Below are 57,671 nucleotides of genomic sequence, written 5' to 3'. Positions count from 1 at the left end.
CAGAATATGGCGATCACGAACGCAATTTTCAACTGTATCGACGGGGCCGATATGTAGAATTTAATCTTGTCTACGATCGCGGTACGATATTCGGGTTACAGACCAACGGACGCACGGAGTCGATTCTTATGTCTTTGCCACCTTTGGTAAGATGGGAATATGGTTATCAACCTCAACCTGGAACCCCAGAAGCCGAACTGTATGAAACGTTCTTGAAACCCCAAGATTGGGCTAACTGGACTGCTCCCAACTAACAGGTCTGAGTTAAACTACTGTCAGAAGCAGCAATCAATCATTGCTCTATCGAACATCCGAGGGGACGGTCAGTGATTCATATCGATCAAAAGGAACATACGACCCAAAATGGAACAAAAGTGATTGTCTTGGCTCCCAGTGGACGCTTAGATATCACTACGGCTTGGCAATTCCGCCTCAAGTTGCAAGAGTGCATCTCGAAACTCAGTCGTCATGTTGTCGTCAATCTTGGTCAAGTTAACTTTATTGATAGCTCTGGCTTGACGTCATTGGTGGCAGGGATGCGCGATGCGGATAAAGTTAAAGGCAGTTTCCGCATTTGCAATGTTCATCCAGAAGCTAAATTGGTGTTTGAAGTCACCATGATGGATTCTGTGTTTGAAATCTTTGAAACCGAAGAAGAGGCACTTGAGGAAGGTGTACGAGCTAGTTAGGATTAGGGATTAGGGACTAGGGAGAACAACTGCTGAATACAGTTTGTTAATAACTTTACTTCCCCATTCCCGACTCCCCACTGCCTAACTTTAGGGTTGAATTGAGAGTTCAGAGGCAAAGTCTTGAAGTTTGACAAATCGAAATGGGCCTAATAATGCTCCCCAAGTCGCTTGACCTGTTTGGGGGTTGATTCCTTTATCGTAGCTGAAGAAATCATTGGGCATTGCTTCAAAGCCTAAATCGATCTGAATGGTTTGATTTTGAGAGGTGAAGCAACAGCGAGTATTTTCGGGCAGATTGGCTTTAAAGTGATAAGTATTTGCCGAGAGTTGTTGATAAGTCACATCTAACCGACAACCCGGAAGAAATTCAAGCTGTTCGGGTGTAAGCTGTCTGAGTTTCTCTACATGACGACCTCCGCCTTGAACCGCCTTCATGTCTTTGAGCATATGATACTGGACGTGTAGACGTTCTGGACTCTCAGGAGACGAGTAGAGTTGCATAATTCGTTGACGATAAGGCTGATCGAGAGTTGAAGCGTTGGCTTGTTCCACAAACAGGGTAATACTATGGTTAAAAATAGGGGTTGGTAAGGGACGATGCCAAAGGCGGAGAGAAACATACCAAACGGGTTCAGCAGTGGCTTGTGCTTGATTGTCAAACTCACCTGCGAGATAACGGGCTAAGGCAATTAGTTCGGGTGAAAAACTCATTTTTCGATCTCAAGTTTTCAACTATCCTACTTTCTCACAAGGCAGAAGTCAGAAGTTAGAAGGCAAGATCTCCCTATCTCCTTACCGAGAAATAGGCATAATTTTTGAAAAAAACAATCGTCTAAAATTTTACCCTAATTGGGTTTGCCAATTCATTGCATAAGTTTGAATCTGTTCTGCTTGGTCAGTACCATTAATAATCTGACGCGCACTCCAAAAATCTACATGGTTATTTGAAATATAGTCATCCAGTTTTAGAGTCGTAAAAGCACCCCATTTCATGCCATGAATTAGAATAAAAAGTGCAAGATCTGGACGCATAACAAGATCAGGATTATTCACCAAATCTAGCCCTAGTATATCAGAATATTTCCGATAATTGTAATCCCACGTTAGCTGTACATAGCCTCGTCCGTAGTAGGGATAATATCGTAAAGTCTGGCGGTGATTTTCCCCTGCGGGTTCACCCAAATAAAAAGTACAGAAGAACGAAAATAGATTAGAGTTAATGAATAATATAAATTCTCAAAACTTGCTGAACCGACCTCATACAACCGTTATTCTCGCGATGAGTGCAGATGGTAAAATAGCGGATAAAAATCGCTCACCCGCTCGATTTGGTTCATCTACAGATACAACTCACCTGGAAACTCAAATTGCTGATGCGGATGGGGTGTTATTCGGGCGAGGAACTTTGGATACCTATGGTACAACGTTAAGTGTTTCTTCAGAAGAATTATTACAGCGACGTCAACAGCAAGGAAAATCTCCTCAACCGATTCAAATTGTCTGTTCAAGTTCGGGAAAAATCAATCCCAACTTACGATTTTTTCAACAGTCTGTACCTCGATGGTTACTAACAACTTTACCCGGAGTCGAATCGATTAAAAAAGAGAATTTTAATTTAACTAATTTGTCAGATCCATCTGCTCATTTTCAACAAATTTTAATCGCTAAAACACTTTCTGAACATTCTCACTCCATTGACTGGAACGATGCTTTTCAACAATTGATGCACATGGGACTCAAACGGTTAGCAGTTTTAGGGGGAGGTCAATTGGTGGGTTCATTAATTCAAATGGATTTAATCGATGAATTTTGGTTAACGGTTTGTCCTCTGATTATTGGTGGTGTTGATGCGCCTACTCCAGTGGAAGGAAAAGGATTTTTGGCTAATGTGTCTCCTCGTTTACAGTTATTAGAAGTTAAACAGGTAGAACAAGAAATTTTTCTACATTATCAAGTTGACCGAAGTAATAAAGCATAATTTAAGTTGATTTTTTGATCCGCTCAATCCATCAAAATTACACCGGATTAAAACCCGATAATTCCTGTTTATTGACCGACAATTTTCGGAAGTTTTTTATATCAAAAATTTTAGATTTATAGGATGAGCAATGCCCACCCTATAATAGAGTTATTAACTGATTAGACAGTCGTCAATACTTTTAACTCATCGAGGAAAGGATAGTCTGTATAACCCCGGTGATCACCTCCATAAAATGTCGAGCGATCATACTCATTTAACGGTGCATTTAAGGCAAATCTTTTCGGTAAATCAGGATTAGCAATAAACAAGCGACCATAAGCCACTAAATCTGCATCACCTTGTTCTAAAACGGCTTCTCCGCTTTCTCGAGTGTACCCTCCGGCTGTGATAATTGTACCTTGATAAATCGACCGAAAATGACGCGCACCTAATCCATTTCCGTCGTCTTCAACAGTAACATTTCCTTGAATTCTAGGTTCGACAATATGCAGATAAGCCAAGTTAAACCGATTTAATTCTGAGACAACATAATTAAACAAAGCCTCATAATCAGAATCAAATACTGTCCCAAATGTACTACTAGGTGATCACCTCACCCCAACTTTATCTGCATCCCAAATACTGGTGATGGCTTCTACAACTTCCATCAAAAAGCGCGCTCTATTTTTGATCGAACCGCCATATTGATCTGTACGTTGGTTGGAACCATCATGAAGAAACTGATCTAGTAAATAACCATTCGCACTGTGAATTTCTACCCCGTTAAATCCTGCTTCTAGAGCATTTTTTGCACCCTGACGATACTGTTCAACAATTGCCGGAATTTCTTCGGTTTCTAACGCTCTCGGTGTGACAAAAGGTTGCTCTCCTGAAAAGGTATTTGCCTTTCCTTCTGGTGCAATTGCACTCGGCGCTACAGGTAACTCTCCATTGGGTTGTAAAGAGGGATGAGAAATGCGACCGACGTGCCAGAGTTGTAAGAATATTCTGCCATTATTTTTATGTACTGCTTGAGTGATTTTTTTCCATCCTTGAATTTGTTCGGGTGAATGAATTCCAGGTGTATTAGGATAACCTAATCCTTGGGGTAAAATTTGAGTAGCTTCACTAATAATTAACCCCGCAGATGCTCGTTGAGTATAATAAACCTCATTCATTTCTTGAGGAATATTGCCTGCTTTTGCCCGCATCCGAGTTAAGGGTGCCATCACCATCCGGTTAGGGAGTTCATAAGCGCCGAGTTTAAACGGTTTTAACAAATTAAGATCAGTATTCATGGCTAATTTTTGGATAGGTTGATTACAATTTTTGGAATTTTTGAGGAAGTGAGGAAGGCTACAATCAGCCTTCCTTTAAATGAATTAACTCACAGAATTAGAAGTTGACACTTGTTCGAGTAATTCCTTCAGTTGATTTGATAAGACAGACTGATCGACAACACCAGACACTCGATAAACTTCTTCGCCTTGACTGAAAAATAATAGGGTGGGAATGGCTTCAATCCGATAGTCAGTGGGGAGTTCTTCGTAATTGTCAACGTTTAATTTACTGAATTTCACAACCCCATCAAATTCTGCGGCTAATCCTTCGATAATCGGATTCATTACCCGACAAGGGCCACACCACGGCGCCCAAAAGTCAACGACAACGGGTATTGTGCTTTTGAGAACTTCTTCTTCAAAGTTTTCATTGGTTAATGTGATGTATTTTGTTGGGTCTGACATGATTGGATTCCTCCTCAAGTTGTGTTTGGGGTATGGCGATACCTTTCCCCATCTGAGGGTGATTATACGGCTACAGGAAAATTTTTCAATGTAGCGAGAATTTCTTCTGGATCTAAACGCTGGGTATAATCCGCTTTGACAAACCCTTGAACAATGATTCCGTTTTGATCTATTACATAGGTTGCAGCAATGGGTAATTCAAAGGTTTTATTCCCATTATGAGCGGGTATATCAATCCCAAATTTTTGGTAAATGGGGCGTAATTCTTCCGGAAGGGTAAACACTAATCCAAATTTTCTGGCGACTTGATTTCCGACATCACTTAAGACTTCAAAGGTGAGTTCGTTCTTTTCTAGTGTTGATAGAGAATGGTCAGGGATTTGGGGAGAAATCGCTACTAACTTGGCATGAAATTGTTCGATTTCAGGCAAATATTTCTGTAGGGTTCGCAGTTCTAAATTACAATAGGGACACCATTCACCTCGATAAAAAGCAATTACAACTGGCCCGGATTTGAACAATTTTTTAAATTCGACTGTTTCGCCCACTGCATTTGGAAGTTGAAAATTTGGGGCTTGATCACCGACTTTTAACGCTTTTTCCACAAGACCCGATTTGACTAAATCTTCTGTTGCTTGATCCATGACTGCTTTGATATCTTCGGGATGATTCGCTCGCAGTTTGTTTTGTAGATTTTGCAGTTCTTGAGTCAAATTCATCGTTGACCTCCTTTTTTTGGAATGATTGTTCCAGTTATTTAAAAAAAATAGAGTTCTCGGCAGTTACTTTCCTGGAGAGAGCAACTTAGAAAACCAGTGAACTTGTTTTTTCATATTTTTAGAATAACAATTCTGGAACGAATAGTCAAGTATTTGGATCAAGTTTCCTCAATCCAAGACAGAGAGAAGGATTTGGACGATTTCTTCTAAGGCTTGGGGATCGGAATTCACTTTGGAGATCACTCGCAAGCCTTGTAAATTACACGTAAAATAACGCGCTAAGGCGGGTAGATTCTTCTCGGCTGAAATTTCGCCTTTTTCCTGCGCCCGTAATAAAGCCTTATAGAAAGCCTGTTCAATGCGTTGGAGGTTATTGGCAACTCGCTGGGCTGTATCCGGGTCATGGGGACAAAGTTCAACGGCGGTATTGGTGACAAAGCATCCCCGACGTTCGGTGTCTGCAACGATGCGATCGACTAAACTCTTAAAATGATCAATAATGGCTTGTTTTGAGGCATCTGGGGCTTCTAAACGGGCAATCGCAGAGCGTACAATGGTCTGATCATAGTGGGCGATCGCTTCGAGAAATAAAGATCGTTTATCCCCAAAGGTATCATACAGACTACCTCGATTGATTCCCATACTTTGAGTCAAATCCTGGACAGAGGTTCCTTCGTAGCCATAACGCCAAAACGTCTCCATTGCTTTTGCCAAAACTTCTCCGCGATTAAACTCCTTGTGCCTTGCCATGACTTGTATTTGGGATGAGACATAATCAGTTTATCATTTCTGGAATGATCGGTAAAATATTTAAGTTATAGCACTACGCGAATACATGATTGTCATTTCTAAATCCTAAAACCCCTTCCCAGTCTACTGTTCCCTGTTCCCTGTTCCCTGTTCCCTGTTCCCTAGCGCGTAGCGCTATAAAAACTAGAGCAAAAAATCTGTTATGAAAGATACAGAAATTAGACTTAGAAAATCTCAGGAGTTGCAATGATGAAAAAGATAGAAGCCCTAATTCGTCCCGTCCAGTTTGACTCGGTGGTGACAGCTTTAGTGGAAGTTGGAGTTGTGGGTATGAATGTCACGAATGTTCGGGGTTATGGTCGTCAGAAAGGTCAAACCGAATCTTATCGAGGAGTCAAACACGTTATTGAGTTTCATCCCAAAATAAAGCTAGAAATCGTCGTTGAAGATGAAGCTTGTGAGTTTGTTGTCGAAAAATTGGTAGAAGCCGCGCAAACGGGTCAAATTGGTGATGGTAAAATATTTATTCGGTCAATTGAACATATCATTCGTACTCGTACAGGTGAAACGGACTTAGAAGCGCTTTAATCAAGCATTAAGAGATTCAAGAAGCGAGATAAAGATAAACTATGCTAGAACTGTTGCTATTCGTGCAAGGTCGTTAGTGATGATATTAGTCTTGTTGAGAATTGTTGTTTTTGCATCAATCATGGTGTTGGGGTTGGGGAATGGGTTGACTGAGGCGCAATCCCTAACGCCTATTTTATTAGTTCAAACTGAGACGGAATCAGAATTTACCCTTCCTGAAACTGTTTATAATTTAACGAAGCAACCGGGGGTAAGTGGAACAAATTCTGTTAACTTTCAAACGGATTTAAGTTTAACTGAAGCGATAGATTTTTATCGTCAAAGTCTGACTGAACAGGGATTAAAAGAACGAGAAATAAATACTGCGATTACAGAGACGACTTTTAACCTCGTCTTTGAAGGGGTAGAAAATGGATTAGCTGTGGTTGTGCAGGGGGTTGATTTAGGTGAACTCACAAATGTTAATATTCGCTATGAAAAGTTGGATTAATCTACTTTTTATCGACAGTTATTTTATTTTATAATCTTGGAACTTGTTCATAAGCTTGATTAATTTCAATACTTTAGTCCGTTTTGAACAATCTTGGTGTTTATTGAAAATAAATTTAGATTTATGATAATCAAACCCTTGCATCGATGGAGAAAAAAGACGTTTAATGAGGTTCCGCTTCGCACCCTGTTGATTGTGCCTTTTGTCCTTCAAATCATTGGTGCAGTCGGAATTGTGAGTTATTTATCCTATCGCAGTGAACAGCAAGCCGTAGAAGAACTCACAAACCAACTAATGACAGAAATCGGCGATCGCATTACTCAAAATCTCGACTATTATTTACAGACACCGGATAATATTGCCCATATCAACGCCAAGTCAATTAATTTAGGTTGGTTAGACTGGCAGAATAAATCTAAGCTAGAAAGTTACTTTATCGAACAAATTAACACCTTTTCTGAGGTGGGTTCAATCTATATTGCAACCGAACAAAAAGACCTTTTCATCGTTGCGAAACCCGAACCGGATTCTTTAGTGATACGAGAGTGGAATCCCCGCACGAGAGATCTAGAAAACTACGTTGCTGATCTGCAAGGAAACCGCCTTTATTTAAGAAATAATCTTTCCGATTACGATCCTCATAATGATCCTCCCAGTAAGCCGTGGTATCCCAGAGCAAAAGCCGCAAAAAACGGAACTTGGCAAACAGTAACTTCCGGCGTAAAACAATCAAATTTAATCTTAGTCCTGGTTCGTTCTTTACCCTTTTATGATTCCCAAGATAATTTTCAAGGAGTTGTGGGTGCAACAGTTTTTTTAGATAAATTAGGTGAGTTTATGGGTCAATTAAAAATGGGAAAAACCGGACAAGCTTTTATTATTGATCGCGAAGGATATTTAATTGCAACCTCCACCGATGAATTGCCTTTTAATACAATAGATTTTACTCTTGAACCCGAAACAATTGACCCGGAAAAATTGCGACTTACTGTCGAAGATAGCCGCAACCCCGTAACTCAAACGGTGGGAAAATATGTAATAAATAATTTCGATAATTTAAAATTAATTAATGATCACGCTGTACAATTGAAAATAAAAGGAAGAAACCAATATTATTGTCTTCACGTTATCTCCTATTCATTAGATCAAAATTATAACTGGTTTATTGTGGTGGCGATTCCAAAATCTGACTTTATGGAAAGAATCTATACTAATACTTATCGAACAACATTATTGTGTTTTATTGCATTTTTAATGACTATTTTAGCTGCCATATTGACCGCAAAACAAATTGCGAAGCCCATCAGAAAATTAAATAGAGCCGTACAAGAATTTGGTCAAAATTATCTCAATTTTTATAGAGAAAACACCAGTATTAAAGAAGTTAATCAACTCGCTGATTCTTTTAGTCAGATGGCTGAAAAACTGAGCCGATCATTTCAAGACTTAAAACTAAGTGAACAGCGTTTTTCGATCTTGCTTGATAATATTCCCATTGGAGTGAGTGTATTTGATCAAAACGGACAACATATTCTAATCAACAAAGTGGGTGAACAAATTTTAGGTCAAGGAACTAATGCCATTTCACCCGAACAGCTATCAGAAGTTTATCAGGTTTATATTGCTGGAACCGATCAACTCTATCCTACCGAAAAATTACCTGGAATTCGAGCTTTAAAAGGAGAAAAAGTACAAGTTGACGATATGGAGGTTGAGGTTAACGGTTGTCGTATTCCTCTAGAGGTAACATCAATTCCAGTTGTCGATGAATGGGGAACAGTACATTACTCTATAATCGCGTTTCAAGATGTCACAGAACGCCGCCAGATCGAACAACTTAAAAATAATTATCAACACCAACTTGAACAAGAAATTCTAGAACGAACCCAAGCTTTACAAAAAAGTAAAGAACGATTAAAGTTAGTGATTGAGGCGATGGGAGAAGGAGTTTGGGATTGGGATATTATTAATAATACTGCTTGGTGGTCTCCACAACTTTATAAACTTCTCGGCTTGTCAGTTTCAGAAATTGAAGACGATCCAGTCCCTCAATTCTCTAACCTCCTTCATCCCGACGATCGCGATCACCTTCAGCAAGCTCTAACCGATCATTTAGAAAATAATCATCCCTATATTATCGAGTTGCGAGTCCAACAACCCGATGGTCGCTATCGTTGGTTTTTAATCAAAGGACAAGCTTTAAGATATCCAAACGGTCAACCCTATCGCATGGTCGGTTCATTTGCTGATATTAGCGATCGCAAACAAGTAGAAGAATTACTGCATCAATCAGAAGCCCGTTATTTATCGATTTTGGAGTATCAAACGGAATTCATCACCCGATTTAAACTCGATGGGACGTTAAATTATGTTAATGATGCTTATTGCCACTATTTTGGTATTTATAAGGAAGATTTTATTGGACAGTGTTATCAACCGATTATTTATCCAGAAGATCAACCTGCAATTGATCGCTGTCTTGCTGCGCTTTCTCCGGAACAGCCTGTCTTTACGATTGAAAATCGAGTGATTGTTAATGGTGAAGTGCGTTGGACACAATGGACCAACCAAGCCATTTATGACTCTCAGGGAAATTTAGTCGAATTGCAGTCTGTTGGTCGCGATATTAATGATCGTAAACAAGCCGAAATCGCTCTAAAAATAGCTAATCAACAACTACAAGCCTTTTTGGATTATTCACCTGCAATTATCCATATATTTGATGCTGAGATGGTTTATCTCCGGGTAAATAGAGCCTTTACGAAGCTGTTTAATCTTCCCGAAGAACAAATTCTTGGACGAACCTTTGGTGATTTTTTTCCTGAAGAAGTTGTTAACCGTTTTAAAACCCGAGTCAAGACACTTGTTGATGGTGGTAAACCCTTGATAATCGAAGATGAACTTGTTATTAATAACCAATCTAAAATCTTTGAATCCATTCTCTTTACTCTGATGAAGGAAGACGGTAAATTTACAAGGTTTGGGTCGATTGTTATCGATGTTAGTGAGCGAAAAAAAGCAGAATTGGAACTGCGTAAAAGTCGAGATTTACGAGATGCAATTTTCCATGAATCTGCCGATGCAATTTTCTTGGTTGATGTGGATAGCATTTTAATTGTTGATTGTAACCGTAAAGCTGTTGAACTATTTGAAGCTGAAAATCGAGAAGAATTAATTGGTATTGCAGGTTATACATTACAAAAACAGCCCTTTACTCCCCAGGAAATTGAATACAGTCGAAATGAAGTGAATCAAAAAGGTTTTTGGAGTTTAGAGGTTGAATATCTTACAAAAAAAGGGAATTATTTTTGGGGGAATCTTGCCGTTAAGCCAATTTATATTGGGGATCAAATGTTTCATTTAGTTCGGGTGACAGATATTAGTGATCGCAAACAGATTGAACTAGAACTACAAAAAGCCAAAGAAGTTGCTGAAGCCGCTAGCGAAGCAAAAGGTACATTTATTGCTAATATGAGCCATGAATTACGTTCTCCGTTGAATGCAATTTTAGGATTTTCTCGTCTCTTAAAAAACGATTCTCAGATCTCACTAGATGATCGTAAGAATGCTGAGATTATCTATCGTAGTGGTGAGCATTTATTAAACCTGATTAATCAAGTTTTGGATTTAGCTAAAATTGAAGCAAATAGAATAATACTTGAGCCAACTGACTTTAATCTTGATCAGCTAATTGACGATATTTATAATATGTTTTATCTCAAAGCTCAAGATCAAGGATTGAATTTCAATGTACAGAGAACATCTGATGTTCCCAGTTCTATTTGTACCGATGAAATCAAACTCCGTCAAGTTTTAATTAATCTCTTGAGTAATGCTTTAAAATTCACGAAACGAGGATCTATTAATCTGCGTATTTTTGCCACCTTCAATAATTCAGACCAGAATGTGAAGCTCAATTTTGAAGTTGAAGATACAGGAGTTGGTATTGCACCGGAAGAACGAATGGATATTTTTCAAGCCTTTAATCAAAGCCAATCTGGAAAAAAAGTTAAAGAAGGAACTGGACTCGGTTTAGCAATTAGTCAAGAATTTGTAAACTTAATGGGGGGTGAAATTTCTGTAGAAAGTCAAGTGAATATCGGGAGTAAATTTCAGTTTTATATTGTCGCCAAAATCGTTGATAAAATTCCCAAAAAATTGTTTTTAAAAGAAGATAAAATTATCAGTTTAGCACCGACAACTCCCCTTTATCGTTTGCTTATTGTTGATGATAGTTCTGCGAATCGACAATTATTAGTTCAACTCCTCAGCCCTCTAGGATTTGCCGTACAAGAAGCGGAAAATGGAGCGGAAGCGATTACCCTTTGGCAACAATGGCATCCTGATTTAATCTGGATGGATTTACGAATGCCCGAATTAGATGGTTATCAAGCAACAAGACAAATTCGCGATCAAGAAAAATCACAAAATCTAAACAACCCAGTGGTGATTATTGCCGTTTCTGCTAATAAATTAGGAGACGATTACCAAACTCTGGGCTTCAATAACTTTATTTATAAACCTTTTAAAGAGTTAGAAATATTTACAGTCTTACAACAACATTTAGAAGTAGAATATAGCTATGGTAAAGAAGTTCCCGAAGAAGATAAAAAACCGATGAATCTTGAACAGTGGATGGAAGCCTTCGCTAATTTATCTGATGATGTACTTCAGGAACTAGAAGAAGCCCTAATATTTGGTGATCCTAGCCGAATTCGGCAAATCATTGAGTTACTCCGTCAGCACAATCCTCACCTAGCTGAAACTCTTAGCGTCTGGGCTGATCAGTTTGAGTACACTCGGATACTCGATTTAATTCATTTAGTTCGTTAAAAAATAAAAATATTATGTCTACCCTTAATCATATTCTGATTGTTGATGATACTCCGGCAGACTTAAACTTATTAATCAAGATTCTCTCAAGTTGTGGATATCATACTCGCATTGCACCGACAGGTAAACTCGCTATAGAATCCGCTAAAGTGTCTCCACCTGACTTGATTATGTTGGATATCAAACTCCCTGATATTGATGGATATTCTGTCTGTCAGCAGCTTAAATTAGATGAGAAAACCTTTCACATTCCGATTATTTTTTTGAGTGCGCTTGATGGAGTATTCAATAAAGTCAAAGCTTTTGAAGTTGGCGGCGCTGATTATCTCACTAAACCCTATGAATCTGAGGAAGTCTTAGCCCGAATTAAGTTTCATTTAGCCCATCAAAAACTCCTCCAACAACTCGAAACCCAAAACCGACAATTACTCCAGCAAGAAGAACGTTGGCAATTATTACTGAAAGGAACAGGTGACGGGATTTTTGACTGGAATGTGCAAACAGGCGATGCTTTCATTTCAACCCTACTTAAAGGAATGCTCGGTTATACAGATGGAGAGATAGAAAATTGTTTTGAAGCCTGGAAAAACCTTCTTCATCCCGACGATCGCGATCGGGTTTTAACAACTCTTTATAGTTATCTAAAACGCCAAATTTATGAATATCAAATTGAATATCGTTTACGGTGCAAAGATAGCAGTTATAAATGGATTTTAGCAAGAGGACAAGCAGTTTGGGCTGAAGATAATACTCCTCTGCGGATGATTGGCTTTCATCAAGATATCAGCGCTCGCAAACAGGATGAACTAATTCGTCAACAAATTACTGATGATTTGCGTCGCAGTGAAGCAAAATTTAGAGGGGCATTTGATACCATTACAGCCGGAATGTGTTTAGTGTCTATATTGGGAAAAATCATCGATGTTAACGCTGCTCTTTGTCAGATGTTTGAGTATGATTCGGCTGAACTTCTCTCCCTTCAACTGAGTGATTTAATCTTTGTCGATGATCAAACCCTTGATGATCAATTAGCTCAACAAATGTTTAGGGGTAAAATTCCCGGTTATCAAACTGAAAAGCGATTTTTAACCCAATCTAATAAAATCATTTGGGGGCTGATGAATATTTCACTGATCTATGACAATAAAAATTCACCTCATTACCTAATTGTTCATATTGTTGACATTAGCCATCGCAAACGAATAGAAGCAGCACTCTGTAGAAATATAACCACTCAACGTGCAATTTTAAAAGCTATTCCCGATCTGATGATTCGTCTTGATCGCAACGGAATTTGTAAAAGTATTGGCTTAGGTAAAAATCTCCGAGAGTTTAGTCGTATTCCCTATTCGCTACAGCAATCAATTTATCAAACCTTACCGCCTAAGTTAGCTAAACAACAAATGTATTATGTGCGTCAAGCTTTTGCAACAAATGAACGACAAATCTATGAATATTCTCTCGAAGTAGATGGAGAACTACATTATGAAGAAGCTCGTGTGGTCAAACTCAATGATCATGAAGTTTTGATGATGATTCGGGATATTAGCGATCGCAAACAGGCTGAAATTAAGTTGAAACAAGCTAATAATACTTTAGAACAACTGGCGCATACCGATGGTTTAACTCAAATTGCTAACCGTCGCTATTTTGATAATTATTTATCGAAAGAGTGGCAGCGTCTAGGACGAGAAAAAAAATATTTATCGCTAATTTTATTAGACATTGATTATTTTAAATTCTATAATGATTTCTATGGACATCAAGCTGGAGATCAATGTTTGATTGCAATTACTCAAGCCATCAAGCATACTTTAAAGCGTCCCGCCGATTTAGTCGCCCGTTATGGTGGAGAAGAATTTGTAGTTATTCTTCCCAATACAAACCAAAAAGGAGTGATTAATATTGCTCAAAATATTCAGCAAACGATTCGTACTCTGGGAATTGTTCATCAAAAGTCTCAGGTGAGTAATATTATTACCCTGAGTATGGGAATGACCAGCATTATTCCTGATTCTAAAACCTCACCCGCTCAATTAATCGCTCAAGCAGACAAAGCATTATACATCGCCAAACAACAAGGACGCAATCGATATATTGTCTCGTCGTAGTCTGCAATATTCAGTTACAAAACTTTTTTAAAATAAATATTGTATTTTTTAGTTAAGCATTGGTAATTAGCAACCAAAAGATTATAAATTATAGAAGTAGCGACCCTCGATCTCAGACGCATTGAGGAGAGAACATTTCAGAGAGAGAAGCGATCGCTAAAAACGCCTAGCATCTTCGATTGGATAGCCGATAGCTCGATTCTGAATCTGTAAGTTCGAGATCAACCCAAAGAAGAAGGAATTGAACTCAACATTTATCCAACCGTCACAATGCTGTTTTCTTGGAAAATTCAGCTTGAGTTTAACCCGAAAAAAATCCTTAATTTTTTAATCTTTCCGACGACGTTCTGTGAGCCGTGGTTGTTTGTGATCGCGGGTTGGAAAGGTTGGGATAAAATTACCGCTTATTTGGCAATGTCAGAGATGCAAGATTTGATTGTAGAATTGCGATCGCTGACGATGGGTGTGGGTTATTTTCAACGGTTTTTAAGTGAGCATATGTTGAATAAAAAATCAAGTGTGTAGACGTGTTAGCCCTGATAAGCTTCACCTTCTAGTATAACAAAATCTCCCCAATTGTCAAACTTTTTGATGCCAATTTTCTAGAGAGAATAGAGGAAAGCCGATAGGGGAAACTCAAGAAGAAGTAATGGCTGGCCAAAGTTCTGTTCCGAGTAATAACGCTTCACTTAAATCAGTGTCTTGTAAGTTTGTTTTCAATAGGTTGACTTTATAAAACATTGTCCCTTTTAAGCTAGCACCACGTAAGTCTGCTTCACTCAAATCTGTATAAATCAATTTGGCTTCATTTAAGTTAGCACCGCGTAGATCAGCCCCTTTGAGGTTAGCTTTAAATAGTTTAGCTTGGGTTAAGTTAGCCGCTTTTAAGTCAGCATAAATCAGTTTGGCGCTGGTGAGATCAATATGAGATAAGTTAGCACTACTCAAGTTAGCAAATAAGTGAGCATCTTTGAGATTAGCTCGACTGAGGTTTGCACCTTGCAAATTTGCCTGCCATAGTAATATACTGGGTAAAACAGCATTTTGCAATTCTGCACCCGGAAGTTCTACCCCCATAAAACCTCGTTTTCCGGCTGCATAACGCTCGATCAGTTCCTTGGCACTCTTGGCGGTGTTGGTCGGATTTTTGTCCTCGTTTGTCATCTCAAAAATTATAAATAACTGACTGATTATCAATTCTGTTATAACCCAATGTAAGTTAAAATTGTATCTATTGGGGGAATCTTCTCAATTTGAAAAGATATGGATAATCTTGTACGCTCAAAAAGTGCCGGAATTAATTCTGCTGTTTTGAGAATGAAGATTTGGTTTCAAATTCAATAGTTATGACAAATTTAAACACCGATCTCTGGAAAAAAGACGCTATTATTGTTCACAGCCAACGTTTATTCGACAGCTTTAAACATTGGACGGGCGAAACTTTAATTGATGCAAATCAAAGCCCCGAAGACATCGCCCAAGCTTTATTTAACGCTGATTTTGTGTTGGTTTCTGCTGGCACAGAAGAAGACAATCCCATTTTTAATTATGGTAATCGTACCGCTTTAGATTTGTGGGAAATGAGTTGGGAACAATTTATTCAAACCCCATCTTCTCACTCCGTACACCCCGAAGAAGTCATCCAACGCCAGCAAACGCTTGACCGAGTGAAAACTCAAGGCTATACTAAAAATCTTCGGGGATTTCGTCAATCTAGAACCGGAAAACAGTTTTTGATTTCCGATGTAACCGTTTGGAATGTAATCGATGAAAACGGTCAATATTGCGGTCAAGCTGCCACTTATGAAACTTGGGAATTTTTGTAATTTTTTTTGGGTAATATTACGTTAACTTTGCTTTCAACTGTTCTAACTTTTCCGGGGTAAGACTAATTTTAACTTCTAATAGTTGCTGAGAATCTCGCACGAGGATTGTTCCACTTTTCCCCACCGCAATCTCGGGATTTTTTATCTCTATCGTTTGATACTTGATTTGGGGAAATTCCACCCGAATTACAATATTTGTTTGAGATTGAGAAAAAACATACAACTGCTGACGTAGCGGATCTAACTCTAACTTACTCGGGGTAATACTGCGTTCTTGATCACTTTTAGGCTTAGACCAATATAGCGTAATTCCTCGCAACTCAGGATTCACGATCATAAACACTTCATCGAACTTTTGAGACTCCCAATTAATCTCGCTTAAATCTCCAGTTTCCGGAATTAAACGCTGTTGCCAAGAAATCTCCTGTCCTTCAATCTCAGCCCACCACTGACGAATGGTTTCTAAGGCAGTTGCATTCTCGGGGTTGCTGCTGCCATACTGCCAAGTAATTGTTGATGTCATAATACCTTCCCAAACCAATGTGATCAAATTGTTGAGTAACCGACTTTCTACTCTAGCCTTTCAGCATAATTATGAATTTACCGATTGTCTATCATTCCGATTATGTCGCCCCTTTACTCCCGGGTCATCGTTTCCCGATGTCAAAGTTTAGGCTACTCTATCAAATGTTACTCGCTGATGAAGTGATCGAACCCTCCCAAGTTCATACGCCCGACCTGCCGCCCACAGAATGGATAGAATTAGTCCATGATCGTGATTATGTGCAAGCCTACTGTCAGGGAACACTTGACCCCAAAGCCCAACGTCGTATCGGTTTACCCTGGAGTCCCGCTTTAGCAAACCGGACTTGTATTGCAGTCGGTGGGGCAGTTTTAACGGCTCAACTTGCTCTCAGTCACGGACTCGCTTGTAATACCGCAGGAGGAACTCATCACGCTTTCCCCAACTTAGGAACTGGATTCTGTATTTTTAATGATATCGCGATCGCGTCTCGCACTATTCAAAATTTAGGACTCGCGCAAAAAATCTTAATTCTTGATTTAGATGTACATCAAGGGGATGCGACGGCGGTTATTTTTCAAGATGATCCCAGTGTTTTTACCTTTTCAATGCACTGTGAGGCGAATTTTCCCGCGCGGAAACAGAAAAGTGATTTGGATGTTGGGCTTCCGGTGGGGATGGAAGATGAGGCTTATTTATACACGTTGGGGAAGTATTTAGAAGATCTCTTATCAGAGGTTAAACCTGATTTGGTTTTTTATGATGCAGGGGTGGATACTCACATTGATGATCGTTTGGGGAAGCTGGCTTTAAGTGATACTGGACTCTGGCGACGAGAGATGCAAGTTCTTAGCACTTGTGTTCGTTTGGGTTATCCGGTAGCGGGAATTATTGGCGGAGGCTACTGTGATGACATGAGTGCTTTAGTGTATCGTCATTCGATTTTACATCGAGCTGCCACCCAAGTCTATCGGCAATATCGACTTTAATCTTTGTTAATTTAGAGTCTCGACAAGAATACAACAACGTTTTAAAATTTCTATACCAAAGTATAGATAATGGTGGTTTTCTTTTTGTTGGTTCAGTGAAGATAGTCAGGGTGTAGAGTTTATAGTGAGGGTGAGATGGATTAACTGTTCTCCGTTCTCATCAGTCGAAAACGTCAGCTTTTGTGTGAATCAGGGTGTAAAATGATTAAAAAGCTCGGGTTTTATCGGTATTATGGCTATTGTATTGAGACGATAGCTGAAAATAAGTAAATCAGGAGTCAGCATTTATTTTGACCATGATTGCGACTCCCAATATCTAAAAGTTGCCAGTTGCCACCAACTATACTGGACTTAATCCCAACATAGCTCGTAGAGTAAAAAACGTAAAGGCGAAAGTACCACCCATCAAACCAACGAGGGCGATCGCCGTGAGGGGTCTCTCCATGTATGGCTTCAACTTATCAAACAAAAAGAAAAATATCCCCAAGGTAAAGGTGATAAAGTAGCGGGGGTAACGTGAAAGGTTGTCTAAAAAGTCTTTCATGGGTGGGTTGGATTAATTAAGTTCTCTTATCTTTTAGTGGTAGCACGGGGGACGTCGTTTCAACAATACAAATCCGTTAAAAAAACGATTAGAAGTCATACCCTGTGATGGCGGCGAGTATATGCCCCTACCCCGGATTTGAGTCCGCTAGCCGAAGGTGGTACTCTAGGGTTTGCTAGCGTTTTTGATCAAACATTGATACTCGACATGAAAATTTTAATGGAAGTGGCTACAAACCTAACTTATCAAGATTATGTACAATGGGCGTTACTGGGAATTCTCGCGGCTGGATTTCTAGCAGCAACGATTATCGGTTCGATCGGCTGGTATAATTCTAAGCGTCCGGCAGGTTGGGAAGATGCAGATGCTCCCGGTTGGGTTCCCAAAGTCAATGCTGACAAAGATAAACCGAGTCAATAATCGTCATTGATTATCAGTCCGTAGGGGCGTATGCCCTACGCCTGTTATCGTGTTTTCAGGGGGTTAAATGAAGATCAATCAACAGGTTTTAAATGTCTCCGTTTGATGGATAATAGGAATGTTTGGTTAAACTTGGCTTGATTGTGACCCAAAAGTATTACGCTCAAATTTATGTCACCCTTCGTCCTTCTGTTTTAGATCCGGCAGGTGTAGCGGTTCGATCCGGAGTTCAACAGATGGGCTATGACAATGTAGAACAAGTCCGAATTGGCAAATATATCGAAGTGACCCTGAATGCCAATAGCGAAGATGAAGCGAAAACTCAACTTGATCGCATTTGTGATTTACTGCTGGCGAACCCCGTCATTGAAACCTATCGATTTGATTTAACGACCGTTTCTTCGGAAGTTCAAACCAGTTAAACTTAGATTTTATTTAACCATTATTCCATGAAATTTGGTGTTGTTGTTTTTCCCGGTTCTAATTGCGATCGCGATGTGGTTTGGGTGACTCAAGGGCTTTTGAACCAACCGACTCGGATGATTTGGCATCAAGAGACTGATATTTCTGATATTGATGTGATGGTGATTCCGGGTGGGTTTAGCTATGGTGATTATTTACGATGTGGGGCGATAGCGCGGTTTTCTCCGGTGATGCAAGCCACTCTCGAACACGCCAAGCAAGGAAAGTATGTGATTGGTATTTGTAATGGCTTTCAGGTGTTAACGGAATTGGGATTATTACCGGGAGCGTTAGTCAGAAATCGGGATTTACACTTTATTTGCGATCGCGTGCCGTTAACGGTTGTCAATCCTCAAACGCCCTGGACAACGGGTTATTTAGCCAACGAAGTGATTAACCTGCCGATCGCACATGGAGAGGGATGCTACTATTGCGATGACAATATTTTAGCAGAATTAGAGACTAATAATCAAGTTGTTTTTCGCTACGGTTCGGTTCCGACTCCCAACGTTGGGGCTGAAAATATTAACGGTTCGTTGAATAATATTGCGGGAATTTGTAATCGTCAGGGGAATGTTTTAGGGATGATGCCGCACCCGGAAAGGGCTTCTGATCCGAGTTTAGGACAGACTGATGGGATGAAGTTATTTAAAGGTTTATTATAAAAAATTAAGAAACTTTCGCTAAATTATTAAATTATTTTAATAGTTTTAAGCGATAAAATCCCGAATTCCTACGGCAAAAATCCCTGTATAGAAAGATTGCAAACAAAATATTTATAGGAAATACAAACAATAATGCTACACATCTTTCTCCCTACCTCCCCACCTCCCCACCTCCCCATCGATCATTTGTAGCAAATATTTAAGGATTTCATATTATAGGCATGACTGGAATTTAATAAAAGGGTTGAATTCCCCCAAATTCATCTCGCTAATTTAAAACCTTTGATTAACTTTTATGTTAAAAATATTATCATCAACTCTTTATCTCTCTAAACTAAAAATTATAATTTAAACTATAAAGCATAAACGGTGTAGATAACCCGAGTCGAGACTATCGGGTGATTTATGCTTGTCAGAATTTGTGATAGAGGAGAAAAAGATGGCAGGTCAACGATATACAAATGCAATTAATAATCTCGGAGCAAACGTTCAAATCAACGTAGCTTCATCAGAGATCAAACCGAATGTACCGATTCAATTTACAGCTTATCCGATTGGTGCAGCTCCAGGTCTTATCCCCGATCTGAATATTCAGTTTAATGCAGAGGCAAATGTACCTGGTTTTCCCTCGGGTACAAATATTAACTTTACCGGAAATGGAAGTCCAGAAATCTTGTCATTTCCCAACGGATTTCCCACCGGAGAAGGTGCTGTTGTCCGAGTCAGTTCCGTTGCCAATACGGGGCCTTTTTTGTTTGAAGTGAGTGCAGAAACTTTGAACAACGCTGCACCTGTTGCTGAACCCCAAGGCATTATCAACACGCCTCGAAACCTAAATGGATTTGTGGGTCGAAGTGATACTGAGGATTGGTATCAATTTGTGGCACCTCCCACCGCTGGAAATTTTACGTTCAGACTCTCAAATTTAGTCGATAATGCAGATTTAAGAATACTTCGAGATGATGGTTCTCTGCTGAATCAAGGCACGAATACAGGGGTCACAGCGGAGCAAGTCCAAGTTCCTCTCGAAGCGAACCGAACTTATTTTGTTCAAATTTCTAACCTTCCCAGTGGATCAAACTTGAGTGATGCGGGTGCGACATCGACTCCCTATAATTTAGAGATTACTCCAGGAACAGGTGGAGAAACATCTGTCTCGGTGAGTGCATTGGGAAATCCTTCGGAAGTCGGCCCAACTCCCGGTACATTTCAAATCTCGCGCACGGGAGATACCACAACTCCCCTAAACGTTAACTTTTCTGTGGGAGGAACAGCCACTTTTGGAACGGACTATAACCAGGTTGGTAGCACATTCAACGGTACAAACGGAACGGCGACGATTCCGGCTGGACAAAATAGTACCAATATTACGGTTAACCCCGTTAATGATGGTATTGCGGACTTGAATGAAACCATTGAAATTGGTTTACAGGCTGCAACGGGTTATACGGTGAGTTCTCAAGGTAGTGCAACTCTGAGCATTCTGGATGCTTCATCTGAGACACCAACGGGTGAGCGGACGGCTCGTTACTGGGATACCGAAGCACTTTCACATTTCTTTACGGCTGATCCTGGAGAGCAACAAGCGACGAATCTCGATCCTCAATTCAATAACGAAGGGTTTGAATTTGTTTCTGAAGGAAGCAATGTACTTGAACGTTTTGTCAATTCAAAAGGTGGCTATTTCTACAGCAGTAATCCGGGTGAAATTGCTTTTGTACAAACTCTGCAAGAGTGGACTGCCGATCCTTCTGGTGTACCCATTCAAGTCTATTCAACTCAGCAACCGGGTACGCTGCCGGTATTCCGAGCTTACAATTTGACCTCAGATGGTCACTTTTATACGATTGATCCCAATCAAGCGGCTTTTGCAGATTCACTGCCGAATTTTCGACTCGAAGGTGTCTCTTTCTACGCCAAACCTGTCGTGTAAGCGAAAACTGAGATTAATCAAACCATGATGGTTCTGAAAAAACAGGGTTAGATCGGAATTTTAAAGACATAATTTTAAGCGCGATCGCAGCGGAATGTTCATCTAGATTTAACTTAGATCAAAGGATGTATTGCCTGTACGATCGCTTCTTTTTGTTCGGTGTCATAACCCCAACGTTCGATAAAACTTTGGTATTCACCCCCTCCCGTTTTTGCACTTTCTAAAAGTTGCTTAACCATTGTATCCAAAACGGGAATGTTTAAAGATTGAATCAGATGAACCGATCGCGATCGCACCCGATCTGAACCGACGGCCATTTCTTCGCGTTGGTGACGACGATGATGAACCCCCATAGCCGCAGACATCGCCACATTTTTGATCAGTAGATCAGGGACTTGATCAGAGGCTTCTAAACCCCGTATAACCGCTTCTGAGGGACGATCTACAAAATCACGAGGATCGGTGAGATAGGTGACAAAAAACCCTCTGGCGCCATTGTGAGTTTTAACTAAATTCGCGATCGCGGCTTGGGTTTCCGACTCGGATAAGGCGTTTGCAGCCATGTCCTCCAGTAAGGTTTGAGTTTGGGCGATCGCTTGTTCAAAGGTGAGATCTTCGGAATTGGACTCGGTAGAGGGAGAAGTCATAAAAAAAGGTGAATAATTTGATACCATTTTTGAGATTATCAGCATTGTGGCACAATGAAGAAATCCGACGGAAGGTAAAATTCGCCCGTCATGGCAATTATTTCATCAAAATCACAACCAACTGACCCCAATTCCCGCAAAAAGCGGGCGTCTGTAGGTTCGGAAAAAACCGAAAAATCTCAATCTCGACCGACTGACGACCATCTTCTTGAACCTCAAGAAACAACTGATGAACAAGTTAACCCCAAACAAGATGAATCGATTCGACCGCAGCGTATTTGTGATTATATCGGTCAAAAGGATTTAAAAGAAGTTCTGGCAATTGCGATCGCGGCGGCGAAATCTCGTAATGAAACCCTCGATCACTTGTTGCTTTACGGGCCACCGGGGTTAGGAAAAACAACAATGGCGTTAATTTTAGCGTCAGAAATGGGAGTTACTTGTAAGATTACCACGGCTCCGGCTATTGAAAAACCGCGTGATATTGCCGGATTATTGGTGAATCTTAAACCGGGCGAAATTCTGTTTATTGATGAAATTCACCGCTTATCAAAAATGGCGGAAGAAATACTTTATCCGGCGATGGAAGATTGCCGTCTGGATATTACGATTGGTCAAGGTCGATCTGCAAAAACTCGCAGTATTCCACTGACTCCATTTACTATTGTGGGGGCGACGACTCGCATCGGGGCGTTAACGTCTCCTTTACGCGATCGCTTTGGATTAATTCAACGGTTACGGTTTTATGAAGTGGATGAATTGAGTTTAATTGTAGAACGTACCGCTAAACTTTTAAATACCCCAATTAATTCCGATGGTGCTGAAGAAATTGCCCGTCGTTCACGAGGGACTCCTAGAATTGCTAATCGTCTGTTAAAACGAGTGCGAGATTATGTAGAAGTTAAGGCTTCAGGGCCGATTACAGGAGAGATTGCCGCCACTGCTTTACAACTGTTTAATGTTGATCCGATGGGATTAGATTGGACGGATCGACACCTGTTACAAATGATGATTGAAAACTTTAATGGCGGGCCAGTTGGGTTAGAAACAATGGCAGCGACAACGGGCGAAGATGCTCAAACCATTGAGGAGGTTTATGAACCTTATTTAATGCAAATTGGTTTTTTACAACGCACGCATCGTGGACGATTAGCAACAGCTTCAGCGTGGAAACATTTAGGGTATTCACCGCCAGAAGAACAGTTATCACTCTTTCCTTAATGTCGATCATCTCTTGAGGGAGTTCTAACGAGATTCGGATCGGTTTCATAGTGATGAACGACTTTTTATTTTCCTTTACCTGCGAGTCCGAATAAACCCAATAAACCGAATAACCCTAACCATCCCCAGTTGGCTTTTTGTTCGACTACATTCGCTGTTTCTGCAATCTGTTGTTGAGCTTCTGTTGTGGCTTCGTCAGTGGCTTCTATAAGATTTTCTCCAGCGTTTTGGAGATTTTCTCCGGCTTGATCTAAGTTTTCTTCGGCATTGTTAGGAGTGTTATTATTATTTTGAGCAAAAGCGGCTCGATGAAACGGGGAAAGAAGTAAACTGACTGCAATAAAACTGGTTGCCAGAGTTTGGTAAAAAAGATGTTTTTTCATGGTTAAATTTCTTTGTTTTTTAAATAAAAAGTTAAAATTTATATTTCTTATTTTCTAAAGCTTATCAAATTTAATTCTGGAAAGGCTTCTATCTGAGGAGGTAAACTGATCGAAGTACGATTTTATCTTTGGAAAGCAATCACAGACAAAGGTGAATTTTTCAGGGGTTTTATCGAGGGAGTTTGAAGCGTTTTTTTAACCCGGAAAGGATAAACACAACTCTAATTTGAGAATTTATACCCTAAGATAGACTCTTGAAATTTTTGGTTATGGTATAGTATAGTAGCAAATTCTCGCGCCTCTCTCAATATTGAGCTGGAATTTTGAGTTAATCCGGAAGAATTTAATGAAGACGAGGTAATATCCGGGACATCTACTGAATTTTGAATAACCCAAAAAGTTAAAATCTAAGGACTAATTATTCTATCATCATGGATCAGTTGTTTAACACCGTAAAAGACAGTATACGAGAGATGGTTGGCAGTGGAGTTAAACTTATCCCTGCTATTATAACGGCTATAATTATCCTTTTTTTAACTCGTTATGCTGCTCAGTTTTTAGAGCAACTTGTTAAGAAACTTACGACTAAAACGGTTCGGAGTCAGTCTTTACAGCTCCTAATCGCTAAACTGAGTCATATTGGAGTTTGGGTTGTTGGGGTAGTTTTAGCTTGTGTTATTACCTTTCCGGGTTTACGGTTAGGAGATGTTATTGCGACTTTAGGACTGAGTTCTGTTGCGATTGGATTTGCCTTTCAAGATATATTTAAAAACTTTTTGGCGGGGATTTTATTACTTCTTCAAGAACCTTTTCAGATTAATGATCAGGTGGTTATCGGGGAGTACGAAGGAACCGTTGAACAAATCGATATTCGCACCACACAAATGCTGACTTACCAGGGAGAACGGATCTTAATTCCGAATGCCACAGTATTTACCAGTGCAGTTCAAGTGAGGACAGCTTTTGCTTACCGACGAACAGATTTAGGAGTTGGTGTTGATTATAATACGTCTTTACGCCAAGCATCTCAACTTCTAAAAGAAACAATTTCTCAAGTCGAAGGGGTCTTAGAAAATCCGGAAATAGAAATTGATTTAGTCAGTTTTGGGGATAGTTCAATAGACTTTATCGTTCGCTACTGGACTAAACCTCGACAAAAGCTAGTTCGTCACGTTCAAACTCGAGCAATTGTCGCGATTAAAGAAGCCTTTGATCAAGCAGATATCAATATTCCTTATCCGATTCGGACGCTTTACTTCTACAATCAGGATCAGTATAATGATTATATGCCGACACCGAATTCTGATGGGCGTTCTGAAGATGCGTTGCGTCTCTAATCAAAACTCCTAAAATGGGGTGAGCAGCATTCTCTCAACTCACCCTAACTGACAATAGAAATCAATCTATTTTATTAACTCAACTTTCTAGAGAGAATTTTTACTATCAGGTGCAATTTCTATACCTTGTCCTTGTTTAACTTGTTGCTGCGGAGTGACTAGATCACTCAAACCATCAATGCTGACCCCAATGTGGTCACAAGCTTGTTTAAGATTTTTTTGAAAGCTCTCAATATCTTCACCATAGCCCGAGTTTTGAGCCGCTTCTTTCAAACCCAGATTAGCACTTGCTTTGGCACAATCAATCAGTTCTGTTCCGGTTAGGGGTTGAGTCGGGGCCATAAAAGCTACTCCTTGAAAAATTATAATATATCCTAACTAATTATTCCATTTTAAAAAGTTTTTATCCTCTACCCGAAGAAAGAGATTAATGCTTATATCGATATAATTTTCATTTTAAAAACTCATCCTGGGTAGGATGCACAGAACCGTGATAGACTATAGCGTTGTATTACCTGATAAAATTAGGATTTAGATCTAAATAAAATGGAAACCCCTCAAATCTCTCAAACCAACGCAGCTTTCTTGGAGAAAGTTAAAAATCAAGCTGGACTCAACGATTTGTATGAGGCTAGAGATCTCAGTGAGATCGTGTTTCGGACAATGCGTGACTTAATGCCGACAGAATCATCAGATCGCGTTGCATCTGAACTTCACGAAGAAGCTCAACCGACAGACGATAAAACTCTGAAATCCGAAATTTCTGCCCTTTGGAAAGATACAAATCCTATTGTTGCTTGGCTGAGTCGAGTTCGTCCGCCTCTGAAATTCGATGATAACACATTTATTTTTCGGATTGAACAAGAAGGAGGATCGCCCAAAGGAATGTCGGGTGAAACCATTATTGAAGCTGTTTTTGCAGCCACAAAAAATGAACTTTCTCAAAGCCGAATTCAAGAGATTTCTGAATTTATGCCCGGAAAAGTCAAAGAAATTTGGCAGAAAGCTTAAAGGTTATTAAGGATTAATTCATCATTAACCCTAGTCGTAATTTGTTAATCTAAAAAACAAGAATATCTTCTAGGGTTATCTACTCAATTTGAGCGGTGAATCAGTAAATATTTAAAAGTAAGAGTATGACAGCCGAAGATTACATGAAAATTGCTCTAGAAGAAGCTAAAAAAGGAGATATGCCTTATGGGGCAGTTTTAGTTAAAGAAAATAAAATTGTGGTGCAGGGATATAATACGGCTCAAAGGGATAATGATGTTACGGCTCATGCTGAGATTAATGTTTTACGTCAATTTACTTTAGAAAACAAATCTTATTCTCTCGATGTTTTAAAGGGGTATACCCTGTATACAACTTGTGAACCTTGTCCGATGTGTGCAGCAGCTTGTGTTTGGGCTGGTTTATCTGAAATTGTGTTTGGAGCTTCGACTCAACAACTTATTCAACTCGGTTCACCGCAAATTGATTTATCTTGTGAAGCTGTGGTCAAAAAAGGATTTCAAGATATTAAAATTACTCAAGGTATTCTCGCTGAAGATTGTCTGGCATTGTTCAAGTAAATGACCTCTTTAAATAAACCCAAAACTCAACAGCCTTTTTCGTCTAACTCACCCGACGAAGATTCTCAGCTAAAATTTCAATGGAAATGGTGGAGTAAGTTTGTTGCTCTGATTGCTCTGCTTAATCTCTGTTTAGTCTTTTTAAATATTAGTTATGTTCCTCTACGAGATGTTTATCTTAGACATTTTCCGATTATAATCAAACTCTATGACCCGGTGAAAGGGATTGAACCTCATCCAGATACAACCCACTACATTGAGACTGTTGAAGTTTTCAAATCTGAACTAACTCAATCGGGATTAAAATCTAAACAAACTGCTGATATTTTAGCAGATCTGCGTCAACAAAGTCAAAGTATTATTGCAGAAAATCCCTTTGATGTTTCCAACAAATTTGGGACATTTGCTAAACTCAAGCGTCGTATGGAATATCATATTGAGATTCCCTACGCTCAACAAGCTTTTACTCAATTTTGGAGTCAAAACTATTTAACAGAAGTTGGCATTACGAATGCTTTGAGTTTTTTTGACGAGAAAATTAGTCCACTTTTAGAAGTAAACTACTTCAGATCCGTTGATGAAAATGGTCAATATATTGATAATTTTTGGAAAATAGATATCTATTTTATCATCTTTTTAGGGGGAGATTTTCTCGTACGAACCCTAATTATTTCCAGACGACAACCGGGAGTGAGTTGGTTTGATGGGATGCTGCGACGCTGGTATGATTGGCTATTTTTACTTCCAACTTGGCGTTGGCTGCGAATTATTCCTGTCTCTGTTCGAGTTCATAAATCAGGTTTATTTAATCTCGAACGAATCTTAGCCCAAATCACTCATGAACCCTCTGCTTATCTTGCTGATCGGATTTCAACTTTCTTGATGGTACAAGTCGTCAATCAAGCCAAAGATTCCGTTCAAACCGGAGAAATGGCTCGTTCAATCTTTGAACCCGATCCCTATATTCAAGTCAGCGAAATTGACAAAATGGATGCGATTATAGATCGGATTTTACAACTCTCTATTTATCGTGTCTTACCGCAAGTTCAGCCGGATATAGAAGATTTATTACGTCATAGCTTAAAGGGTACATTAACACAATCAGACTTTTATCAAGGATTAAAACAAGTTCCGGGATTGAAAGGCCTTCCTTCAAGTGTTATTGATCAACTTGCCGATTATTTAGCCAATGCGAGTTATGATGTTTTATCTACATCTTATTCGGATGCGGAAGGTCGAGAACTTTTTAACAAACTGAGTGTAAATTTTAAATCAGTTTTACGTCAAGAACTTCAGGATGAAGTAACCCAATCGGAATTACAAGTTTGGCTATTTGATCTCTTAGAGGAATTGAAGTTAAACTATATTCAACGCTCTAGTAAAGATGACCCAGAACAGACATTGGCAGAAGCAGAACAACTTCGTCAAGAGCGGGAAGAACCAGATCCAGATGTCCCTGATCCTGGCGATAGTCTGTTTTGAGAGGAGGGAAAGGATTAAATTTTTTTTGAGGTTTTTTTTGCAGAAAACCTGATTTATTTCTCTTTAAAAAATCTCTTTCCTTTGATAGAGTGAGAAGCTCGGTTTTTTCTGCTATAAATGTTTTGTGATTTCAGTTTGAGAGATGAAAATAATGAAAAATATTCTATTGCGTTTAACTCGAATTTTCTTTGTAGCTTGTGTTTGTGCAGTGTTGGTTATTTCCCAGGGCTTTCCGGCGATGGCTGCTAATAGTGCCAATAATCAAGGAGAAGACGCCCTTAAAGATGTTCAGAAGAAATCAGAAGATGTTCTCAGAACGCCTCCTCGTTCTTTAGATCAATCTAAGGCTGATGCCCCTTCCGGCTTGAACTTAGTTCAGGGAGATGCGGATAAAGAACAAATGAAACGACCTGAAAATTCTACTTCGACTTCTGTTGAAGAACAGATCGATGAAGGCTTGAAGAAAGCTTTTGGACGATAAATATCGCCTTTCTTAAATGTAGAATAAAATAGTCCTTCATATTTTAAATTGCACCGTTATCATGGCGGTGCTATTTAGTTTTTTAGAACTTAATGAGATAAAATTCCCTTTTATTAGAGAATTAAAGTTGATTTTATCTTCATTACTACGGTTGTTTATTCTTTATTTATTGCAATCTGTAAACAGCCTGTGGCCAGAGTTACGATTTGTGGCACAATAACAGTAGGTTGCAGTTTACGATTTCCCTGCTGGTGTCACAATCCGGATTCAGCGAATCATACACCGCATCAGTCTAAATGAGTCGTATTTGTACTTAAAACGATTATGAAATTTCATCCCGACTTTATTGTAATTGATACCGAAGGACAGCCAATTCTGCGGGAAATAGCGATTGTTGATCATCAGGGAAAACTAATCTATGAAGCTTGGGCAGACAATCACCCTAATAATCCTAAAATTAGTCCGAAAACTAAACCCCTCAAAACCATTATTACTGATTTTTTGAACTTCGCTCATTCTAAAACTATTATCTGTCATTATGCAAGACATGATATTGACGTGCTGCGTAATAGCTTTCGGGCGGTAGGAATTCCCACGCCTCATTTAGTTTTTGAGTGTAGTTTTGAACTCGCCCAACAGCATTTACCCGAACTGGGTAGCCATTCTTTAGAAGCGTTAAGTCAGCATCTAAATCTGAAGTTAGACGGTAAAATATTTAATCATGATTCCGCCCATCGTGCTAAATATGATGCGTTGTTTACCTATCAACTTTATCGACGGATGGTGAATGAATTTTTAAAGGTTAGACTCAAAAAAAGACCTAATCCTTTTGGTTCTAGTCGTGTTGATACTCCGTTTCAAGATCATGTAGACTTTCGCTCAATTTTTCAAAATGAGTTTGAACGTTTAAAATCTATTATTATTGATATCAAACAAGATCCCAATCATCAAAGTAAAGGGGCGGTTGTCATTGGAGAACCAGGAGCAGGCAAAACTCATTTAATGATGCGTCTGGCGAAGGATTTACTTCAAACAAACCGATTATTATTTATTCGTCAACCTAATAATAAAGATACAGTTTTATTTCATACCTATAGCCGAATATTAGAATCTTTAATCCAAAATGTTCCCGGAAGTGATCGCACCCAACTTGAACATCTGCTAGCCAATAGTTTTGCCAAAATTATTAAAACTGAAGATTACTATTCCACCGCAAAAATCCAAAAAGATGAAAAAATCTTACAAGTTATTGAAGATGGAAATCTCAACTTATTCACCGAGTTAGGACAAGAAGAAACGAAAACCAAACGAGAATATTGGCAACATATTGAAAAACGGGCTTCTGATTGGTGGTTGCGAAACTTTTCTTCTGCCGGATACGCCCCCCAAATTCTCAAAGGAATTATTCGTTTTTGTGGCTATACTGACTTCAACCGTCGTCAAATTATTACCCAATGGTTAGCTTTAAATGACTTATCTTCCGAAGAACTCAATAAAGTTGGACTCGAAAGTTGGGGAGAAGATTGGAGTCGGGAAGAAATTTCACTGGCTGCGTTAGAAGTCTTGAGTAAATTGTCTTTACTCGATGAACCTTTGATTATTATCTTTGATCAGTTAGAAGGACTAGGTTTAAAAGCCAACGAACCTCTTTTACAAAGTTTTGGAGAATCCATTAAAGAAATATTTACCCATGTTCCCAATAGCTTAATTATTTTAAATCTCTTTCCGGATCGTTGGCAACAATTTCAACACGTCTTTGATGGTTCCATTGTAGATCGGGTTTCTCAATCTCAGATTTTCCTCTCAAAACCCGCCAATCAACAAATGATACAACTGCTGAATTTAAAACTACAAACCGCAGAAGTTTCTATCTCTGAACTTTTTGAACCCGATGAAATTCAAACGATTTTAGAACAAGTTTCAATTCGGGCTACACTCAATACAGCAGCAGATTATTACCGCTACAAAATAGAAGGAATTTCCCTACCCAAACGTTTATCTTCAATCTCCAATACTTCTACTGTTGAACCCGAAGTTGAACAACAAATTCAACAGCTAACCGCAGAAGTCGCCCAAATGAAACAGGTGATTCTCAAAATTACCCAAACCTTAAATATCACTGAAAATGGGAATGGAATCTTATCTGATCCGCCCTCGGTTATTACACCTCATGTTCCCCAAAATTCCCCCATCAAGCTACAAGTTCAAGACTATTTAAGCCAGCAACGTCTGAGTTTAGAAGAAAACTACAGCAAACCTCAAATTATTACTGAAAGTGATGATCTTGGAAAATTAACGACGATTTTGGAGTCTTTGCGATCAGTCATTTCTCCGCTTGAATTTGATGTCTTACGCTTAGGGCGACGGGTTCTTCCTGAACATTTAGTCATTCAAACGGCAACTCATCAATTTGCTGTGGGTTTTTTACATCAAGGCGGAACTCGATTTTATCACCGCATTCGCAACTGGAATGAATTAGTCATTAATCATCCTGAAATTCAATTTAATCTCTGTCGAGAATCCCGTGAAAGTTTGATTACGGCGAAAAAAAGTGCTGAATTTCTTGAACAATTTCGCAATGCCGAGAATGGTAATTTTGTGTTTATGGATAAAGAACAACGAATCATCTTTGAACTCATCTATCAGATGATTGTCGATATCCAAAATAAAGATTTAGAGGTGAATCTTGTCGAAGCATTGGATATTGTGTTGTTTGATTACCGCAATTATTGGTTATTCAAAAACTTGACTCTGTTAACCTTACATCAAAGTAATTTTCAGCCCCAGTTTTCCCAAACCTGAACTTGTAAATTAACAAACAGTCTCTTAGACTTACTAATCTAGACTGTGATTTTAGAAAAAACTATTGAGGGGAAGAGCGATAGTAAATGCCTTACCCCTCTGGTTTTGACCCTTTGGATTGAACTGGATTAAACTGAACAGATTTCTTTTTCTGAAGTTAGAGATTGAGAAATAACCGTGGGGTTGAGGTTTTCCCCGTCTATCGTTGTTTCGGTTTCAAACCCTCGTTGAAATTCCCTCAGCACAACTTTTTTGGCTTGTAAAGCGGTTTTCAATACTTCTACTGCCTTGCGAGGTTCGCCTTGACCACAAAAGAAAAAATCTGCGGCAAAATAACCGTATTCTGGCCAGGTATGAATGGCAATGTGTGACTCGGCGAGTGTGGCGGTTGCCGTAACCCCATGAGGACTAAACTGGTGTACACAGAAGTCAATTAAAGTCGCATTTCCTGCGGTGATCGCTTCTAGAATTGAGTTCCGAATCCGTTCAGGATCATTGAGAAGATCAGTAGGACATTCCCAGGCATCGAGAATTAAATGAGTACCTAATTTTTTCATTGATTCGGGTTCCACCTCCCTTAAATTGTAGATGATTTTCAGCTTACTTCACCCGCCTGACCTTTGGCTTCCTGCAACAGGAGAAACCTTGGGGATGATCGAGGGCCAGAGGGGTTAAGGTTTGCTTCTCTTTCTAGTGTAGAGTTTTTTGGGAAAATTGTTCAGTGGTGAAAGATAGTTTTTTGTGAAGTTGGACTGGAAAAGGGCCAATTTTACTGAACAGACTGGGGTCAGGGCGAGGGGCCTTTAAATCAAAAGATCTCTGTGATCGAGTGATCTAAGATTGAAAAATTGCACCCTGATCAAAGACTTGATTTTGAGTATTAATTCCTCGCACAATGATCTGATCAGCATACACATCCAAAGCGGCAAAACTAAATTCTCGCGTTGAATATTCTGTCCATTCTGAACTTTTAACGGGACGACTTTTTGCACCCGCACCACACACTAAATAAGTGGTTCCTTCAATTGCCTGAGTGCGTTCATAGTTGTGATCATGACCATTAATGTACAGTTGAACACCATAGGTTTTAAAGAACGGAGTCAACGTTTTAATTAATGTTTCATTCACCCCATAAACTCCCGATGAATAAATCGGATTATGACCAAAAACAACCTTCCAAGTTGCATCACTACGCTGCAATTTTTCCTCTAGCCAAGCCAGTTGAGTTGACCAATCTGCACTTTTATTGGTATCTAAGGCAAAAAACTGTACCGGACCTCGACGAAATGTATAATAACGTCCCTGCATATTAAAACCCGGATAACGCACTTGTAAATCACCGTTTTGGGTGCGAATATCGTGATTTCCTAAACAGGCTTGAAATTTAACACCCTGTTCTAGTAATCTTTGATAAGGTTTCTCGAAAACAGCTTCAATTCGCTCTATTTCACCATTCGGATAAATATTATCTCCGGCTAAAAGAGCTAAATCAAAAGGATGTTTTTCGTGATAACGAGTCATCGCTTTCGCCACCGCATATTGTTCTGCTTCACCAGTTCCAGTATCCGCTACAGAAATAAAACTTAACAAGGGTTCTGTGGAGGGAACTGAGACAATTTGAGTCGGATTAACCGCAGTCGGAGTCCCCTCAATCAAGGTTTTAGTATTCCCCAACTTCCAACTCAAACCCACTACACTTCCGCAAACAAAACTAGAGAGAATAAAATAACGACGTTTCATCTAAAAAAACTGAGGTTCTCAAAACTGACAACAAAATGATACATTAGGATGACAAATCCCAGACTTTAGTCTAGCGCATTTGATTTCGCTCAACGGTTAGCCGGGTATAAACAATGTCTGAAGATCGATTCACCTCTCCTCACCCTAAAAAACCGCCCTCTCGTCCCTCTCAGCGTAATTTTTTGATCAATCTAACCTTGCGAGTTTTACGAGGCTTAATTGACCAACTCGAAGAAATTGTCTCTCAATTAGAAAATCCATCTTCCCCTGAAAATTCCCGCAACCGACAACAAAAAAAGCCATCTCTAAGATATCAACTCTCTCGAATTTTATCACCGATTCGGCGGATTCTTCCCGATTCTGTCAATCGAATCTTACCCGATCCAATTTTGGCGATCGCGATCGGAGTTATTGTGATGATTCTATCAAGTCAAATTATTCAACAATTTTCGAGTCATGAACCCTCTCTAGAAATCGTAGAGACTAAGACTTCACAACCCACCCCATCAGAAATTATTATCGATCAATCTGAAGATGAAACCCCTTCAGAAGCCCCTCAATTAGAAGAAACACCGCCACAATTACCCCAATCAATCCCTCAATTAGAAGAAACACTCCCAGAACTCCCTCAATCAACATCTCAACTTCAGCAAAATGAAACCCTTCCCCTTGTAGAAAATCTTGAATCGTTGTCTGAAGATCAAAATGAATCCATTTTAGAATCCGAAAGCTTACCTAAAAATTCTAATCAAATCCCAATGTTTCTCGTCGCCACCGCTTCACAGATGCCCGTGAACTTGATTTCCCCTCCCGGTTTAGCATTGACATCCAAATCGTATTTGATTACTACGATTCAAGCTAAAATGAAAAAATCAATCACAAAAATTAGCCCTGAAATCATGATTTCAGTTCGAGCCAATTTTTCTGCTAATTTACTCCGAGTTGAACTCAATGAAAGTTGGTACGAACTCTCAGAAAACAAACAAAATCAAATCGCACAAGTTCTGTTTGATCAAGCCCAGAACTTTGATTTTACCCGGATCGAACTGATCGAGACTAGCGGAAAACCCCTTGCTCGCAGTGCTGTAATTGGATCAAATATTGTGATTTTAAATCGCAGGAAATCAGCCCATTAAACCCTCATCTAGTCCCTACACCGACTCTGCGATCGCCAGAAATTCTTAAATTCTTTGGTAGTCTTGATCACAATACAATCTTCCACTTATAGAATATAACAATTGAAATAGGTAGTATGAGTTTCTCATGGCGAATCCCTTCCTTTTCCTCGAATACGAACCTGCATTTGAAACATTAGGCAGTGATTACTACGATCAAGTCAGCGCCGCAGAATTTCCCTTCCATATTCTGCGTTTCCGCAATGATGAGATACTCACTCAGTTAGGTGTTGACCCCCAAAGCGTAACCGACGATCATTTTATCGAAGCCTTTGGCAAATTTGAAAGTGTACGCCCGGCTTTGGCAATGTGTTATCACGGCTATCAATTTGGAGAATATAACCCCCAACTCGGGGATGGACGGGGTTTTCTCTATGGACAAGTTCGCGGAACTAATGGTGAACTCTACGACTTTGGGACAAAAGGAAGCGGTCAAACCCCCTACTCTCGCAACGCCGATGGCCGATTGACCCTCAAAGGGGGTATCCGTGAAGTGATCGCAGCGGAAACTTTACATCGGATGGGAGTGAAAACCTCTCGCACTCTCAGTCTAATCGAAACGGGCGAAAAACTCTATCGCAGTGATGAACCCTCTCCGACTCGTTCAGCGGTGATGGTACGTTTTAGTCGCTCTCATATTCGGTTTGGAACTTTTGAACGATTACACTATTTTGGGCGAGCAGATTTGGTCGAAAACCTTTTAAATCATGTGATTAAATACTATTATCCTCATTTTCAAAATGATCGCGATTGCTATGCTTTATTTTATGCCGAATTAGTGCAACGAGTCGCTACATTAGTTGCCCAATGGATGGCCGCCGGGTTTTGTCATGGTGTCTTGAATACAGATAATATGTCCATTACCGGAGAAAGTTTTGATTACGGCCCCTATGCGTTTATACCCAGCTACAATCCCCGGTTTACTGCTGCTTATTTTGACCACAGTGGTCTGTATTGCTACGCCAATCAACCGTGGGTTTGTAAGGGAAACTTAGAACGGCTACAACAACCTTTATCAATGGTGATTGATCCTAAAGATCTAGAGACAGGACTCGATTTATTTGATAGCCAGTTTCAAGAAACCTATCGACAGTTAATGGTGAATAAACTGGGTTTTGAACAGTTGCCCCGACCCGAATCTGAAGAATTTTTAAAGTTAACTGTAAATTTACTCAAAAATAACGACTTAGGGTATCATAACTTTTTTAGTCTGTTAACTCAAGGCTTTTGTCAACAATGGCAAGAGGATTCAACTTTGATTTGTCAAGCTGAAGGATTACCTGAGTTTGAAGGATGGCGGAAATCATACCTAGAAAGTTGGCAACAACTTTATCACCATTATCTACAAACGCTCTCCCCGACTGAAATGCAGGAAATGAAAGCCCGATTACAACAACACAATCCGAGCTTTGTTCCCCTCCGAGCAGAAATAGAAGCCATCTGGGAGCCGATTATTGTAGAAGATAACTGGGAGCCTTTTTATACCCTGTTACAACAAGTTAAACAAGGAACAAAGCAGGAGGCTGAAACCAAAAGGACAACTTAAAATTAAGCAGCTCTCAGAGAATAAAAGAACAAACCTTGAGCTTAAATGATATGATGAAAATGTTTTGTTTTAAGTTACTCTCTGCTGGAATTGAGCAGAAAAAGAACAGCAAATTTTATGATTCCCTCTATGCCTGGTGAAAGTTATCGAGGGCCATTGCCTTCTTTAACACCTCAAGAAGTACAACTTCAAATGGCTCTTGAACGAGATGTCAAAATTTTGGCACAAGAGATCGGTGAACGGAACTATCTCAACCCTGCTAATCTTAAAGCATCAGCAGATTTTTTAGAGACAGAGTTTTTAGGGTGTGGCTATCAAGTTCAACGTCAAGCCTATCAAGTCAATGATCAAACCTTTGAAAATCTCGCCGTTGAAATCAAAGGAAGTGATCACCCCGATGAAATCATTGTGATTGGAGGTCATTATGACTCGGTAGGAGGATGTCCAGGCGCAAATGATAACGGTTCAGGAGCGGCTGCGGTTTTAGAATTAGCCCGATTATTTGCCCCCAAAAAACCGGCGCGTACCCTACGATTTGTTGAATTTGTCAACGAAGAACCCCCGTTTGCGATGACTGAGAATATGGGAAGTTTGGTTTATGCGCGCTATTGTAAACAGTCTCAAGATAATATTGTCGGGATGCTCTCTCTAGAGACGATGGGCTATTATTCTGAGGAACTCGGAAGTCAGCGCTTTCCCTTTCCGTTAGGGAATTTTTACCCCTCCACAGGGAATTATATCGCCTTTGTCACCCATTTAAAATCGGCTGCCTTGGTGCGTCAAATTGTCGGATCATTTCGTCGTCACACTCAGTTTCCCAGTGAAGGCGCCGCAGTTCCCGGTTTGGTGACGGGAATTAGTTATTCAGATCATTGGTCATTTTGGGAACAAGGATATCCCGCGGTGATGGTGACAGATACAGCGATGTTTCGCTATCCTTATTATCACGCTTGGAACGATACACCCGAACAAGTCAATTATGAATACTTGGCGCGAGTGGTGGCGGGATTAGAACGAGTGGTTGAAGAATTAGTCAGTTAAGAAAGCAATCGCTTTTTCCTGGTGTTTGAACTGACTGTGATCAACAATAACCCGGAACTTGAACATTCAGCAATTGATTACTATTGGGAGTCTCTGGTGAAAGTTCCTGATCGACTCTCTCAACCGGATAATATTCATCATCGTTTGGATCATGACATTCTAATTCTATCAAGAGTTCTTCTTCTTCGTCTTGGTCTTGTTCGTCTAAAAAAACACCCTCTCCGCATCTATCGAAGGGTAGAGAACCCCTGAGTGGGGTTGGGTCTTGATCCCCGCCTAAAAATGCTCTATTGTTTGCAAAATTAGATACCGATTGCAGTCCATCATAAGCCACTCCCGGCGCTGGAATCTCGATATAGTCAATTTCCTCGCCTCGATCAATCAACAGTCCCAATTGACCATTATTGTGACCCACCGCCACGATTTTGCTTAAATCAATTTTTGTTAGTTTCATGGAAATTCACCCGTTGCACTCTCTAATTAAATTCACTTCAGACCCACTACTATTTAGGAGTTTAACAGAAATTGATTTTTAAGTCAATTTAAAAAAGATTATAAAGACAGATGTAACAAAATAAAAAACTGCTGTGATCCCAACCCAATATTTTGAGATTATAGCGGTGTCACCAATTAAACAGATACCGATTTGGGGTTCAAAAGGCTGTACACTTTTAACAGTAGGAACAGTAATCTGAGTTTTTACAGATTAGAAAGAGAGTTGAGTCATCAAGATATCAGAAATTATCTAAAGATCTTACACAAAAATGCTTTTCTAGTTATATGATATAAAGAATAGCAATCTTACGTGTTAGGATTGATCAACTAAGATTCGGAGTAGACTAATGGCTAAATCAGCAACAGAGAAAATTTCAGCATCTCCATTGACCGGAAAAGCATTACTTCAGAAAGTTAAGTCGCTCGGTAATATGCCCAGGCGAGAGACAGCCAAACTTTGTGGATATTACACCACCACAAAAGACGAGCAAATGCGGGCAAACATGACGGAATTTTACGATGCGCTGTTAGCCGCAAAGGGAATTTCCTTAGATCCAGGTCGTACAGATGGTCGGGGTAGAGAAGCCAGTTATCGGGCGTGCGTACACAAGAATGGTTCTTTGGTTATTGGCGCAAACTATACCGTAGCAATGGGCTTAAAACCCGGCGATCAGTTTGAAATTCGCTTAGGTCATAAACATATTCATCTCATTCAGGTAGATGCCAAATCCGGTCAAGAGTTAAGCGAAGACGAAGAAGAATAATTTGACTGATTTATTTCTCTCTCATCGAAATAAACAGTTAAATCTGTAGCCCAAATGCCTCAAAAGTTCAGAGGTCTGGGCTACTCAATTAATATCTGTATCATTTGAGACTAATCTTGAGATCCAAAGCATGGCGATCATTCATCACTTGATCTCCGTCCAAACCCAGTTAGGCATAGGGATTTACAACATTACACCGGAGATTGTTAGCCGCCTAGAGTCGAGTCAGATCAGCAACGGTCAAGTCCTGATTTTCTCTCGCCACACCACCACCGCCCTCGCCATTAACGAAGATGAAGAACGGTTACTAGAAGATGTGAAAGTTCATCTAAAAACCCTAGCCCCGACCGATGCCAAATACCTGCATAACGATCTACACTTAAGAGACGTTCCTCCGGATGAACCGATCAACGCTCACTCCCATTTAATGGCGATGATGCTAAGTACCAGTGAAGTGATTCCAGTGGTAGAAGGAAAACTTAGTTTAGGCACTTGGCAATCGGTATTATTTTTAGAGTTAGATGGGCCACGAACCCGTAACTTATCGATACAAATCATGGGAGAATAAACCCAGAGACTTGACAAATGTTTAATAATAGGCAAACTATGGAGTCTAGAGATCTAACTCAGGCTTGAATTTTATGTTGGAACTCCTAAACCTGTTTGATGAGAGTTTCTTCCTGAACCAATACTCAGAAGTGATCATTGCAGTAGAAAAGGATTCATCTAACGGCAGACTCGATCACAACCAATCTTGGAGTCAGTTTGTCGGCTGTCACCCTCGTTTCTATCCGAGTAAACGAGTCGATCAGAGTCGATCTCCAGAGGTTAGCGAACCCATAGAGGTGAGTAAATTTCCCCCCAAACTTGATCTGACCTGCAACTCCAGTCAAATCATCGGAAACCCAAGACTAGCAAAAGAAAATGAACGTTTTGTTCGCTACAATCACTCCGAGAGATATTCCCTAAATTCTTTCAATTCCGAAAAAATAGTTAGTAGACTCCAACCCTTAATTAATCAAAAAAAACCCGATCACCGCGATCGCACGACTCAAACCGTCATTCTCTGGGATGAAGCCGCCCAACAAGCCATCCGCAACACCTCCCCAGGCCCAACTATCGCCTCACGCGCCTATGCAATGGTACATACCGCCATCTTTGATGCTTGGGCGAGTTATGATCCAGTTGCTATCGGTACCCAACTCGAAGACCGTCTACAGCGTCCCGTAGATGAAAACACCCTCTCCAACAAAAGTGAAGCAATTAGTTACGCCGCTTATCATACCCTGATCGACTTATTTCCAACTCAAACTCAAATTTTTGAGGAGGTGATGCAGCAACTCGGTTATGATCCCAAAATCGCGATTGGCTTCGCCACTGACGCTACTGCGTCAATCGCTAACCCCCAAACCCCGAGTGGAATTGGACAAGCAGCAGCCAAAGCCTTACTCCGTTTTCGTCATAACGACGGATCAAACCAACTCAACAACTACACAGACCCCACAAACTATCAACCCGTTAACTCGCCTGATATCCTCAACAACCCCAACCGTTGGCAACCCCTACGAGTTCCCCTCGACACTCCCCAAAGTCGCCTCCAAAGGTTCCTAACACCTCACTGGGGAAACATTATCCCCTTCGGTTTAACCTCGGGTTCCCAATTTCGACCCCCCGCCCCACCTGAGTTTGCCACACCGACTTATCATCAACGAGTCAAAGAAGTTTTAGACTACAACGCCAACCTCTCCGACAAACATAAAATCATCGCCGAATATTGGGAAGATGGGCCAGGAACCTCTTTTCCACCCGGTAAATGGATGGCATTTGGACAATATATTTCTCAACGGGATGATCACAGTCTCGATGAAGATGTAAAACTGTTTTTTATGCTGGGAAATGCCGTTTTTGATGCCGGAATTGCCGCCTGGGAATCCAAACGGTATTATGATTATATTCGCCCAGTATCGGCTATTCGTAGCCTGTTTAACGGTCAACAAATTCAAGCTTGGGCAGGCCCCGGCAAAGGCACACAAACCCTCGACGGTAGCCAGTGGCATCCCTACCAACGCCTTGACGATCCGACACCCCCTTTTCCTGAATATGTTTCAGGACACAGCAGTTACAGCGCCGCCGCCGCCGAAGTCTTGAAACGCTATACCGGAAGCGATGACTTTGGGGCTTCTTATACCGCCCCCGTCGGGAGTTCCCATTTTGAACCCGGTATTACCCCCTCTCAAGAGATCACTCTATCCTGGCTAACTTTTTCCGATGCTGCTGATGAAGCCGGAATCTCTCGGTTGTATGGGGGAATTCATTTTCGCGATGCTGACTTAAACGGACGAATATTGGGGCGAAAAGTGGGGGAAGCTGTCTGGAATCAAGCCCAGATGTATATTAATGGGGAAAATAAATGATTTCATCCTCTTTTTGCGCCCGAGGGTGGGTCTCAAAATTTCGCGATCGCTGTCAATGGCTGGAGGAGTTATGCTGTCTGGGTTTGCAGTCGTTGCTTTGGTGTAGAGGTAGGCGCATCCCACTGTGTAAGGGTTTCAGCGTTTTTGACAGATCTGAGGAAATCCGGTATTATAGTTTTAGTCGCACCCGGCGCAACTGTACCTCGAAAACTGAATATAGTAAGAGTTTCAAGATGCCGCAGTTGCAATTAACAAGAATCCCTATGAGGGATTGAAACGGCTCTAGAAATTTTAGGCGGTGCAAATTGCGACATGGTAGTTGCAATTAACAAGAATCCCTATGAGGGATTGAAACGCATCCATCTGTAACAGCGTTTCTGCAACTGATGGTTGCAATTAACAAGAATCCCTATGAGGGATTGAAACTTGCAGGGGGACACCATTCGGAAACAAATGCTTTGTTGCAATTAACAAGAATCCCTATGAGGGATTGAAACCGATTGATTCAGATTCAGTACACTGCGAAGCGATTGTTGCAATTAACAAGAATCCCTATGAGGGATTGAAACAAAGAATCCATTACAAAAGATTCCTAGTGATACCAGTTGCAATTAACAAGAATCCCTATGAGGGATTGAAACCAGAGTAGGAGGGAGCCGTATGAACTTCCTTGTGCGTGTTGCAATTAACAAGAATCCCTATGAGGGATTGAAACTTTGCAAATACTTTGATTAATCTTTATGATTCTATTGTTGCAATTAACAAGAATCCCTATGAGGGATTGAAACATGGCTAATCTACCTGAAATTAAAATGGCTATCGGTTGCAATTAACAAGAATCCCTATGAGGGATTGAAACACAGACTTTTAATCCTTACCTTCCATTAATTAAAATATCGTTGCAATTAACAAGAATCCCTATGAGGGATTGAAACATTATTTCAAGGAAAATTACTCTACTACTAGAGTAAAAGTTGCAATTAACAAGAATCCCTATGAGGGATTGAAACATTTGCTTTGGCGTAAATGGTTGTTCCCAATCCGAATCGTTGCAATTAACAAGAATCCCTATGAGGGATTGAAACTGGAGTTGACTCTGCGGTTGCTGGAGTGCAAACTGTTGCAATTAACAAGAATCCCTATGAGGGATTGAAACGTGGGATACTTATAAACTGTCCCCCTGTCCTCCATTGTTGCAATTAACAAGAATCCCTATGAGGGATTGAAACTGGAACTATACCAACGCCCGATATTATGGTTTCGTTGCAATTAACAAGAATCCCTATGAGGGATTGAAACAAGGTTTTACAGGCCCACATCCTTTGGAACTCCGAAATAGTTGCAATTAACAAGAATCCCTATGAGGGATTGAAACCGTTGACTGCTCTCCAAATCCAATGATGAGTTTGTTAAAGTTGCAATTAACAAGAATCCCTATGAGGGATTGAAACCCCCAAGAATCACCTGGGTTTTCAAACTGTAAAGCCGTAGTTGCAATTAACAAGAATCCCTATGAGGGATTGAAACCGCAAACTTCTTTAATCAGATAGAAAAAGCCTGTTGCAATTAACAAGAATCCCTATGAGGGATTGAAACAAAGCAAAAACTAAGTTTTCACTAAGAATTATTGAATACTTTCCAGTTGCAATTAACAATAATCCCTATGAGGGATTGAAACTTGTAAAGTTCTATGCTTGGATAAAAATTTTCTGATTGCAATTAACAATAATCCCTATGAGGGATTGAAACATCCCATTTTAGAGGTTTAGGGATGACCCATCCGCCTATTGCAATTAACAATAATCCCTATGAGGGATTGAAACTAGCATGAGTGACTATGCCAAAGAGGAAACACAAATTGCAATTAACAATAATCCCTATGAGGGATTGAAACTCTCCAGATAAAATTGAAGCGGTTAATCAGCTAATCGAGGCTGGATAATTGCAATTAACAATAATCCCTATGAGGGATTGAAACGCTGCATTCAACCCTCTCTGAGTAATAGGCGGACGATTGCAATTAACAATAATCCCTATGAGGGATTGAAACAGATTTGATGACTAAATTCCAGAGTTCTGGAATAAACATTGCAATTAACAATAATCCCTATGAGGGATTGAAACTTGGCGATTTGACTTATTGCCTCACCGCGATCTCGAATATTGCAATTAACAATAATCCCTATGAGGGATTGAAACCCTCATAAACAACGTTGTCCGCAACCCCCCTCAAATTGCAATTAACAAGAATCCCTACGAGGGATTGAAACGACTCTTTAAATGGGATTCCAGAACCATACAAAATATTGCAATTAACAAGAATCCCTACGAGGGATTGAAACCTGCTGTAGTGATTAATAGCAGTTGGGCGGTTTGCCATAAATGAATTGCAATTAACAAGAATCCCTACGAGGGATTGAAACTTGGCATCAATGCTCTTGCAGTTGACGGCTACCCATTGCAATTAACAAGAATCCCTACGAGGGATTGAAACGTTGATGAGCTTGATTATCGTCTAGCCTTGCTTAATTGCAATTAACAAGAATCCCTACGAGGGATTGAAACAACCGGAACGCTGAGGATTTATCTTTTGGTGACACACGCCGGTTGCAATTAACAAGAATCCCTATGAGGGATTGAAACGCCGAAGTGATCGCAAGAACATCTTCGCCTGCATCCGTTGCAATTAACAAGAATCCCTATGAGGGATTGAAACTTTAGAGGCTGAACAGTCGCCAGCCACCGGGAACGACATGGTTGCAATTAACAAGAATCCCTATGAGGGATTGAAACCTTGAGTAGATTTATTCCACTTCAAGAAATTGCAGTTGCAATTAACAAGAATCCCTATGAGGGATTGAAACCTAGGGGAAAGTAACTGATAATTGCGATCGCAAGTTGCAAGTTGCAATTAACAAGAATCCCTATGAGGGATTGAAACTACAATATTCAAGCCAGTCTTCCTCGAAGGTCTTGTTGCAATTAACAAGAATCCCTATGAGGGATTGAAACTAGATTCCTCCCTTTTTTCCTGTTCCGCGAATTCTTGTTGCAATTAACAAGAATCCCTATGAGGGATTGAAACTAGTACAATAAGTTTAAGCGGGGATCAAGATAGTAAAGTTTAACAAGAATCCCTATGAGGGATTGAAACTCATCATACTGGGGGAACATTCCCCCTCTTTTTAAAGTTGCAATTAACAAGAATCCCTATGAGGGATTGAAACGAGTTGAATATTAACCACACACAACGCCACAGCTAGTTGCAATTAACAAGAATCCCTATGAGGGATTGAAACGAGAATCGCTGAGTTGCAACCCCAATTGTTGAGCTGTTGCAATTAACAATAATCCCTATGAGGGATTGAAACGTCCGAATATTGTTCGTATGGATAAACTAATCCGGTTGCAATTAACAATAATCCCTATGAGGGATTGAAACAAAATAAATGAGTTTGAAACTCCAAGGCAAGTAAGTATTGCAATTAACAAAAATCCCTATGAGGGATTGAAACGCGCCTTTATCTCCTTTTGCCCCGGTGGCACCTGATTGCAATTAACAAAAATCCCTATGAGGGATTGAAACGGAAGCACAGGCAAAAGGGGATAGAGAGTACAACAAATTGCAATTAACAAAAATCCCTATGAGGGATTGAAACACTTTCTTCAGGTATTCAACCATCTCCTCTGAACATTGCAATTAACAAAAATCCCTATGAGGGATTGAAACGAATACCCCGAAGAAATAGAGGAAGGTGTTTCTGAATTGCAATTAACAAAAATCCCTATGAGGGATTGAAACGGGACTATCAACAGAAAACAACTTACGATATTGATTGCAATTAACAAAAATCCCTATGAGGGATTGAAACAGCAGGCAAGCCATTAAATCTTCTAAAAACTCAAATTGCAATTAACAAAAATCCCTATGAGGGATTGAAACCCAAATAACCATAGCCACCTTTATCATCTAAATAATTGCAATTAACAAAAATCCCTATGAGGGATTGAAACGCCATTTTTGCACCAACTTCGGAAACATCTGTTTCAGTCATTGCAATTAACAAAAATCCCTATGAGGGATTGAAACCACTATGGATACTCTGAAGCTGAAATCTTAAAATTATTGCAATTAACAAAAATCCCTATGAGGGATTGAAACGAATTACCAAAGATTCTTATATTGGTGAATGTCCGGTTGCAATTAACAATAATCCCTATGAGGGATTGAAACCAATTACGAAAACGAACTTGAAATTTACACAGATTGCAATTAACAAGAATCCCTATGAGGGATTGAAACCAACAAAAACTATTTTCTATTATTTCTTGATATTTGATTAAGACGGGTTTGTAAATGTTATTTGTGAAAAATATACATTGATGTAGAACCCGCCCCAACTGTTTGTAATTCCCGATTCAAAGATTTATTCGCTTGTTAATTCGGGATCAAACTTCACCAACAAACCCAGAGGAAAATGTTGTAAAATCGTACCAATTCGGATCATATTCGCAGCAGGAATTTGAAAATCAGTAATTGCTTCATGCCAATCTGATTCAGAACCGTTGGGAATTTCAATCATCGTATCTCCCCAAACATCCTCCCCAGTCGGAAACACTCCCGCTTGAACAACGCCTGTTAGAAAGCGAGGAATGACAATAATTGCTGTCTCTTGTTCGTAAATCCGAGCAAATGCAATAATTCGATCTTGATGTTTACCCATCACTTTCAGAGGAACATAATTTCCATACTGAAACAATTCCACAAATTGCTGACGAACTTCCAAAACTCGGGCGATACAAAATAACTTCAAGCGTCCATCTTCACAAGTCGCGATCAAGTCTTCGAGTAAACTCATCATCCCCGTTTTGCAACGACGTTTAATTTCTTGTAAAAAAGACAGCCGTTGTTCAAAATCAACCGGACGACGATTATCGGGATCAACTAAACTTAAATCCCAAAGTTCTGTACCTTGATAAAAATCAGGTATCCCTGGAGTTGACATTTTTAAAAAGGTTTGAGACAAAGAATTAAACATTCCATAGAAAGCAATCTTTTCTTGAAAAGCTCGAAATTCAAATAAAAAACTGTTATCGTCGGAGGGGTCTAGCACTTGTTCAACAAAGGAAATAAATCCTTCTTCATAAACCGTATCGGGACGTAACCAAGCGGTGTGAACTTTGGCTTCCCGTACGGCTTTCACCACATAATCTTTTACCCGTTCAACAAACTGCGGATATTCTTCTTCATACCAGGGAAAAGCCCCAATGATCGTTTGATAGAGGAAGTATTCATCGTTATTATCAGGAATCAATATTCCGTCACTTTCTGTCTTCTTAGAACGGTTGAGTTCCATCCAATTTCGGACTTGAGTTTCCCACTCATCGGGAATTTCTGAAATAACATTCAATCTTGCTCGGATATCTTCGCTGCGTTTAGTATCGTGAGTTGAAGATGCACTCATGGCATGAGGCCAATTTTGCAGTCGTTGTTTATTAAACTCATGAAATGTAGCAGGTTGAATTCCAAAATGTTGCGGTGAACCTCCCACCTCATTTAAAGATAAGAAACGGAAATAGACATAAAACAGTGTATCTTCAATTCCCTTCGCGGTTAACGGACTAGAGAATTGTTGAAATTTCATCACAAACCGTAACCATAACTGTTTGTTATCTTCACTGAGAAAGTCATCATAATCGAGCAATAAGAACTTCTCAATTAAATTCAACTCATTCAACAGTTCGGGAATTTTTCCTTTCGCTTCTTGAATCGCTTTTTTTACATATTTACGATCTTCTTCACTGACCCCTTCTTCGGTAATATAAGTTCGGTAAACGGGAAAACGAACCAAAACTTCCATAATTGCCGTTTTTAAACCGAGCAAGGTAAAATCACGACCATAACGATATTCTCCTGAAATTCGCTTGAGTAAATGAGCGAGGTTATCTGCATCTCCCGCTAAGTTTTTATCAGCAATTAACCGTTTATTATCAACAATAAGCTGGTTGTAAGGTGTCGTTGACCCCGTAACATCTCGGTAAATCTGACTAAAACGTGACTCTTTAGACGTATCACAAAATAGTCCATTGACATAGTTCAAATATTCATAACCCGATGTTCCTTGAACTAACCATTTTGAAGGTAATTTTTCATCCAGTTCTAAGATTTTTTCAACGGTAATATAAATATCTCCAACTTTATCTCGCAGCCATCGCAGATATTGAACGGGGTTATAAAGTCCATCAATATGATCAATTCGGAGTCCCGTAAATTGACCAGATTCTACCCGTTTTTCAATCATATCATGGGTTTTCTGGAACACTTTAGCGTCTTCGACCCGCACACAAATTAACTCATTAATCGTAAAAAAGCGACGATAGTTTAGTTCTTCCGCGCCCACCTTCCAAAAAGAAAGCCGATAAAACTGATTTAATAATAAATTATCCAGTAAATTAAAACTTTCAGGATCACCTACTTTTCCATTGAAATATTCAACGTTTTGATCAATAAATACGGTGATTTCAGGATTATCTCGATACAGTTCCCACAATAAACCCTTGACAAACAACGCTTGATCTCGACGCTGTTGATTGGAGGTTTCTGTGGGAATATTTTTGAGCATATACAAAACCCCCAACAATTTCACCACGTCTGGGTTACGGCTGCCAAGTTTTTTCGAGAGTTCTCCTAATTCGTGACTAATAAACTGAGCGTAGGATTCAATATTCAGTGGAACTTTTAAGTTATAATAATTAATACTTAACCCTTCTTCATCATAAGAAAGTTTGAGTTCTCCATTTTCCAAACACTTTCCATAAAAATCTCCCAATAAAGGCGTTAAAACTCGACCCCGGATGTCTTTATAAGGATGTTGCCAGTCAATCTCAAAAAATTCAAAATATTCTGAATCTGGGCCATATTCGAGAATATCCATCAACAGCTTATTTTGACTATCATAAGCCATGTGATTCGGGACAATATCTTGCACCCAACCCATCCCTCGATCTTGTAATTCTTCAATTAACTGATCAAAGGTTTCTGGAGTTCCCAACTGAGGATTTAATTGATTAGGATCAACCACATCATAGCCGTGGGTACTTCCTTCTCTGGCTTCAAAAATCGGAGACGCATATAAATCAGATATCCCGAGTTCATGGATATAGGAAACAACTTTTAGGGCTGACTCAAACCCAAAAGTTGGGGTAAACTGAATTCGATATGTTGCAACTGGAATCCGCATATTTTTCTTTCAAGTCTAGAGGAGTGTAAAGTTATCCAATTATAAGTTATTCACTTTACTTTCTTTCGTAAAGCACACAACTTTCAGGAGCCAGTGTTAACGGTTGGGATGCACTCAGAGTCTCTGGTAAACTCGATCCACTTCCCATCCATTGCTGATCCGCAGAATCTAACCGTTTCTGCCAATTTCCTTCTATACTGATGGCCTCAGAAGTCACCGCTTCAGAGTTAAAATTCAGTATACAAAGAACTTGACTATCTTGACTCCATCTGCGGATAGAGAGGATTTTTTCCGTTTCCCAACTCTGGACTTCTTGATCCTGGAAACTCAGGTTTTTCAAAGCCGGAATTTGTCGTCGAAGTTGAATCAATTCTCGATAAAAATCAAGCAAAACTTTATGTTTTCCTTCGGTTCGTAAATGCCATTTTAAGACACAATCTTTGAAAATTTCTGGACTTTGAGGATCGGGGGTTTCTCCCTCTATATGAAAAGCTGCAAATTCCTCTTTTCGTCCTTTTCTGACCGCTTCAACTAAGCCCGGATCAGAATGACTAATAAAGTAAGCAAAAGGTGATTCTTCTCCGTATTCTTCTCCCATAAATAACATCGGAACAAACGGTGATAAAAGCAGCGTTGCAGCACCCAATTTTAGGGCTTCAAACGAAGAAAGTTGACTGATTCTTTCCCCTAACATCCGGTTTCCCACTTGGTCGTGATTTTGAATACAAACCACAAACTGAGACGCGGGGCGATCGCCTGCAAAGTTACCATGATAGCGCTGACGATTTGCCGAATAATGCCAGGAATAAGCAAACCCTTCTTTCAGCGTTCTTTCTAACAGTTCACACTTCCCAAAATCTAAATAATATCCTGCTTTTTCTCCGGTTAATAAGGTATGAACACAGTGGTGAAAATCATCACTCCATTGACCCTCTAACCCATATCCACCCACTTCTTTGGGTTTAATAATTCTGACATCATTCAGGTCACTTTCAGCGATCAAATAAAACGGACGTCCTAGCTGTTCGGATAACGCCTTTGTTTCATCGGCCATTTCCTCTAAAATATGCTTGGCACCAAAGTCATAAATCGCATGAACCGCATCCAAACGCAACCCATCAATGTGATAATCACCAAGCCAATAGAGTACATTTTCAATAAAGAAATTCCGCACACCCGGACTATAAGCATCATCAAAATTAATCGCCCGTCCCCAAGGCGTGTTATATTTTCCGGTAAAGTAGGGGCCAAAATCCGACGTATAATTCCCTTCCGGCCCTAAGTGGTTGTAAACCACATCCAGAACCACCATCATTCCCCGTTGATGGCAAGCATCCACCAACCGTTTTAACCCCTCCGGGCCGCCGTAGGATGCCTGTACACCGTAGGGATAAACGCCATCGTAACCCCAGTTACGATTGCCCGGAAATTGCGCCACAGGCATAATTTCAATGGTGTTGATGCCCATTTCCAACAGGTCTGGAATCCGATCAATAATGGCTTCAAACGTGCCTTCAGAGGTGAATGTTCCCACATGAAGTTCATAGATAATTAAATCTTCTAACGGGATCGTTTGCCAGTTGCTATCTGTCCAAGTAAACGCCCCATGATCAACAACCGCCGAAGGTTTATGAACATCATCCGGTTGATAGTGAGAAGCGGGATCTGGCCTTGTAATCTCCCCATCGAGTTGAAACTGATAACGACTTCCAGGGGAAACCTCTGTAGCGGTGAGACGCCAATAGCCTTGGTCATCTTTTTCCATCGACAGAAGTCGTTTTTGGGGAGTTAAAATCTCAACAGAAACTTGTTGTCGTAACGGCGCCCAAACAATAAATTCACAGCGACCATCACCCAGATAATTTGCACCAACTTTCATAGGTTTGTTGCTTCTCCTGATTAAAGCTTGGGTTCGGGTTCGCTCAGACGCACCTTTACAGGGATCTCAAACGGCTTTTCTTCCGATGAGTTTAGCTGTTGCTCGCTCGGGGAATTTAACCCTTGAGCGTCAGAACGCTTGAATTTGAGCTTTTCTGCTAAGGTGTCGCGCTGATTGACCAGGTAAATACTGACCAACGTTAAACCAACCCCTAATGATTGTAACGGACTAAGGACTTCTCCTAAAAACAGATTTCCAAACAACAATGCAAACACAGGTGTCAAAAAGGTTAAGGAACTTAAACTCGTTAATGAACCGCTAGAGGCAAAATAGAAGAACAAAGCATAGGCGATCGCACTCCCAAATACAGTAGAGTAAGCTAAAGCCAGCCAGTCAGCCCCCCCTAAATGTATCCATTGTTCGGACTCTAGACCGCCAGAAAGGGCAAATAGGGGTAAACCGCCGATGATCATGTGCCAACCTGTGGCGACAACAGGATCACAATGGCGACACACCCAACGCACTAACACGGTACCAACAGCCATGGACAGAGAGGCGAGTAGCATTAACCATTCACCGCTTTGGAATAAATGATCCACTCCCCATGCCATGCCTGCGGTTTCGAGGTTAAATCCGTTTAAAATCAGTTCATCAGGTAAGCCAATTAAACTAATTCCACCGACACCAATCACAAGACCCAACCAACCCCAAAACCCGATTTTATCTTGAAACAGCCACAGGGATAAAATAGCTACAGCCAGAGGTTGAGAGTCGATCATCACTGAACCTAACCCCGCCCCGGTTCTCTCTAGTCCTTCGGCGAGAAATCCTTGAAATAATGCCCCATCCACTAAAGCGAATATACTGATCCACAACCAGGCTTTCCAACTTTTGGGTTGAGGTCTACCTTGTAGGGTCGTAAATAGTAGTATGAGTAAACCGGCTGGAACTAAACGCACACCTGCTACAAACAAAGGAGTAGTCTGAGGCAGAACGCCCTTCATGGCAACCATTGCGGTTCCCCAAAGAAAAAACGGGGCGATTAAAAATAGAGATTGAAAAGGTAATTTAATATCGGTCTGTTTAAGCTGCATTCAGCTTTCTCCCAAAGATTTTGCTAAATTTTCAACAACAAAGATTAGTTGGTTTTTGTTTGGTTAAATTATCTTTACAATCATAACGAGTTCGGGAGATGATGTCTAGGTAACGGGGAACAGTGTTGGCACTGACCAGTGAACAGTTTTACAGATTGCCTATACAGGAAACAGTTTCTCCCCCGACTGCCTAACTTTTTATTTGTCTATCCTACTAAAATGTGATAAGATAATAGATTCTATTTATATAGATAAAGCCCCTTCTAGATGACACATGATCTGGCCATTCAAACCGCGATATCGCAAACAAATTGCTCGCATTGAAATTACGGGTGTAATCGCTAGTGACACTCGAAAACGGGTTCTTGAAGCCCTAAAAACCATCGAAGACCGTAAATATCCAGCTTTGTTGTTGCGGATAGATAGTCCCGGTGGAACGGTTGCAGATTCCCAAGAAATCTATAGCGCTCTGAAAAAGTTACAAGATAAACTTAAAATTGTCGCCAGTTTTGGTAATATTTCCGCATCTGGAGGAGTTTATATTGGCATGGGCGCCCAACACATCATGGCGAACCCAGGCACCATTACCGGAAGTATTGGGGTGATTATACGCGGAAACAACATTGAACGTTTATTAGATAAAGTTGGGGTATCGTTTAAGGTGATCAAGTCTGGCCCTTATAAAGATATTTTGGCGTTTGATCGACAACTCACAGATCCTGAAAAACAAATTTTGCAAGAATTGATCGATACCAGTTATCATCAATTTGTGATCACCGTTGCTGAGTCTCGCAACTTAGAAGAAACCGCAGTCAGAAGCTTTGCAGATGGTCGCATCTTTACCGGAGAACAGGCTTTAGATTTGGGCGTAATTGATCGTTTAGGGACGGAAGAAGAAGCCCGGTGTTGGGCGGCTGAATTGGTCAACCTTGACCCCGATAAAACAGAATGCGATACTTTAGAAAAACCAAAATCTTTGGTGAGTCGAGTCTTAAGTAATAATAATTTAGAGACTTCCCGATTAGTGTCGGCTAAAAATTGGCTAGAATTTGAGCTGTCTACCAGTGGTCTACCGTTATGGTTATATCGACCCTAAAATTGCAGTAAACTGGAGTCAAATAGCAAATGCTATTGATTCAGATGAAACGTTCTCATTGAACATTTCAACCAACAATGCACAATTGAGGAAAACTGGAGGACTTTTCGTGGAGTGGCGTGTACGAGCAATACGTGGAGCAACAACCGTTTCGGAAAATTCTATCGAAGCGATCGCGGAAGCGGTGACAGAACTACTAGATGAACTCGAAACCCGAAATCATCTTAAACCTGAACAGATCATCAGTACAACCTTTACAGCAACTCGCGATCTTGATGCTACGTTTCCGGCTGCTATTGCTCGTCAACGTCCCCAGTGGGATAATGTTCCCTTACTGGATGTTCAACAGATGCACGTTCCGGGAAGTTTAGAACGGTGTATTCGGTTTTTGGTTCATGTCAATTTACCCGCCGGTCAAACGAAGGTTCATCATCCTTATCTCCGGGGTGCGAAAGATTTACGGCCAGATTGGAGTTTAGCCCCTGCCAGTTTTTCCTAAATTCAAGCAAGAAAAGTAGCGTTGTAGCGTTCGTTTATCAATCGCGATTTGACCGTCTAAAACCTTAGCGATTGTTTTTGCATCAACACTCATCGGCGTCTAGACTTGTGCTGACTCATTGATCACAAAAGAGATCACAGATATCAGTTACCCGTTAGCTAGGATAGCAGTCATGGATGGTTTTCAGTTAGGAGAAATAGAACTCTACTCAAGACTCAATGCTTGAATATTGAGCTTTCAGCTATGCCAATCTAATTCCATTGCCAATCAAACCGATTGAGTTGTGGGCATCTCTCCAGTCCGAGACTCCCGATCCCCCCCTTGGTGATTTAATCTGAGAAAAGTTTCGGTAAATTGCTATAAATTGACCAACGGTTACAGCAGCTTCGGGATGCAAGCTCCCGGAGAACTGTGACTAAGTGGCTGAATCGGTTAGACTTTGGCTATCCTTAAAATTATTATCGAACGTGTTTCAGGGACGGGCAATGCGTAAAATATGGTTAGTGGTCGCATTAGGATTGTTGACAATTTGGACGGGTGGATGTGGTTCTCAAGAACAAGGGAGTGAACCGACAACAGAAACTCCCTCAGCAGAAAGCTCACCCGCCGAAACCGAAACAGCAACAGAAGGAACCGAACAAACAGACGAACAAGAAACCGCCGAAGACCCCCAAAAAGGAGCATTTGAAGAACCTTTAGTCGAACAGCAAAAAGAAGAAACTGCTGCCAGAGCAGGTTTGATTCAGTCTACCAAACCCGAAGAACGATTGCTTCAGCTTAAAGGGAGTACCAATGGAAACGCTACTGCCGTAGCACCCGCAGGAGTACCGAATCAATCTGTGAGCGATCCGTTTGGTGTACTCACCCCTCAGATTGTTCAGCGAACTCCAGATCCAGAAGAAGCCGCAGAGTCTCTAAATCTTACTGCCCGAGAAGTCCCGACGATTCCAGATGTTCCGGTTGCCGCAGTCCCTCCTCAGTGGACGGTTGCTGCCGCCCAAGCACAAACGACAAATGGAAATCAAGGTCAAGGAACTGCTTCTCCTAACCTTTCTCCCCGACAAGTGCCTTCCCTTCCCGAACTCCCAGTCGCTCAACGTCCACCTCAAGCCGGAACTCAGCAAGCGACCCCAGGCACAACACCCATAGGGCCCCGACAACCACCAGGCAGACAAGCTCAACCCTCGCCTCCTCAAGCTCCATCCCCTCCAAAACCTCCCCAAATTCCGAATTTGACTGTGGCTCAAGTGCCGACCTTACCCGAGTTGCCTGTAACTGAACCCCTACCCCGATGGCGTGATCCGAATGCTCCTCCCACACCTCCACCGACAGCACTTGCACCGACAACACCTGCACCGACAACACCTGCCCCGACAACACCTGCCCCTGTCCTTCCTCCTCCGCCTTCAATTGAGATTGCCAAAGCCATTTCAGTCACAGGTGTGATGCAAGTGGGTGACGAAACCCGAATTATTTTAAAAGCCCCCACTGAACCCACCAGTCGTTATGTGAGTGTCGGACAACGGATCGCCAATGGACAGGTATTAGTTAAACGAGTGAAATTTAATGTCGGTAGTGATCCCATTGTGATTTTTGAGCAAAATGGCGTCGAAGTTGCTGTCGAAGTGGGTACATTTGAACAAACAGACGAGCAGTTAAATTTTATGCAGCCTTCCTAAGCCTGTCTTAACTCCTGATCATCCCTTCTAAAAGTGACTACAGTAGAAATCATTTAAACTCAAATTAGAGTCAATCTTTACACCGGGGATATAGGGATCTGGGGTGAGTTGATCAGGGCTGTTCCCCAACATCCGCTCAAGTCAAACTTCCCTTTGATTGTCTGTCGAAAACTATAAAAAAAATTCAACCGCACTAGGAGTTATGTTTAGCTTAGTTCAAAAGCTAGGATTTTTGACTTTAACCGCCGCGAGTCTCGGAATGGGAGTTGAGATCTTCACTTCTATTCCCGCCACCGCCCAAGAACAAGGCGCACGTCCTCCCGTCTGTGAAGGACAACTGCCGACCGGTTCAGTCAAGTGTAATTATGAAGGCGGTGACAACTACCAAGGTAGTTTTGTCAATGGTAGACCCGATGGACGAGGCATTTATGTCTATGGCAATGGCGATCGCTATGAAGGTGAATTTCGCAACGGCTTGCCCAACGGTCAAGGAGTCTTCATTTTTTCCGATGATGCCCGCATTGTCGGTGTCTTTAAAGATGGCAATATTACCAATGGAACCGTGATTTTCTCGAATGGCGATCGCTATGTTGGAGAGTTCCAAATTGTTCGAGAGGTGGGTAGCGGACAAGTCAGCAGTCAACCCGATGGTCGGGGAGAATTTATCTACACCAATGGCGATCGCTTCCAAGGAGAATTCTTCGCCGGACAGCCCTTTGGTCAGGGAAGTTTTACCCGCCAAGATGGTAGCCGTTGTCAAGGACAATTTTTTAATGAAGCCCTCGACGGTAAAGGCACTTGCACTTTCCCGAATGGACTCCGTTATGAAGGTGAATTTCGCGGCGGTATTCCTCACGGCCCTGGAACTCTAATTGATACGGCCGGTAAACGACTACCCGGAACTTTTAGAGATGGTAAGCGAGTCGAGAATCCTTCTTAAGGGACTTGGGCTTGTCAATTGACATGATGGATGGAGAACTTTAAACGATGACAACTGCGACGACCCATTCAACCTCAACCGACTCATTTCCTTTTGAGTTTGCGCCGAGTGCAACCCAAGATCGAGATCTTCTGCATCAACTCAACTTTGTTCCGGGTGTGAAAGAGATCTTGATCACTCGACAAGTTCATGCACTTGAACACGCCACCGTTTGGGTATTGAGTGAATGGGCAAATGGCGGCATTTCAGGAGAAGAAGATCGCTTGGGCGGAATGTCAACAGCCGCAGGATTTTATCTCTACGGACGAGTTCAGACCAGCCGACTCAGACAAGCGGTACAGACAGCACAGCAACGTCTGACAGCCGGAGAATGGCATCTGGCTGTTCATCCCCGATGTGGCACTAATCTGTCTGTGGGCATGATGCTGACGGGAGGGTTAGCGATGGGAATCAACCTCGCTTTACCTAAAGGGCCAATTGAACAACTTTTAGGATTAGGGGTTGCGGCCGGGGTTGCCACTCACCTTGCCCCTGAACTGGGGAGTTGGGCGCAGCGATATCTGACCACTGCTATTCCCTTCAACTTACAAGTGGATGAAACCTCGATTGAGCAGGATTTGTGGGGACGTTCAGCCCATTTTGTGCGAGTGCATTGGGTAGAGTAAAAGTACATCAGCAATAAAACTTAAAGACTCAATTGCACTGAGACAGCAGATCCAGTAGTACCCTGAACAATACAAGGCTTTATTCATCAATTTAGAAACGAGGAAGATAAGCTAATGGTTCAACGTGGTTCTAAGGTTCGTATTTTGCGGAAAGAGTCCTACTGGTTTCAAGAAGTAGGTACTGTCGCTTCCGTGGATAAAAGCGGTATTAAATATCCCGTGATTGTCCGTTTTGACAAAGTAAACTACTCCGGCATCAACACCAATAACTTCGCCGAAAGTGAAGTGGTTGAAGTGGGTACGGGTAAAGCCGCCCCTCGCGGTAAACAAACTCCAGTTGCTCCGACTACCCGACGTACGGGTGAAGGTGCGGGTCAACCGGGTGCCGCAGGTGATCCCAACCAAGGAACAGAAAATTAGTCTGTGCCAGAATTGCCCGAGGTTGAAACGGTTAAACGGGGCTTGAATCAAGTGTCCCGTAACCAAACGATTCAGGGGGGGGAAGTGTTACTTAAACGTACTCTTGCTCACCCTGTTTCTATTGATGATTTTATTACCGGATTTTCTGGAAAAGCGATCGCCGGGTGGTATCGACGGGGTAAATATCTATTAGCGGAATTCTCGACACCGCTTAACCCCAATTCTGACAATTCCCAAAACCCAGAATTTTCTGATTTACAAACCTTCTCTGATGGCGGTTTAGCGGTTCACTTACGAATGACAGGTCAACTGTTGTGGGTGAGTCAAGATGAACCTCTGAGCAAACATACACGAGTCCGATTGTTTTTTCCGAATAGACAAGAACTCCGTTTTGTTGATCAACGCACCTTTGGTCAAATGTGGGGAATTCCTCCAAATGTCGAAATCTCAAAGATTGTCACAGGCTTGCAAAAATTAGGGCCAGAACCCTTTTCAGAAGAATTTTCGATAAAATACCTAACCACTCAATTTCAGCACCGTCAGCGCTCGATTAAAACGGCTTTGCTCGATCAAAAACTGGTTGCGGGGGTCGGGAATATCTACGCTGATGAAACTCTATTCCTCAGTGGAATACCACCAATGACTCGTTGTGCAGAACTAACACCCACACAAATTGAAACCCTACACGCCCAACTGGTTCAAGTTCTAAAAACGGCTATTGATGCGGGTGGAACAACGGTTCGTAACTTCCTTAATGTTGCAGGAGTTAACGGCAATTATGCAGGACAGGCTTGGGTTTATAATCGTGCGGGTCAACCCTGTCGAGTCTGTCAAACGCCTATCGAACGCTTGAAATTAGCGGGGAGATCGGCTCATTTTTGTCCTCGTTGTCAGAAGACTTCAAACTGATCCTCATAAGATTTTTAACTCAAGATGTTTGTTGATTTTCTGAGATTTCCCAACGAAATAGCCGAGGAAGTTGTGCTAAATCTAAAGCGTAATTTCCAATCCAGAGGATGATTTCAAGAATTAATACTGTTCGTACCCAAAGCAATTCAGATTCAGAACCCAATAGAGTGAAACCTTCGTATAATTGATAAATTCGAGCAGGTAAATATAAATAAGGCACCATTACCCAGACCACCGAGGGGAATTTTCTCAAGGTCAAATACTCAGTGATAACTTGTAAAGCCAGCATCAGAAAATAGGACGCAAACACACTGAAGACAAGGGGATAGTCTCCCCAAACTCCCCAAATTAGCATCACAACTAAAGGAGGTAATAGTCCTAAAATCTGCACCGTCCCAAACCAAAATTTAAACCATCCCGGTAAGGGTGTCGGTAAACTATAAGGCTTGGCATTTCTCCACGCCCAACCGACAATTCCAAGAAAGGAGGTTGCCAGTACAAAAAAAATTAGATTCTCTAGTATAAGATTAAAATGAATATTAAAAGAAGTCATATTAGCTAGTGAACTACTCACACTGACCGCCGCGGTACAATGTGAGCTTCTGATTTCTCAGCCCGATGCCCTTTCACCGTCGCGGTTATCTGGTCTTAAACAGGCTCCCTCAGCAGAGACGGGGTTCCCTCCGCCAAAATGTATTATTCTGATGCCTTCATTTCTTATGTTGAGTGCGGCGTTACTGTCACAATCGTGGTGAGTTTTACAGTTAAGACAATCCCATTCTCTGATATTTAGAAGCAGCGAATCCACAATATGACCACAACAAGAACAAGTTTTGGAACTGGGGAAGAAGCGATCAACTTCTATGAGTTTTGCGCTTTTTTGTCGGAGCTTGTAATCCA

The 57,671-nt window shown here is 40.8% G+C and carries 53 protein-coding genes, 1 pseudogene and 1 CRISPR repeat array (1 of these 55 running past the window's edge); of the genes and pseudogenes, 34 read left to right on the top strand and 20 right to left on the bottom strand.

Annotated features, from left to right (window positions below):
* Together hemF and M595_RS02095 are read left to right on the top strand one after the other, a co-directional pair.
* A protein-coding gene (gene hemF, locus M595_RS02100; protein ID WP_040483450.1) for an oxygen-dependent coproporphyrinogen oxidase crosses the window boundary here: on the top strand, window positions 1-254 show its 3' portion. 781 nt of this gene lie to the left of the window's left edge; the window shows 254 of its 1,035 coding nt (coding positions 782-1,035); its start codon lies beyond the left edge, outside the window; it ends in the stop codon at window positions 252-254.
* Between the two features lie 72 nt (window positions 255-326).
* Window positions 327-689: an STAS domain-containing protein gene (locus M595_RS02095; protein WP_009783692.1), complete on the top strand. Its 363-nt coding sequence runs from the start codon at window positions 327-329 to the stop codon at window positions 687-689.
* Window positions 690-779: 90 nt separating this feature from the next.
* Here the strand turns inward: M595_RS02095 and M595_RS02090 are convergent, their stop codons facing one another.
* Window positions 780-1,403, bottom strand: a complete 624-nt coding sequence (locus M595_RS02090; RefSeq protein ID WP_023064302.1) for a chromophore lyase CpcT/CpeT — start codon at window positions 1,401-1,403, stop codon at window positions 780-782.
* Window positions 1,404-1,532: 129 nt separating this feature from the next.
* Window positions 1,533-1,874 (bottom strand): glycoside hydrolase family 19 protein, encoded by a 342-nt coding sequence (locus tag M595_RS02085; protein ID WP_023064388.1) that lies wholly within the window; start codon window positions 1,872-1,874, stop codon window positions 1,533-1,535.
* A 37-nt stretch (window positions 1,875-1,911) separates the two neighbouring features.
* Between M595_RS02085 and M595_RS02080 the strand changes: the two genes are divergently transcribed.
* The gene (locus tag M595_RS02080; protein ID WP_023064387.1) at window positions 1,912-2,670 is read left to right on the top strand and encodes a RibD family protein; all 759 of its coding nucleotides are present in this window, start codon (window positions 1,912-1,914) and stop codon (window positions 2,668-2,670) included.
* A 161-nt stretch (window positions 2,671-2,831) separates the two neighbouring features.
* On the opposite strand, the pseudogene M595_RS02075 reads toward M595_RS02080, so the two are convergent.
* The 4 genes and pseudogenes from M595_RS02075 to M595_RS02060 form a co-directional block, all read right to left on the bottom strand.
* A pseudogene (locus tag M595_RS02075) lies at window positions 2,832-3,950 on the bottom strand (alkene reductase).
* A gap of 84 nt (window positions 3,951-4,034) precedes the next feature.
* Window positions 4,035-4,397, bottom strand: coding sequence for a thioredoxin (gene trxA, locus M595_RS02070; protein ID WP_023064429.1), 363 nt, complete (start codon window positions 4,395-4,397; stop codon window positions 4,035-4,037).
* 62 nt (window positions 4,398-4,459) lie between these two features.
* The gene (locus M595_RS02065) at window positions 4,460-5,116 is read right to left on the bottom strand and encodes a peroxiredoxin-like family protein (protein ID WP_023064290.1); all 657 of its coding nucleotides are present in this window, start codon (window positions 5,114-5,116) and stop codon (window positions 4,460-4,462) included.
* A 168-nt stretch (window positions 5,117-5,284) separates the two neighbouring features.
* Complete coding sequence (locus M595_RS02060) at window positions 5,285-5,866, bottom strand: TetR/AcrR family transcriptional regulator (RefSeq protein WP_023064268.1); 582 nt, start codon at window positions 5,864-5,866, stop codon at window positions 5,285-5,287.
* Between the two features lie 249 nt (window positions 5,867-6,115).
* Here M595_RS02060 and M595_RS02055 point away from each other — a divergent pair, with 249 nt between their 5' ends.
* From M595_RS02055 to M595_RS31505, 5 genes are all read left to right on the top strand, one after another.
* Window positions 6,116-6,454: a P-II family nitrogen regulator gene (locus M595_RS02055; protein ID WP_023064425.1), complete on the top strand. Its 339-nt coding sequence runs from the start codon at window positions 6,116-6,118 to the stop codon at window positions 6,452-6,454.
* Window positions 6,455-6,533: 79 nt separating this feature from the next.
* The gene (locus M595_RS02050) at window positions 6,534-6,944 is read left to right on the top strand and encodes a hypothetical protein (protein WP_023064315.1); all 411 of its coding nucleotides are present in this window, start codon (window positions 6,534-6,536) and stop codon (window positions 6,942-6,944) included.
* Between the two features lie 123 nt (window positions 6,945-7,067).
* Entirely contained in the window at window positions 7,068-11,777 is a 4,710-nt protein-coding gene (locus tag M595_RS02045; RefSeq protein ID WP_023064419.1) for a PAS domain S-box protein, read from the top strand.
* A gap of 14 nt (window positions 11,778-11,791) precedes the next feature.
* Window positions 11,792-13,888, top strand: coding sequence for a diguanylate cyclase domain-containing protein (locus M595_RS02040; RefSeq protein WP_023064328.1), 2,097 nt, complete (start codon window positions 11,792-11,794; stop codon window positions 13,886-13,888).
* A gap of 270 nt (window positions 13,889-14,158) precedes the next feature.
* Window positions 14,159-14,413, top strand: coding sequence for an elongation factor G family protein (locus tag M595_RS31505; protein ID WP_023064431.1), 255 nt, complete (start codon window positions 14,159-14,161; stop codon window positions 14,411-14,413).
* Between the two features lie 111 nt (window positions 14,414-14,524).
* On the opposite strand, the gene M595_RS02030 is transcribed toward M595_RS31505, so the two are convergent.
* Window positions 14,525-15,052: a pentapeptide repeat-containing protein gene (locus M595_RS02030; RefSeq protein ID WP_023064373.1), complete on the bottom strand. Its 528-nt coding sequence runs from the start codon at window positions 15,050-15,052 to the stop codon at window positions 14,525-14,527.
* A 182-nt stretch (window positions 15,053-15,234) separates the two neighbouring features.
* Here M595_RS02030 and M595_RS02025 point away from each other — a divergent pair, with 182 nt between their 5' ends.
* Window positions 15,235-15,714, top strand: a complete 480-nt coding sequence (locus tag M595_RS02025) for an MEKHLA domain-containing protein (RefSeq protein WP_023064415.1) — start codon at window positions 15,235-15,237, stop codon at window positions 15,712-15,714.
* A 16-nt stretch (window positions 15,715-15,730) separates the two neighbouring features.
* Here M595_RS02025 and M595_RS02020 read toward each other — a convergent pair whose 3' ends face one another.
* A complete protein-coding gene (locus M595_RS02020; protein ID WP_023064311.1) occupies window positions 15,731-16,237 on the bottom strand; it encodes a hypothetical protein in 507 nt (168 codons plus the stop codon).
* Window positions 16,238-16,308: 71 nt separating this feature from the next.
* Here M595_RS02020 and M595_RS02015 point away from each other — a divergent pair, with 71 nt between their 5' ends.
* The gene (locus M595_RS02015) at window positions 16,309-17,226 is read left to right on the top strand and encodes a histone deacetylase family protein (protein WP_023064370.1); all 918 of its coding nucleotides are present in this window, start codon (window positions 16,309-16,311) and stop codon (window positions 17,224-17,226) included.
* A 340-nt stretch (window positions 17,227-17,566) separates the two neighbouring features.
* On the opposite strand, the gene M595_RS28955 is transcribed toward M595_RS02015, so the two are convergent.
* Window positions 17,567-17,770, bottom strand: coding sequence for a DUF751 family protein (locus tag M595_RS28955; protein ID WP_071809857.1), 204 nt, complete (start codon window positions 17,768-17,770; stop codon window positions 17,567-17,569).
* 207 nt (window positions 17,771-17,977) lie between these two features.
* Between M595_RS28955 and psb35 the strand changes: the two genes are divergently transcribed.
* The 4 genes from psb35 to M595_RS01995 all read left to right on the top strand — a co-directional run bounded on the left by psb35 (window position 17,978) and on the right by M595_RS01995 (window position 21,250).
* Window positions 17,978-18,190, top strand: coding sequence for a photosystem II assembly protein Psb35 (gene psb35 / locus M595_RS02010; protein ID WP_040483448.1), 213 nt, complete (start codon window positions 17,978-17,980; stop codon window positions 18,188-18,190).
* Window positions 18,191-18,333: 143 nt separating this feature from the next.
* Window positions 18,334-18,612: a phosphoribosylformylglycinamidine synthase subunit PurS gene (gene purS, locus M595_RS02005; protein WP_023064445.1), complete on the top strand. Its 279-nt coding sequence runs from the start codon at window positions 18,334-18,336 to the stop codon at window positions 18,610-18,612.
* 27 nt (window positions 18,613-18,639) lie between these two features.
* On the top strand, window positions 18,640-19,317 hold the full coding sequence (purQ, locus tag M595_RS02000) for a phosphoribosylformylglycinamidine synthase subunit PurQ (RefSeq protein WP_023064432.1): 678 nt from the start codon (window positions 18,640-18,642) through the stop codon (window positions 19,315-19,317).
* A 439-nt stretch (window positions 19,318-19,756) separates the two neighbouring features.
* Window positions 19,757-21,250, top strand: coding sequence for a putative extracellular nuclease (locus M595_RS01995; protein WP_023064443.1), 1,494 nt, complete (start codon window positions 19,757-19,759; stop codon window positions 21,248-21,250).
* A gap of 113 nt (window positions 21,251-21,363) precedes the next feature.
* Here M595_RS01995 and M595_RS01990 read toward each other — a convergent pair whose 3' ends face one another.
* Window positions 21,364-21,897 (bottom strand): sll1618 family protein, encoded by a 534-nt coding sequence (locus tag M595_RS01990; RefSeq protein ID WP_023064276.1) that lies wholly within the window; start codon window positions 21,895-21,897, stop codon window positions 21,364-21,366.
* 90 nt (window positions 21,898-21,987) lie between these two features.
* Between M595_RS01990 and ruvB the strand changes: the two genes are divergently transcribed.
* Window positions 21,988-23,118, top strand: coding sequence for a Holliday junction branch migration DNA helicase RuvB (gene ruvB / locus M595_RS01985; RefSeq protein WP_023064380.1), 1,131 nt, complete (start codon window positions 21,988-21,990; stop codon window positions 23,116-23,118).
* 65 nt (window positions 23,119-23,183) lie between these two features.
* On the opposite strand, the gene M595_RS01980 is transcribed toward ruvB, so the two are convergent.
* Window positions 23,184-23,501 (bottom strand): WGxxGxxG family protein, encoded by a 318-nt coding sequence (locus M595_RS01980; RefSeq protein WP_023064403.1) that lies wholly within the window; start codon window positions 23,499-23,501, stop codon window positions 23,184-23,186.
* Window positions 23,502-23,932: 431 nt separating this feature from the next.
* Here M595_RS01980 and M595_RS01975 point away from each other — a divergent pair, with 431 nt between their 5' ends.
* Complete coding sequence (locus tag M595_RS01975; RefSeq protein ID WP_040483447.1) at window positions 23,933-24,838, top strand: mechanosensitive ion channel family protein; 906 nt, start codon at window positions 23,933-23,935, stop codon at window positions 24,836-24,838.
* A gap of 87 nt (window positions 24,839-24,925) precedes the next feature.
* On the opposite strand, the gene M595_RS01970 is transcribed toward M595_RS01975, so the two are convergent.
* Window positions 24,926-25,180, bottom strand: coding sequence for a hypothetical protein (locus M595_RS01970; RefSeq protein ID WP_023064314.1), 255 nt, complete (start codon window positions 25,178-25,180; stop codon window positions 24,926-24,928).
* Window positions 25,181-25,384: 204 nt separating this feature from the next.
* Here M595_RS01970 and M595_RS01965 point away from each other — a divergent pair, with 204 nt between their 5' ends.
* From M595_RS01965 to M595_RS01945, 5 genes are all read left to right on the top strand, one after another.
* Window positions 25,385-25,849 (top strand): DUF2267 domain-containing protein, encoded by a 465-nt coding sequence (locus M595_RS01965; RefSeq protein WP_023064304.1) that lies wholly within the window; start codon window positions 25,385-25,387, stop codon window positions 25,847-25,849.
* Between the two features lie 125 nt (window positions 25,850-25,974).
* Window positions 25,975-26,409, top strand: coding sequence for a nucleoside deaminase (locus M595_RS01960; protein ID WP_023064293.1), 435 nt, complete (start codon window positions 25,975-25,977; stop codon window positions 26,407-26,409).
* Window positions 26,410-27,891, top strand: a complete 1,482-nt coding sequence (locus M595_RS01955; protein ID WP_023064436.1) for a hypothetical protein — start codon at window positions 26,410-26,412, stop codon at window positions 27,889-27,891.
* A 151-nt stretch (window positions 27,892-28,042) separates the two neighbouring features.
* On the top strand, window positions 28,043-28,372 hold the full coding sequence (locus M595_RS01950) for a hypothetical protein (RefSeq protein ID WP_023064355.1): 330 nt from the start codon (window positions 28,043-28,045) through the stop codon (window positions 28,370-28,372).
* A 324-nt stretch (window positions 28,373-28,696) separates the two neighbouring features.
* On the top strand, window positions 28,697-31,174 hold the full coding sequence (locus tag M595_RS01945) for a 3'-5' exonuclease family protein (protein WP_023064308.1): 2,478 nt from the start codon (window positions 28,697-28,699) through the stop codon (window positions 31,172-31,174).
* A 128-nt stretch (window positions 31,175-31,302) separates the two neighbouring features.
* Here M595_RS01945 and speD read toward each other — a convergent pair whose 3' ends face one another.
* Window positions 31,303-31,731 carry an adenosylmethionine decarboxylase gene (gene speD, locus M595_RS01940; protein WP_023064289.1) on the bottom strand — a complete coding sequence of 143 codons (429 nt, stop codon included), beginning with the start codon at window positions 31,729-31,731 and terminating at the stop codon, window positions 31,303-31,305.
* Window positions 31,732-32,008: 277 nt separating this feature from the next.
* The gene (locus M595_RS01935; RefSeq protein ID WP_023064316.1) at window positions 32,009-32,914 is read right to left on the bottom strand and encodes a metallophosphoesterase; all 906 of its coding nucleotides are present in this window, start codon (window positions 32,912-32,914) and stop codon (window positions 32,009-32,011) included.
* Between the two features lie 113 nt (window positions 32,915-33,027).
* On the opposite strand from M595_RS01935, the gene M595_RS01930 reads away from it, so the two are divergent.
* From M595_RS01930 to M595_RS01920, 3 genes are all read left to right on the top strand, one after another.
* Window positions 33,028-34,050 (top strand): hypothetical protein, encoded by a 1,023-nt coding sequence (locus tag M595_RS01930; protein WP_023064433.1) that lies wholly within the window; start codon window positions 33,028-33,030, stop codon window positions 34,048-34,050.
* A gap of 127 nt (window positions 34,051-34,177) precedes the next feature.
* Window positions 34,178-35,635, top strand: a complete 1,458-nt coding sequence (locus M595_RS01925) for a protein adenylyltransferase SelO (protein WP_023064319.1) — start codon at window positions 34,178-34,180, stop codon at window positions 35,633-35,635.
* A gap of 117 nt (window positions 35,636-35,752) precedes the next feature.
* On the top strand, window positions 35,753-36,676 hold the full coding sequence (locus M595_RS01920; RefSeq protein ID WP_238987008.1) for a M28 family peptidase: 924 nt from the start codon (window positions 35,753-35,755) through the stop codon (window positions 36,674-36,676).
* 40 nt (window positions 36,677-36,716) lie between these two features.
* Here M595_RS01920 and M595_RS32060 read toward each other — a convergent pair whose 3' ends face one another.
* The gene (locus M595_RS32060) at window positions 36,717-37,130 is read right to left on the bottom strand and encodes a hypothetical protein (RefSeq protein ID WP_023064369.1); all 414 of its coding nucleotides are present in this window, start codon (window positions 37,128-37,130) and stop codon (window positions 36,717-36,719) included.
* A gap of 388 nt (window positions 37,131-37,518) precedes the next feature.
* Here M595_RS32060 and M595_RS01910 point away from each other — a divergent pair, with 388 nt between their 5' ends.
* From M595_RS01910 to M595_RS01900, 3 genes are all read left to right on the top strand, one after another.
* Window positions 37,519-37,935: an AbrB/MazE/SpoVT family DNA-binding domain-containing protein gene (locus M595_RS01910; RefSeq protein ID WP_009783654.1), complete on the top strand. Its 417-nt coding sequence runs from the start codon at window positions 37,519-37,521 to the stop codon at window positions 37,933-37,935.
* Window positions 37,936-38,065: 130 nt separating this feature from the next.
* The gene (locus M595_RS01905) at window positions 38,066-38,503 is read left to right on the top strand and encodes a secondary thiamine-phosphate synthase enzyme YjbQ (protein WP_023064283.1); all 438 of its coding nucleotides are present in this window, start codon (window positions 38,066-38,068) and stop codon (window positions 38,501-38,503) included.
* A gap of 73 nt (window positions 38,504-38,576) precedes the next feature.
* Complete coding sequence (locus tag M595_RS01900; protein WP_040483445.1) at window positions 38,577-40,349, top strand: vanadium-dependent haloperoxidase; 1,773 nt, start codon at window positions 38,577-38,579, stop codon at window positions 40,347-40,349.
* A 241-nt stretch (window positions 40,350-40,590) separates the two neighbouring features.
* A CRISPR array of direct repeats spans window positions 40,591-44,652; the repeat unit is 37 nt; unit sequence GTTGCAATTAACAAGAATCCCTATGAGGGATTGAAAC.
* Between the two features lie 124 nt (window positions 44,653-44,776).
* On the opposite strand, the gene treY is transcribed toward M595_RS01900, so the two are convergent.
* From treY to M595_RS01885, 3 genes are read right to left on the bottom strand one after another with little or no spacing between them, the layout of a single operon-like run.
* On the bottom strand, window positions 44,777-47,590 hold the full coding sequence (gene treY / locus M595_RS01895) for a malto-oligosyltrehalose synthase (protein ID WP_023064394.1): 2,814 nt from the start codon (window positions 47,588-47,590) through the stop codon (window positions 44,777-44,779).
* A gap of 55 nt (window positions 47,591-47,645) precedes the next feature.
* Entirely contained in the window at window positions 47,646-49,469 is a 1,824-nt protein-coding gene (gene treZ / locus M595_RS01890; RefSeq protein ID WP_023064382.1) for a malto-oligosyltrehalose trehalohydrolase, read from the bottom strand.
* A gap of 20 nt (window positions 49,470-49,489) precedes the next feature.
* Window positions 49,490-50,563: a DMT family transporter gene (locus M595_RS01885; protein ID WP_023064375.1), complete on the bottom strand. Its 1,074-nt coding sequence runs from the start codon at window positions 50,561-50,563 to the stop codon at window positions 49,490-49,492.
* Between the two features lie 274 nt (window positions 50,564-50,837).
* Here M595_RS01885 and sppA point away from each other — a divergent pair, with 274 nt between their 5' ends.
* The 7 genes from sppA (at window position 50,838) to M595_RS01850 (ending at window position 56,771) form a co-directional block, all read left to right on the top strand.
* Window positions 50,838-51,659 carry a signal peptide peptidase SppA gene (sppA, locus tag M595_RS01880; RefSeq protein WP_023064305.1) on the top strand — a complete coding sequence of 274 codons (822 nt, stop codon included), beginning with the start codon at window positions 50,838-50,840 and terminating at the stop codon, window positions 51,657-51,659.
* A gap of 109 nt (window positions 51,660-51,768) precedes the next feature.
* Window positions 51,769-52,158 (top strand): chorismate mutase, encoded by a 390-nt coding sequence (gene aroH / locus M595_RS01875; protein ID WP_023064397.1) that lies wholly within the window; start codon window positions 51,769-51,771, stop codon window positions 52,156-52,158.
* Between the two features lie 419 nt (window positions 52,159-52,577).
* On the top strand, window positions 52,578-53,837 hold the full coding sequence (locus tag M595_RS01870) for a hypothetical protein (protein ID WP_152983522.1): 1,260 nt from the start codon (window positions 52,578-52,580) through the stop codon (window positions 53,835-53,837).
* Window positions 53,838-54,096: 259 nt separating this feature from the next.
* The gene (locus M595_RS01865; RefSeq protein ID WP_375339227.1) at window positions 54,097-54,777 is read left to right on the top strand and encodes an MORN repeat-containing protein; all 681 of its coding nucleotides are present in this window, start codon (window positions 54,097-54,099) and stop codon (window positions 54,775-54,777) included.
* Between the two features lie 47 nt (window positions 54,778-54,824).
* On the top strand, window positions 54,825-55,442 hold the full coding sequence (locus M595_RS01860) for a DUF6391 domain-containing protein (RefSeq protein ID WP_023064336.1): 618 nt from the start codon (window positions 54,825-54,827) through the stop codon (window positions 55,440-55,442).
* Window positions 55,443-55,556: 114 nt separating this feature from the next.
* Window positions 55,557-55,862 (top strand): photosystem I reaction center subunit IV, encoded by a 306-nt coding sequence (locus M595_RS01855; protein WP_040483444.1) that lies wholly within the window; start codon window positions 55,557-55,559, stop codon window positions 55,860-55,862.
* Window positions 55,863-55,865: 3 nt separating this feature from the next.
* Window positions 55,866-56,771, top strand: coding sequence for a DNA-formamidopyrimidine glycosylase (locus tag M595_RS01850; RefSeq protein ID WP_023064313.1), 906 nt, complete (start codon window positions 55,866-55,868; stop codon window positions 56,769-56,771).
* 19 nt (window positions 56,772-56,790) lie between these two features.
* Here the strand turns inward: M595_RS01850 and M595_RS01845 are convergent, their stop codons facing one another.
* Entirely contained in the window at window positions 56,791-57,324 is a 534-nt protein-coding gene (locus M595_RS01845; RefSeq protein ID WP_023064282.1) for a hypothetical protein, read from the bottom strand.
* Between the two features lie 57 nt (window positions 57,325-57,381).
* Window positions 57,382-57,671: zinc ribbon domain-containing protein (locus M595_RS01840; protein ID WP_040483443.1), on the bottom strand; the 290-nt coding region annotated here is incomplete at its 5' end.

Source organism: Lyngbya aestuarii BL J (genome assembly GCF_000478195.2).
In the GTDB taxonomy this organism is placed as follows: domain Bacteria; phylum Cyanobacteriota; class Cyanobacteriia; order Cyanobacteriales; family Microcoleaceae; genus Capilliphycus; species Capilliphycus aestuarii.
This window is presented reverse-complemented; position numbering and strand designations above follow the sequence as displayed.

What these genes read in the sequence shown, in the direction of transcription:
- M595_RS02090 (WP_023064302.1), bottom strand. Translation starts at nt 1,403, where the DNA reads ATGAGTTTTTCACCCGAACTAATTGCCTTAGCCCGTTATCTCGCAGGT.
- M595_RS02080 (WP_023064387.1), top strand. Translation starts at nt 1,912, where the DNA reads ATGAATAATATAAATTCTCAAAACTTGCTGAACCGACCTCATACAACC.
- trxA (WP_023064429.1), bottom strand. Translation starts at nt 4,397, where the DNA reads ATGTCAGACCCAACAAAATACATCACATTAACCAATGAAAACTTTGAA.
- M595_RS02065 (WP_023064290.1), bottom strand. Translation starts at nt 5,116, where the DNA reads ATGAATTTGACTCAAGAACTGCAAAATCTACAAAACAAACTGCGAGCG.
- M595_RS02060 (WP_023064268.1), bottom strand. Translation starts at nt 5,866, where the DNA reads ATGGCAAGGCACAAGGAGTTTAATCGCGGAGAAGTTTTGGCAAAAGCA.
- M595_RS02055 (WP_023064425.1), top strand. Translation starts at nt 6,116, where the DNA reads ATGAAAAAGATAGAAGCCCTAATTCGTCCCGTCCAGTTTGACTCGGTG.
- M595_RS02050 (WP_023064315.1), top strand. Translation starts at nt 6,534, where the DNA reads ATGATATTAGTCTTGTTGAGAATTGTTGTTTTTGCATCAATCATGGTG.
- M595_RS02045 (WP_023064419.1), top strand. Translation starts at nt 7,068, where the DNA reads ATGATAATCAAACCCTTGCATCGATGGAGAAAAAAGACGTTTAATGAG.
- M595_RS02040 (WP_023064328.1), top strand. Translation starts at nt 11,792, where the DNA reads ATGTCTACCCTTAATCATATTCTGATTGTTGATGATACTCCGGCAGAC.
- M595_RS31505 (WP_023064431.1), top strand. Translation starts at nt 14,159, where the DNA reads ATGCTGTTTTCTTGGAAAATTCAGCTTGAGTTTAACCCGAAAAAAATC.
- M595_RS02030 (WP_023064373.1), bottom strand. Translation starts at nt 15,052, where the DNA reads ATGACAAACGAGGACAAAAATCCGACCAACACCGCCAAGAGTGCCAAG.
- M595_RS02025 (WP_023064415.1), top strand. Translation starts at nt 15,235, where the DNA reads ATGACAAATTTAAACACCGATCTCTGGAAAAAAGACGCTATTATTGTT.
- M595_RS02020 (WP_023064311.1), bottom strand. Translation starts at nt 16,237, where the DNA reads ATGACATCAACAATTACTTGGCAGTATGGCAGCAGCAACCCCGAGAAT.
- M595_RS02015 (WP_023064370.1), top strand. Translation starts at nt 16,309, where the DNA reads ATGAATTTACCGATTGTCTATCATTCCGATTATGTCGCCCCTTTACTC.
- M595_RS28955 (WP_071809857.1), bottom strand. Translation starts at nt 17,770, where the DNA reads ATGAAAGACTTTTTAGACAACCTTTCACGTTACCCCCGCTACTTTATC.
- psb35 (WP_040483448.1), top strand. Translation starts at nt 17,978, where the DNA reads ATGAAAATTTTAATGGAAGTGGCTACAAACCTAACTTATCAAGATTAT.
- purQ (WP_023064432.1), top strand. Translation starts at nt 18,640, where the DNA reads ATGAAATTTGGTGTTGTTGTTTTTCCCGGTTCTAATTGCGATCGCGAT.
- M595_RS01995 (WP_023064443.1), top strand. Translation starts at nt 19,757, where the DNA reads ATGGCAGGTCAACGATATACAAATGCAATTAATAATCTCGGAGCAAAC.
- M595_RS01990 (WP_023064276.1), bottom strand. Translation starts at nt 21,897, where the DNA reads ATGACTTCTCCCTCTACCGAGTCCAATTCCGAAGATCTCACCTTTGAA.
- ruvB (WP_023064380.1), top strand. Translation starts at nt 21,988, where the DNA reads ATGGCAATTATTTCATCAAAATCACAACCAACTGACCCCAATTCCCGC.
- M595_RS01980 (WP_023064403.1), bottom strand. Translation starts at nt 23,501, where the DNA reads ATGAAAAAACATCTTTTTTACCAAACTCTGGCAACCAGTTTTATTGCA.
- M595_RS01975 (WP_040483447.1), top strand. Translation starts at nt 23,933, where the DNA reads ATGGATCAGTTGTTTAACACCGTAAAAGACAGTATACGAGAGATGGTT.
- M595_RS01970 (WP_023064314.1), bottom strand. Translation starts at nt 25,180, where the DNA reads ATGGCCCCGACTCAACCCCTAACCGGAACAGAACTGATTGATTGTGCC.
- M595_RS01965 (WP_023064304.1), top strand. Translation starts at nt 25,385, where the DNA reads ATGGAAACCCCTCAAATCTCTCAAACCAACGCAGCTTTCTTGGAGAAA.
- M595_RS01960 (WP_023064293.1), top strand. Translation starts at nt 25,975, where the DNA reads ATGACAGCCGAAGATTACATGAAAATTGCTCTAGAAGAAGCTAAAAAA.
- M595_RS01955 (WP_023064436.1), top strand. Translation starts at nt 26,410, where the DNA reads ATGACCTCTTTAAATAAACCCAAAACTCAACAGCCTTTTTCGTCTAAC.
- M595_RS01950 (WP_023064355.1), top strand. Translation starts at nt 28,043, where the DNA reads ATGAAAAATATTCTATTGCGTTTAACTCGAATTTTCTTTGTAGCTTGT.
- M595_RS01945 (WP_023064308.1), top strand. Translation starts at nt 28,697, where the DNA reads ATGAAATTTCATCCCGACTTTATTGTAATTGATACCGAAGGACAGCCA.
- speD (WP_023064289.1), bottom strand. Translation starts at nt 31,731, where the DNA reads ATGAAAAAATTAGGTACTCATTTAATTCTCGATGCCTGGGAATGTCCT.
- M595_RS01935 (WP_023064316.1), bottom strand. Translation starts at nt 32,914, where the DNA reads ATGAAACGTCGTTATTTTATTCTCTCTAGTTTTGTTTGCGGAAGTGTA.
- M595_RS01930 (WP_023064433.1), top strand. Translation starts at nt 33,028, where the DNA reads ATGTCTGAAGATCGATTCACCTCTCCTCACCCTAAAAAACCGCCCTCT.
- M595_RS01925 (WP_023064319.1), top strand. Translation starts at nt 34,178, where the DNA reads ATGGCGAATCCCTTCCTTTTCCTCGAATACGAACCTGCATTTGAAACA.
- M595_RS01920 (WP_238987008.1), top strand. Translation starts at nt 35,753, where the DNA reads ATGATTCCCTCTATGCCTGGTGAAAGTTATCGAGGGCCATTGCCTTCT.
- M595_RS32060 (WP_023064369.1), bottom strand. Translation starts at nt 37,130, where the DNA reads ATGAAACTAACAAAAATTGATTTAAGCAAAATCGTGGCGGTGGGTCAC.
- M595_RS01910 (WP_009783654.1), top strand. Translation starts at nt 37,519, where the DNA reads ATGGCTAAATCAGCAACAGAGAAAATTTCAGCATCTCCATTGACCGGA.
- M595_RS01905 (WP_023064283.1), top strand. Translation starts at nt 38,066, where the DNA reads ATGGCGATCATTCATCACTTGATCTCCGTCCAAACCCAGTTAGGCATA.
- M595_RS01900 (WP_040483445.1), top strand. Translation starts at nt 38,577, where the DNA reads ATGTTGGAACTCCTAAACCTGTTTGATGAGAGTTTCTTCCTGAACCAA.
- treY (WP_023064394.1), bottom strand. Translation starts at nt 47,590, where the DNA reads ATGCGGATTCCAGTTGCAACATATCGAATTCAGTTTACCCCAACTTTT.
- treZ (WP_023064382.1), bottom strand. Translation starts at nt 49,469, where the DNA reads ATGAAAGTTGGTGCAAATTATCTGGGTGATGGTCGCTGTGAATTTATT.
- M595_RS01885 (WP_023064375.1), bottom strand. Translation starts at nt 50,563, where the DNA reads ATGCAGCTTAAACAGACCGATATTAAATTACCTTTTCAATCTCTATTT.
- sppA (WP_023064305.1), top strand. Translation starts at nt 50,838, where the DNA reads ATGATCTGGCCATTCAAACCGCGATATCGCAAACAAATTGCTCGCATT.
- M595_RS01865 (WP_375339227.1), top strand. Translation starts at nt 54,097, where the DNA reads ATGGGAGTTGAGATCTTCACTTCTATTCCCGCCACCGCCCAAGAACAA.
- M595_RS01860 (WP_023064336.1), top strand. Translation starts at nt 54,825, where the DNA reads ATGACAACTGCGACGACCCATTCAACCTCAACCGACTCATTTCCTTTT.
- M595_RS01855 (WP_040483444.1), top strand. Translation starts at nt 55,557, where the DNA reads ATGGTTCAACGTGGTTCTAAGGTTCGTATTTTGCGGAAAGAGTCCTAC.
- M595_RS01845 (WP_023064282.1), bottom strand. Translation starts at nt 57,324, where the DNA reads ATGACTTCTTTTAATATTCATTTTAATCTTATACTAGAGAATCTAATT.